The sequence below is a fragment of the Pantoea sp. Seng genome, from assembly GCF_009829935.1.
Taxonomy (GTDB): domain Bacteria; phylum Pseudomonadota; class Gammaproteobacteria; order Enterobacterales; family Enterobacteriaceae; genus Pantoea; species Pantoea communis.
Map to the genome: position 1 here is coordinate 114,592 of NZ_SZZV01000011.1, position 54,757 is coordinate 169,348.

Annotated in this window: 63 protein-coding genes, 1 other RNA gene and 3 pseudogenes (1 of these 67 cut by a window edge); 37 read left to right on the plus strand and 30 right to left on the minus strand. The window is 55.1% G+C overall.

Annotation, left to right across the window (positions count from 1 at the left end; all coding sequences use genetic code 11):
- Nucleotides 1–262: 262 nt before the first annotated feature.
- Entirely contained in the window at nucleotides 263–571 is a 309-nt protein-coding gene (locus tag FD737_RS13345; RefSeq protein ID WP_097118161.1) for a hypothetical protein, read from the plus strand.
- Between the two features lie 231 nt (nucleotides 572–802).
- The gene (locus FD737_RS13350; protein ID WP_097118162.1) at nucleotides 803–1,066 is read left to right on the plus strand and encodes a biofilm development regulator YmgB/AriR family protein; all 264 of its coding nucleotides are present in this window, start codon (nucleotides 803–805) and stop codon (nucleotides 1,064–1,066) included.
- Between the two features lie 21 nt (nucleotides 1,067–1,087).
- Here the strand turns inward: FD737_RS13350 and FD737_RS13355 are convergent, their stop codons facing one another.
- The 5 genes from FD737_RS13355 to FD737_RS13365 all read right to left on the minus strand — a co-directional run bounded on the left by FD737_RS13355 (nucleotide 1,088) and on the right by FD737_RS13365 (nucleotide 2,432).
- Nucleotides 1,088–1,258, minus strand: coding sequence for a hypothetical protein (locus FD737_RS13355; RefSeq protein ID WP_237448796.1), 171 nt, complete (start codon nucleotides 1,256–1,258; stop codon nucleotides 1,088–1,090).
- A gap of 117 nt (nucleotides 1,259–1,375) precedes the next feature.
- The gene (locus tag FD737_RS24040) at nucleotides 1,376–1,507 is read right to left on the minus strand and encodes a hypothetical protein (RefSeq protein WP_255253270.1); all 132 of its coding nucleotides are present in this window, start codon (nucleotides 1,505–1,507) and stop codon (nucleotides 1,376–1,378) included.
- Between the two features lies 1 nt (nucleotide 1,508).
- Nucleotides 1,509–1,631, minus strand: a complete 123-nt coding sequence (locus FD737_RS24045; RefSeq protein WP_255492021.1) for a hypothetical protein — start codon at nucleotides 1,629–1,631, stop codon at nucleotides 1,509–1,511.
- Nucleotides 1,632–1,733: 102 nt separating this feature from the next.
- A complete protein-coding gene (locus tag FD737_RS13360; protein ID WP_097118163.1) occupies nucleotides 1,734–1,970 on the minus strand; it encodes a hypothetical protein in 237 nt (78 codons plus the stop codon).
- Between the two features lie 201 nt (nucleotides 1,971–2,171).
- Nucleotides 2,172–2,432 carry a hypothetical protein gene (locus tag FD737_RS13365; protein ID WP_045816976.1) on the minus strand — a complete coding sequence of 87 codons (261 nt, stop codon included), beginning with the start codon at nucleotides 2,430–2,432 and terminating at the stop codon, nucleotides 2,172–2,174.
- Between the two features lie 219 nt (nucleotides 2,433–2,651).
- On the opposite strand from FD737_RS13365, the gene FD737_RS23920 reads away from it, so the two are divergent.
- The 4 genes from FD737_RS23920 to FD737_RS13375 all read left to right on the plus strand — a co-directional run bounded on the left by FD737_RS23920 (nucleotide 2,652) and on the right by FD737_RS13375 (nucleotide 4,768).
- Complete coding sequence (locus tag FD737_RS23920) at nucleotides 2,652–2,906, plus strand: MerR family transcriptional regulator (protein ID WP_237448797.1); 255 nt, start codon at nucleotides 2,652–2,654, stop codon at nucleotides 2,904–2,906.
- A 48-nt stretch (nucleotides 2,907–2,954) separates the two neighbouring features.
- Entirely contained in the window at nucleotides 2,955–3,176 is a 222-nt protein-coding gene (locus FD737_RS23925) for a hypothetical protein (RefSeq protein ID WP_237448798.1), read from the plus strand.
- Entirely contained in the window at nucleotides 3,177–3,416 is a 240-nt protein-coding gene (locus FD737_RS23930; RefSeq protein ID WP_237448799.1) for a hypothetical protein, read from the plus strand. It abuts the gene before it with no gap.
- Nucleotides 3,417–3,607: 191 nt separating this feature from the next.
- The gene (locus FD737_RS13375) at nucleotides 3,608–4,768 is read left to right on the plus strand and encodes a diguanylate phosphodiesterase (protein WP_160833701.1); all 1,161 of its coding nucleotides are present in this window, start codon (nucleotides 3,608–3,610) and stop codon (nucleotides 4,766–4,768) included.
- A gap of 39 nt (nucleotides 4,769–4,807) precedes the next feature.
- On the opposite strand, the gene FD737_RS13380 is transcribed toward FD737_RS13375, so the two are convergent.
- A complete protein-coding gene (locus FD737_RS13380; protein ID WP_052127596.1) occupies nucleotides 4,808–5,110 on the minus strand; it encodes a hypothetical protein in 303 nt (100 codons plus the stop codon).
- 227 nt (nucleotides 5,111–5,337) lie between these two features.
- Between FD737_RS13380 and FD737_RS13385 the strand changes: the two genes are divergently transcribed.
- From FD737_RS13385 to FD737_RS13395, 3 genes are all read left to right on the plus strand, one after another.
- The gene (locus FD737_RS13385) at nucleotides 5,338–5,643 is read left to right on the plus strand and encodes a hypothetical protein (RefSeq protein WP_176505757.1); all 306 of its coding nucleotides are present in this window, start codon (nucleotides 5,338–5,340) and stop codon (nucleotides 5,641–5,643) included.
- A 144-nt stretch (nucleotides 5,644–5,787) separates the two neighbouring features.
- A complete protein-coding gene (locus FD737_RS13390) occupies nucleotides 5,788–6,048 on the plus strand; it encodes a hypothetical protein (RefSeq protein WP_160833702.1) in 261 nt (86 codons plus the stop codon).
- Nucleotides 6,049–6,129: 81 nt separating this feature from the next.
- Nucleotides 6,130–6,327 (plus strand): hypothetical protein, encoded by a 198-nt coding sequence (locus FD737_RS13395; RefSeq protein WP_097118166.1) that lies wholly within the window; start codon nucleotides 6,130–6,132, stop codon nucleotides 6,325–6,327.
- Nucleotides 6,328–6,545: 218 nt separating this feature from the next.
- On the opposite strand, the gene FD737_RS13400 is transcribed toward FD737_RS13395, so the two are convergent.
- From FD737_RS13400 to FD737_RS13420, 6 genes are all read right to left on the minus strand, one after another.
- Complete coding sequence (locus FD737_RS13400) at nucleotides 6,546–6,812, minus strand: biofilm/acid-resistance regulator YmgB/AriR (RefSeq protein ID WP_097118167.1); 267 nt, start codon at nucleotides 6,810–6,812, stop codon at nucleotides 6,546–6,548.
- A gap of 133 nt (nucleotides 6,813–6,945) precedes the next feature.
- Entirely contained in the window at nucleotides 6,946–7,218 is a 273-nt protein-coding gene (locus FD737_RS13405; protein ID WP_097118168.1) for a hypothetical protein, read from the minus strand.
- A 103-nt stretch (nucleotides 7,219–7,321) separates the two neighbouring features.
- Nucleotides 7,322–7,564, minus strand: coding sequence for a regulatory protein YcgZ (gene ycgZ / locus FD737_RS13410; RefSeq protein ID WP_160833703.1), 243 nt, complete (start codon nucleotides 7,562–7,564; stop codon nucleotides 7,322–7,324).
- 279 nt (nucleotides 7,565–7,843) lie between these two features.
- Nucleotides 7,844–8,098: a hypothetical protein gene (locus FD737_RS23740; protein WP_202403685.1), complete on the minus strand. Its 255-nt coding sequence runs from the start codon at nucleotides 8,096–8,098 to the stop codon at nucleotides 7,844–7,846.
- A gap of 476 nt (nucleotides 8,099–8,574) precedes the next feature.
- Complete coding sequence (locus FD737_RS13415) at nucleotides 8,575–8,757, minus strand: general stress protein (RefSeq protein WP_097118170.1); 183 nt, start codon at nucleotides 8,755–8,757, stop codon at nucleotides 8,575–8,577.
- 264 nt (nucleotides 8,758–9,021) lie between these two features.
- Entirely contained in the window at nucleotides 9,022–9,669 is a 648-nt protein-coding gene (locus tag FD737_RS13420) for a hypothetical protein (RefSeq protein ID WP_141399013.1), read from the minus strand.
- 161 nt (nucleotides 9,670–9,830) lie between these two features.
- On the opposite strand from FD737_RS13420, the gene FD737_RS13425 reads away from it, so the two are divergent.
- Nucleotides 9,831–10,070 carry a hypothetical protein gene (locus tag FD737_RS13425; protein WP_160833704.1) on the plus strand — a complete coding sequence of 80 codons (240 nt, stop codon included), beginning with the start codon at nucleotides 9,831–9,833 and terminating at the stop codon, nucleotides 10,068–10,070.
- Here FD737_RS13425 and FD737_RS13430 read toward each other — a convergent pair.
- A complete protein-coding gene (locus FD737_RS13430) occupies nucleotides 10,060–10,374 on the minus strand; it encodes a hypothetical protein (protein WP_160833705.1) in 315 nt (104 codons plus the stop codon). The two genes, FD737_RS13425 and FD737_RS13430, sit on opposite strands and share 11 nt — an antisense overlap.
- Nucleotides 10,375–11,639: 1,265 nt before the next feature.
- Between FD737_RS13430 and FD737_RS13435 the strand changes: the two genes are divergently transcribed.
- From FD737_RS13435 to FD737_RS13465, 8 genes are all read left to right on the plus strand, one after another.
- Nucleotides 11,640–12,146, plus strand: a complete 507-nt coding sequence (locus FD737_RS13435; protein ID WP_160833706.1) for a DinB family protein — start codon at nucleotides 11,640–11,642, stop codon at nucleotides 12,144–12,146.
- A 453-nt stretch (nucleotides 12,147–12,599) separates the two neighbouring features.
- Nucleotides 12,600–12,776, plus strand: a complete 177-nt coding sequence (locus tag FD737_RS13440; protein ID WP_160833707.1) for a DUF3606 domain-containing protein — start codon at nucleotides 12,600–12,602, stop codon at nucleotides 12,774–12,776.
- Between the two features lie 911 nt (nucleotides 12,777–13,687).
- Nucleotides 13,688–13,945 carry a hypothetical protein gene (locus tag FD737_RS13445; protein ID WP_097118175.1) on the plus strand — a complete coding sequence of 86 codons (258 nt, stop codon included), beginning with the start codon at nucleotides 13,688–13,690 and terminating at the stop codon, nucleotides 13,943–13,945.
- A gap of 1,377 nt (nucleotides 13,946–15,322) precedes the next feature.
- Complete coding sequence (locus FD737_RS13450; protein WP_160833708.1) at nucleotides 15,323–15,559, plus strand: DUF2171 domain-containing protein; 237 nt, start codon at nucleotides 15,323–15,325, stop codon at nucleotides 15,557–15,559.
- A gap of 248 nt (nucleotides 15,560–15,807) precedes the next feature.
- Nucleotides 15,808–16,065 carry a hypothetical protein gene (locus tag FD737_RS13455; RefSeq protein ID WP_160833709.1) on the plus strand — a complete coding sequence of 86 codons (258 nt, stop codon included), beginning with the start codon at nucleotides 15,808–15,810 and terminating at the stop codon, nucleotides 16,063–16,065.
- Nucleotides 16,066–16,359: 294 nt separating this feature from the next.
- Nucleotides 16,360–16,611, plus strand: a complete 252-nt coding sequence (ycgZ, locus tag FD737_RS13460) for a regulatory protein YcgZ (RefSeq protein WP_160833710.1) — start codon at nucleotides 16,360–16,362, stop codon at nucleotides 16,609–16,611.
- 143 nt (nucleotides 16,612–16,754) lie between these two features.
- Nucleotides 16,755–17,027 carry a hypothetical protein gene (locus FD737_RS23745; RefSeq protein ID WP_097118180.1) on the plus strand — a complete coding sequence of 91 codons (273 nt, stop codon included), beginning with the start codon at nucleotides 16,755–16,757 and terminating at the stop codon, nucleotides 17,025–17,027.
- A gap of 98 nt (nucleotides 17,028–17,125) precedes the next feature.
- Nucleotides 17,126–17,380, plus strand: coding sequence for a biofilm development regulator YmgB/AriR family protein (locus tag FD737_RS13465; protein ID WP_160833711.1), 255 nt, complete (start codon nucleotides 17,126–17,128; stop codon nucleotides 17,378–17,380).
- 89 nt (nucleotides 17,381–17,469) lie between these two features.
- Here the strand turns inward: FD737_RS13465 and FD737_RS13470 are convergent, their stop codons facing one another.
- Complete coding sequence (locus FD737_RS13470; protein ID WP_160833712.1) at nucleotides 17,470–17,835, minus strand: hypothetical protein; 366 nt, start codon at nucleotides 17,833–17,835, stop codon at nucleotides 17,470–17,472.
- 99 nt (nucleotides 17,836–17,934) lie between these two features.
- On the opposite strand from FD737_RS13470, the pseudogene umuD reads away from it, so the two are divergent.
- Both umuD and FD737_RS13480 read left to right on the plus strand, forming a co-directional pair.
- Nucleotides 17,935–18,373: pseudogene (umuD, locus tag FD737_RS13475) on the plus strand (translesion error-prone DNA polymerase V autoproteolytic subunit).
- Nucleotides 18,374–18,490: 117 nt separating this feature from the next.
- Nucleotides 18,491–19,636 (plus strand): annotated as a pseudogene (locus tag FD737_RS13480) (IS3 family transposase).
- 295 nt (nucleotides 19,637–19,931) lie between these two features.
- Here FD737_RS13480 and FD737_RS13485 read toward each other — a convergent pair.
- Entirely contained in the window at nucleotides 19,932–20,636 is a 705-nt protein-coding gene (locus FD737_RS13485) for an MgtC/SapB family protein (protein ID WP_034828565.1), read from the minus strand.
- A 400-nt stretch (nucleotides 20,637–21,036) separates the two neighbouring features.
- On the opposite strand from FD737_RS13485, the gene ddlA reads away from it, so the two are divergent.
- Nucleotides 21,037–22,131 carry a D-alanine--D-alanine ligase gene (ddlA, locus tag FD737_RS13490; RefSeq protein ID WP_160833713.1) on the plus strand — a complete coding sequence of 365 codons (1,095 nt, stop codon included), beginning with the start codon at nucleotides 21,037–21,039 and terminating at the stop codon, nucleotides 22,129–22,131.
- Between the two features lie 223 nt (nucleotides 22,132–22,354).
- Here the strand turns inward: ddlA and FD737_RS13495 are convergent, their stop codons facing one another.
- The 4 genes from FD737_RS13495 to FD737_RS13510 form a co-directional block, all read right to left on the minus strand.
- Nucleotides 22,355–23,779, minus strand: coding sequence for a GGDEF domain-containing protein (locus FD737_RS13495; protein WP_160833714.1), 1,425 nt, complete (start codon nucleotides 23,777–23,779; stop codon nucleotides 22,355–22,357).
- Between the two features lie 294 nt (nucleotides 23,780–24,073).
- A complete protein-coding gene (locus FD737_RS13500) occupies nucleotides 24,074–25,549 on the minus strand; it encodes a SulP family inorganic anion transporter (RefSeq protein ID WP_160833715.1) in 1,476 nt (491 codons plus the stop codon).
- Nucleotides 25,546–26,184, minus strand: a complete 639-nt coding sequence (locus FD737_RS13505; protein ID WP_160833734.1) for a carbonic anhydrase — start codon at nucleotides 26,182–26,184, stop codon at nucleotides 25,546–25,548. The genes FD737_RS13500 and FD737_RS13505 overlap by 4 nt, the downstream gene beginning before the upstream one ends.
- 580 nt (nucleotides 26,185–26,764) lie before the next feature.
- Nucleotides 26,765–27,574, minus strand: coding sequence for a 5'-nucleotidase, lipoprotein e(P4) family (locus FD737_RS13510; protein ID WP_160833716.1), 810 nt, complete (start codon nucleotides 27,572–27,574; stop codon nucleotides 26,765–26,767).
- 109 nt (nucleotides 27,575–27,683) lie between these two features.
- Here FD737_RS13510 and FD737_RS13515 point away from each other — a divergent pair.
- Nucleotides 27,684–28,394, plus strand: a pseudogene (locus FD737_RS13515) (polyphenol oxidase family protein).
- 31 nt (nucleotides 28,395–28,425) lie between these two features.
- On the opposite strand, the gene FD737_RS13520 reads toward FD737_RS13515, so the two are convergent.
- From FD737_RS13520 to idnD, 3 genes are all read right to left on the minus strand, one after another.
- The gene (locus FD737_RS13520) at nucleotides 28,426–29,739 is read right to left on the minus strand and encodes a gluconate:H+ symporter (RefSeq protein ID WP_160833735.1); all 1,314 of its coding nucleotides are present in this window, start codon (nucleotides 29,737–29,739) and stop codon (nucleotides 28,426–28,428) included.
- Nucleotides 29,740–29,824: 85 nt separating this feature from the next.
- Entirely contained in the window at nucleotides 29,825–30,589 is a 765-nt protein-coding gene (idnO, locus tag FD737_RS13525; RefSeq protein ID WP_034830987.1) for a gluconate 5-dehydrogenase, read from the minus strand.
- Between the two features lie 9 nt (nucleotides 30,590–30,598).
- Nucleotides 30,599–31,630, minus strand: a complete 1,032-nt coding sequence (gene idnD, locus FD737_RS13530) for an L-idonate 5-dehydrogenase (protein WP_097119546.1) — start codon at nucleotides 31,628–31,630, stop codon at nucleotides 30,599–30,601.
- Between the two features lie 472 nt (nucleotides 31,631–32,102).
- On the opposite strand from idnD, the gene FD737_RS13535 reads away from it, so the two are divergent.
- A complete protein-coding gene (locus FD737_RS13535; protein ID WP_160833717.1) occupies nucleotides 32,103–34,106 on the plus strand; it encodes an NADPH-dependent 2,4-dienoyl-CoA reductase in 2,004 nt (667 codons plus the stop codon).
- On the opposite strand, the gene rlmG is transcribed toward FD737_RS13535, so the two are convergent.
- On the minus strand, nucleotides 34,107–35,225 hold the full coding sequence (gene rlmG / locus FD737_RS13540) for a 23S rRNA (guanine(1835)-N(2))-methyltransferase RlmG (RefSeq protein WP_038644545.1): 1,119 nt from the start codon (nucleotides 35,223–35,225) through the stop codon (nucleotides 34,107–34,109).
- 81 nt (nucleotides 35,226–35,306) lie between these two features.
- Here rlmG and FD737_RS13545 point away from each other — a divergent pair, with 81 nt between their 5' ends.
- A complete protein-coding gene (locus FD737_RS13545) occupies nucleotides 35,307–35,807 on the plus strand; it encodes a M48 family metallopeptidase (protein WP_034830993.1) in 501 nt (166 codons plus the stop codon).
- On the opposite strand, the gene FD737_RS13550 is transcribed toward FD737_RS13545, so the two are convergent.
- The gene (locus tag FD737_RS13550) at nucleotides 35,804–37,483 is read right to left on the minus strand and encodes a chloride channel protein (RefSeq protein ID WP_160833718.1); all 1,680 of its coding nucleotides are present in this window, start codon (nucleotides 37,481–37,483) and stop codon (nucleotides 35,804–35,806) included. The genes FD737_RS13545 and FD737_RS13550 overlap by 4 nt on opposite strands.
- 139 nt (nucleotides 37,484–37,622) lie before the next feature.
- On the opposite strand from FD737_RS13550, the gene FD737_RS13555 reads away from it, so the two are divergent.
- The 3 genes from FD737_RS13555 (at nucleotide 37,623) to sstT (ending at nucleotide 41,311) form a co-directional block, all read left to right on the plus strand.
- Nucleotides 37,623–38,609, plus strand: a complete 987-nt coding sequence (locus tag FD737_RS13555) for a Gfo/Idh/MocA family protein (protein WP_160833719.1) — start codon at nucleotides 37,623–37,625, stop codon at nucleotides 38,607–38,609.
- 257 nt (nucleotides 38,610–38,866) lie between these two features.
- Nucleotides 38,867–39,838, plus strand: coding sequence for a TerC family protein (locus FD737_RS13560; protein WP_160833720.1), 972 nt, complete (start codon nucleotides 38,867–38,869; stop codon nucleotides 39,836–39,838).
- Nucleotides 39,839–40,066: 228 nt separating this feature from the next.
- A complete protein-coding gene (gene sstT, locus FD737_RS13565) occupies nucleotides 40,067–41,311 on the plus strand; it encodes a serine/threonine transporter SstT (protein WP_058959524.1) in 1,245 nt (414 codons plus the stop codon).
- 87 nt (nucleotides 41,312–41,398) lie between these two features.
- Here sstT and FD737_RS13570 read toward each other — a convergent pair whose 3' ends face one another.
- From FD737_RS13570 to uxaC, 3 genes are read right to left on the minus strand one after another with little or no spacing between them, the layout of a single operon-like run.
- A complete protein-coding gene (locus FD737_RS13570) occupies nucleotides 41,399–42,889 on the minus strand; it encodes a UxaA family hydrolase (RefSeq protein ID WP_097119535.1) in 1,491 nt (496 codons plus the stop codon).
- A gap of 4 nt (nucleotides 42,890–42,893) precedes the next feature.
- Nucleotides 42,894–44,342, minus strand: coding sequence for a tagaturonate reductase (locus FD737_RS13575; protein ID WP_097119561.1), 1,449 nt, complete (start codon nucleotides 44,340–44,342; stop codon nucleotides 42,894–42,896).
- 2 nt (nucleotides 44,343–44,344) lie between these two features.
- Nucleotides 44,345–45,760, minus strand: a complete 1,416-nt coding sequence (gene uxaC / locus FD737_RS13580; RefSeq protein ID WP_160833721.1) for a glucuronate isomerase — start codon at nucleotides 45,758–45,760, stop codon at nucleotides 44,345–44,347.
- Between the two features lie 388 nt (nucleotides 45,761–46,148).
- Here uxaC and FD737_RS13585 point away from each other — a divergent pair, with 388 nt between their 5' ends.
- The 10 genes from FD737_RS13585 (at nucleotide 46,149) to FD737_RS13630 (ending at nucleotide 52,917) form a co-directional block, all read left to right on the plus strand.
- Entirely contained in the window at nucleotides 46,149–47,450 is a 1,302-nt protein-coding gene (locus FD737_RS13585) for an MFS transporter (protein WP_097119559.1), read from the plus strand.
- 95 nt (nucleotides 47,451–47,545) lie between these two features.
- Entirely contained in the window at nucleotides 47,546–48,319 is a 774-nt protein-coding gene (gene exuR, locus FD737_RS13590) for a transcriptional regulator ExuR (protein ID WP_034829188.1), read from the plus strand.
- A gap of 321 nt (nucleotides 48,320–48,640) precedes the next feature.
- Complete coding sequence (locus FD737_RS13595; RefSeq protein ID WP_034829190.1) at nucleotides 48,641–49,318, plus strand: DedA family protein; 678 nt, start codon at nucleotides 48,641–48,643, stop codon at nucleotides 49,316–49,318.
- Complete coding sequence (gene mzrA, locus FD737_RS13600) at nucleotides 49,315–49,683, plus strand: EnvZ/OmpR regulon moderator MzrA (protein WP_097119531.1); 369 nt, start codon at nucleotides 49,315–49,317, stop codon at nucleotides 49,681–49,683. The genes FD737_RS13595 and mzrA overlap by 4 nt, the downstream gene beginning before the upstream one ends.
- A gap of 172 nt (nucleotides 49,684–49,855) precedes the next feature.
- Nucleotides 49,856–50,227 carry a DUF1090 domain-containing protein gene (locus tag FD737_RS13605; protein ID WP_097119530.1) on the plus strand — a complete coding sequence of 124 codons (372 nt, stop codon included), beginning with the start codon at nucleotides 49,856–49,858 and terminating at the stop codon, nucleotides 50,225–50,227.
- Between the two features lie 34 nt (nucleotides 50,228–50,261).
- Nucleotides 50,262–50,567, plus strand: a complete 306-nt coding sequence (locus tag FD737_RS13610) for a YqjD family protein (RefSeq protein WP_034829194.1) — start codon at nucleotides 50,262–50,264, stop codon at nucleotides 50,565–50,567.
- Nucleotide 50,568: 1 nt separating this feature from the next.
- The gene (locus tag FD737_RS13615) at nucleotides 50,569–50,964 is read left to right on the plus strand and encodes a phage holin family protein (RefSeq protein ID WP_045814842.1); all 396 of its coding nucleotides are present in this window, start codon (nucleotides 50,569–50,571) and stop codon (nucleotides 50,962–50,964) included.
- Nucleotides 50,961–51,245, plus strand: coding sequence for a YqjK-like family protein (locus tag FD737_RS13620; protein WP_160833722.1), 285 nt, complete (start codon nucleotides 50,961–50,963; stop codon nucleotides 51,243–51,245). The genes FD737_RS13615 and FD737_RS13620 overlap by 4 nt, the downstream gene beginning before the upstream one ends.
- 206 nt (nucleotides 51,246–51,451) lie before the next feature.
- Nucleotides 51,452–51,862: a DoxX family protein gene (locus tag FD737_RS13625; protein WP_034829198.1), complete on the plus strand. Its 411-nt coding sequence runs from the start codon at nucleotides 51,452–51,454 to the stop codon at nucleotides 51,860–51,862.
- A gap of 80 nt (nucleotides 51,863–51,942) precedes the next feature.
- Nucleotides 51,943–52,917, plus strand: coding sequence for a glutathione S-transferase family protein (locus FD737_RS13630; RefSeq protein ID WP_097119528.1), 975 nt, complete (start codon nucleotides 51,943–51,945; stop codon nucleotides 52,915–52,917).
- A gap of 147 nt (nucleotides 52,918–53,064) precedes the next feature.
- On the opposite strand, the gene mdtI is transcribed toward FD737_RS13630, so the two are convergent.
- The 3 genes from mdtI to rnpB form a co-directional block, all read right to left on the minus strand.
- Nucleotides 53,065–53,394 (minus strand): multidrug/spermidine efflux SMR transporter subunit MdtI, encoded by a 330-nt coding sequence (mdtI, locus tag FD737_RS13635; RefSeq protein ID WP_160833723.1) that lies wholly within the window; start codon nucleotides 53,392–53,394, stop codon nucleotides 53,065–53,067.
- The gene (gene mdtJ, locus FD737_RS13640; RefSeq protein WP_160833724.1) at nucleotides 53,381–53,731 is read right to left on the minus strand and encodes a multidrug/spermidine efflux SMR transporter subunit MdtJ; all 351 of its coding nucleotides are present in this window, start codon (nucleotides 53,729–53,731) and stop codon (nucleotides 53,381–53,383) included. The genes mdtI and mdtJ overlap by 14 nt, the downstream gene beginning before the upstream one ends.
- Before the next feature lie 704 nt (nucleotides 53,732–54,435).
- Nucleotides 54,436–54,757: RNase P RNA component class A (rnpB, locus tag FD737_RS13645), an RNA gene on the minus strand; it runs 55 nt beyond the window's last position.

A 54,757-nucleotide genomic window follows, 5' to 3' on the forward strand; every position in this document is an offset into this window, starting at 1 on the left:
ACCGTGCTTCTGACAGTACGAGTTACCTGCTCTGACCCGGGAGCAGGCCAGAGTGAGAGATATTTTCTCAGGATGGAATTTACAACATCAATATATCAGAAAAATATCAGCCACTTATAATAAAATGAAAAGATTCAATTTATTTATCCTTATTAATCGATAGCCGATAACTATGCACCTCATTTAAATCCTTCCCCGCCATTTGCTATAATAACAACATGGTTAAAATTATTCTCATTCATTTCTTAAGCGAGGTGTAAACGTGTTGTACAGCGAGGACATGACCGGTCACGCAATTATTGGTGAAGCAGCAGTCAATCTTGCCGTGCGTGAAGAGGAAATATCCGTTGATGCTCTCCTGACGGAGCTGAACATTATGCTCAAAGCAGAGAAAACCAGCAGCCGCAGCCGGCGCATCAGCGATGCCATCAGCTGGCTGCGCGACTTCCGGACCGTCGGTTCACGCGGGGGCGCCGGTAAGAAATGGATGCTGTCTGATGCAGACAGCCACAGTGCCGGCGGCGAGTCCACCATTCGCCTGCAGGCTGATGATGAAGATGAAATGAGATAACCACAACCTTCAGGAGCGGGCGCTCAGCGTCCGCCTTCACCTGACTTCGTAAGATGACTGCCTGCGCGCGCCATCATTAACGAAGCGCAACCCAGCGCCTTTTAACCTATAATTTCTCTGTTATCGGGTACGTTCCGCAGATGCAGAGCTCCCGGCCACACATTAACAATCCGCAACACCACTTTTACCGCCGTCATCCGCTCAGGATGCTCCGGCAGGGACCTTCACAGCATGAAAAATACCAACTCAGTGACCACAATCCGCACCCGCCTGCAGAGCAGCGGCGACGCGCTGGCGGCTGAAAGTCAGGAGCTTGAAGAGGCAATACAGGCGATCCTGGCCTCAGGCGGACAGCTGTCTAATAAAACGCTCATCATCCACGTCATTCGCGACCTTGAGCAGGAGCGTGACGCGCAGAGACAGGCGGTGCTGCGCAGCGTGCTGGAGCTTATCGTCAGTCACACGCCGGATGACGCCGGCGGGCAGGCCTTTTAACGCCTGCGCGACAGGGCTAATTCAGTTAAGTTTGGCGGCAAAAATCCGGATGGCCCGGCTGCAGGCCTCGCGCATGGCCATATCGGTACCGGACTCCTTCAGACGCCACAGCGTGCCGATAAGTTCGTGCGGGCTGACTGTCCCGCCCCTGTGCAGTACCTGCCTGATGGCCAGCCCGACGGCTTCGTGCATCAGTTCCTGTATTTCATTTTCGGTTTTCAGATGCGCTCCGCTTATTGGGGATATACACAGTGTATCGCGATAAGCGGCGCGCAGATATAAGCACCAAAAAAAACCGCCCGGAGGCGGTTAAATCAGCGGGGTGGCGCCCCGGTCGGGCGGAATGTCTCTGTCGCCGCCCGGCACCTCGTCTTCATGACCGGGCGCCGGCTCGTGGTCCGGCAGCGGGGTCGCATCGTCAGGCATCGGCTGGTCAGACATGCTATTTTCCGCCCTTCTGCTTCATGGTATCGCTGTCCCTGGTGTCTTTATTGTTGCCCGCAGGCAGCTTGCTGTGGTCGGCGTCTTTGCCATCCTTCACATTTTTATCGTTACGGTCAGCCATGGTTACCTCCGTCACCCGGTATCGGGTAACGTTAAGTTTAGCCGCGTGACGGTACCGGAAGGTGAACAAATAACCGGTCTGTGACTTAAGCGTAAAAACCGCTCATTGCGCGGGCGGTGAAAGCGAGGCGTCCCGCGCTTCAGTCATGCTGTCGTCCACGCACAGGCGGCAGATGCAGGCCCGCATCTTCAGCTGCTGTGACGCGATCTGATACGCGTGCCGGTAGTTCACGGCCGAGCCCAGGAACTGACGCTCCGGGTGGTCCTCAAGGCACACGCAGCCCTTCACGTGCAGCTGGTCCTGCTGCTCCATTCTGAGCAGATAATAAAACTGCCACATAAGCGGCCTCCTTCCATGATAAAAGGAGCAATGTATGCCTGAATATATAACGGTGGAATTAATTTCTGATGCGATTTAAGCACGGGATATGCGGAGAGTGTCGTCCCTGACAGGTTCTCCGGCCGGTACACGCCTGAGCGCGACCGCTGAGGTCATCTTCATCGTCGTCTTCCGGCCAGAGCCGGACTACGTCCTTTGGCGTCAGTTCTTCTCGTCGTTCAGGCCCGCAAGGGTCTGCAGGTACGGCACGTGCCGGACGGCCTGCTCCGGCTCGTGGAAGCTCTTCAGCCAGCTTCTGGCTTCGGATATTTCAGTGAGCCGGTTATCGCTGCCGCCGGCCTCCGCCATGTGTCCGAGCTCGGCAATAAGCGATTGCACGCTTATTTCCTTTTCGCCCAGCGCCAGGCTCAGTGCCGCCTCGCCAATAATGACGTGCCCTTTCCCGTCGTGTTGAATAGACAAATTTACTACCTCCGTTTCACGTTGATGACAGCCTCACGTCACACTGTAGTCGCGGATGGTGAAAGCGCCCGGAGTTTATTCTGAAATTAGCCGTATCCGTAATAATTTATATCAGGTAGTGTGGTAATGAGACTCTCCGCGCGACGAGTTCCTCTCAAGCCCGCGCAGTTAAACCTCCGGCCCTGCCAGACAGGCTTTCTCCCCTGACGGACGCAATTTATGCCGTTCCATACAACTGATACCGTCTGCGGTATCGTGGGCGTGCTGCCTGAAACCCTGCGACGCTGGCGGCGGGCAGGCCTTATATCCCCGCCCTCAAAAGAAGGGTACTCGGACGCCCAGCTGGCGTGTGCGCTGCGCGTGCTGGATCTGACCGCCGGAGGCAATACGCTGTTTGACATTCACGCGACGCTGCGCTGGCCGGGGCTGGCGCTCAGGGGCGGCTGGACATTCCGCGAGGAGGATATGCTGTAGCTGCTCCACCGCCACACCGATGACGATGTGCGCCGGGAAATGCGCATGATGGCCACGGACTACTGTACCGACGACTTCGTTAACCGCTGCCTGCGGCCGCTCAATCTGTGGCTGCGCAGCGATGCCAGTGAAGGCGCCACGGAACGACAGGGGCGCTTCCATGCGGCCGTACTGGCGCAGTGGAGCCTGATGGCTTCGGCGTCAGCGCGGCGTGCGGCCATCCCCCTGTTTCTGGAGGCGGTCAGCGTCACGGACAGCACTGAAATCTGAATGGAAGCCATCCGGCTGACGGGCCAGGGGTCCAGGGTGGGGGTTAATAATGCATGCAGCGGCATCCCTGCGAGCGCCCTGAGGCGCCACGACTATCACCTGATGTGGTGCGGTAACGGCATCAGTGCAGCGATGCGGGACCACTTCCGCCTGAGCCTGGAGCGCGGTGAGGCCATTATGCTGACCGGCGCCCACCGGCGGCTGGTCAGCAACGCTGATGCGCTGACAGCCGTCGCATAAGGTCGTCACCGTTCTTTCTGAGGTTTCACTGGTAGCATTCTGATACCTGCCCGCTGATACCTCTGCGCGGTGCAGCCTGCGCTGACCCGTAAAGCTCCGGTACGAGCCAGACCCGGCTACCGGTCCGGTTTGAGAAAGCGCGGCCGGCTGCTATGGTGCCCGTGACAATCTGCGGCAATACGGAGCCTGAAATGCTTACAACCATAATTTACCGGAGCCACCTGGCCGATGACGTGCCCGTCAGCATTCTGCCGGACATGGTGAAGAAGGCCAGCCTGCTCAACGCCCGCCATCAGGTGACGGGCATCCTACTGTTTAACGGCACGCACTTCTTCCAGATCCTGGAGGGCCCGGAACAGGGCGTGCTGGACATCTACGGCCGCATCTGCGCCGACCGGCGCCATCACAACGTGGTTGAGCTGATGCGCGACTACTCGCCGTCGCGGCGCTTCGGCAACCACGGCATGGAGCTGTTCGATCTGCGCCAACACCCCCGCGGCAGCGTGCTGCAGGCGGTGCTTGACCGCGGCACCTCTAAGTACCGCCTGACCTATGACGATCGCGGCCTGCAGTTTCTGCGAACTTTCGTGGAGGCCCGGGAGAAAGAAAACTACTTTGAGGTTCTGCCCGCCGACTACTGGGACTTTGTGCCGGATGAGAACGGGTCACCGGCCCCCGCCGCGGGCGTGACCTTCCGCCCGGTGGTCGACCCGCTCGGCCGTGAGGTCACGGCCCTTGAGGCCATACCCGATGATGCGCCGGAGGGGCTCTCCGGCGATGCGATGTACGTACATAATCTCGCTGCGGTCACCGGGGCGCTGCACAGAGCCGGCAGGTCATGCCCTGACGACATGATGCTCTACCTCAGCATTCTGCCCGGGACGCTGGTATCCGTTCCGGATGCCGTTGGTCGGATTGTCCGCGCCATCGACAGCGCTGAACTGGTGCCGCAGCAAATCATACTGGGCGTCAGCGAGACGGAGGTGATTTCTCAGCTGGAAGCATTTTCCGCAGCGGTGCGGCAGCTGAAGCAGGCCGGCATCAGCCTCTCTGTCGATAACTTCGGTGACGGCTCCGCCGGGCTGTCTCTGCTGGCGCACGTCCAGCCGGACCGCGTACGCATCGGGGCCGCGATCGTGCGCAATATTCACCGCAGCGGACCCCGCCAGGCGGTGGTGCACGCGGTGCTGCGCTGCTGTTCTGCGCTGGAGATTAACGTCATCGCGGCGGGCATCGAGCAGCCGGAAGAGTGGATGTGGCTGGAGGCGGCAGGGGTCACTGATTTCCAGGGCGCGCTGTTCACCGCAGAGGGGGCGGCCGTGGCCTGGCCGGAAACCCGCGAGGCCGTCTGAGGCGCAGGAACAGAACAGGGGCCCCCGGGCCCCGTATGATTAACAGGACGCGGCACGGTGAGGCGGAAGCTGCGTGGCCATAACGGCCGCGGGCACATCAGCCTTTTCCTGCCGCAGGGTTCTGCCGCGGTTGGCCTTTTCAAGCCAGGTGCGGAAATGCGTCATCATGGCCGCCGCATGCTGCGCGTCCGGCGTGCGGTAAATCAGCAGCCGGCTTTTGGTCTGGTTTGAGAAGTCGAGGGCATAAATCTCGATGACGGCCTCGCGCTGCTCGCTTTCAATTGCTGTGAAATGCATGTCAGGCCAGCGGTTCACCTTCAGCATAAACTCACTTAAAATCATTTTTTTTCCTCTTATTGTTTTAAAATCGGTACTCTTTTCACTGGTCCGCCCAGTGTAGAATGGGTTGCGGACTCTGCAAGCCGTCAGCGAGTTATTAAGCGTAAAGGTTTCGTAATCTCCCTGTTTTCAGCACCGGAGATAACTGCAGCATGCGCCAGCAGGAGATATCCGGCAATCTGCCGGTGGGCTATCAGTGCAACAGGCAATAACACACAGGAGAGGCAACCATGCTCAGCGAAAACAGGCTCCGTCACATCGCCGGCGATCCGGACAGCCATGACGCGGAGGCCGTCGCGATGGCGCAGGAGATCCTGCAGCTGCGCCGCACGCTGGGCGCGCCCTGGGCCGTGGTACAGCCGCTGGGCGAGCTGTATGTGGAGGACGGGAACGCGGCCATGATCTGGCCGGCGAGTCTGGCGGAGCGCGGCGACGTCTGCCTGTACCGCCTGGAGAAGCCTTCTCCGGTGGCGGAAACCGCCCCGCCCGCAGCAAAGCAGCGCGGCCGCAGAAAGAAATTACCGGCGCCGGAGTAAGGTATTTTCAGGACAGCATACCTCTGCCGGACAGCGCTGACGCTGCAGCGCAAAAGTTTTCTACAGGTTCTTCTCCCCCGTTAATGTCCGGACCCGCTGCGCTGTGGTAAGCTCTGCGCCCGAAACCTGCCGCCGGAAAACCCCATGAAAAATGACTTTGAAGAAAAAATGGCCGACATCATGATTGGCGAGGCCGTCACCGCGCTGCTGGAAGAGGACATCGCCATCAGCTGGGCCGTCCTGACGGACCGCCTGCGGGCGGCGATTGAGCATGAAACGGATGAAGACCGCGTTCGCGCAGGGCTGCGTGCCATTGAAGAGGTGCGGCGGGAAATGCAGATTCGCGCCGCTGAAAAGACCGGGGTGCACGGCACTGACGGTATGTCAGCGCAGAAGCTTCACTGAAGTCGCCCGGGGCGCTGCCGTATCCCCGGGGTCGCCTTTCTGATATACTGTATACTTATCCACCTTACGGACGGAGGTCATATGAACGATGACACCACCGCCGAAGATATCTACGCCGTTATCGGAACGGTCGTGGCGCGCCTTCTTAAGCCGGACCAGTACCTCACCCTTCACGAAATCACCAGCGCCCTGCACAGCATGGGCGAAGCGGCAGGCACTGCCGGGATGCGCGAAAGCTGCGAACGCGCCGTCAGGCTGCTGGCTCAGCAGATGCACTGACCTTCAGACTACTCCCGTTCTGACGATCACTCCTCGCGCAATGACGGTGAGGTGCCACACTGATAAATGTGAAATTGTTTAAACCGGGAGATGCCTGTGAAAGTCTGGATTGCCGTTACCCTCGCCGCCGCCGTGAGCTGCTCCGTATGGGCCTCAAAAGGGGGATTTGACTCTCCGGCTGCTGTGGCATCTGCGCATACTGCGCAGTAGAATTAATATCAGAAGCCTTCGTCGTCAGGCGTTTTGCCCACCACGATTTCCAGGGCGCTGCGCAGCACGTCAAGCTCGACCACGTCTGAAGTGCTCTCCAGCTCGGCGATAAGATAAAGAATGATCGCTTTGCTGGTGACCTTTTTGCCGTGAATAACGATGTCGCGGATGACGGCGTCCAGCACGGCGGTCTCGGCGGCCAGCGCGTCGCCGCCGCTGCGGAAGTGCTGGATGATATCGGCTTCGGTGGTGGTGTGATGTTCGTTAAGCTGCATAGTGTTATCCGTCAGGCCCTGCGGGCAAAAGTGGCCAGGCTCAGTGCCTGAAATAAAAACGGCCACCCTCCGGTAGCCGCATCCTGCGGGCGTCCTGCCACTTTCCGTCTGAAACGGAAATCTCTGCTGAGGTTCAGTGCTTGCGACCATTGTCAGGTGCGGGCTCAGCATTAAAAGCCAGAATTGCTGCATCACGGCTGCTGCTTACTTGAGGAAGAGTAGCTTCAACTTCATGAATAGCCATCATAATTGCTTCCAGTCGTTCGGCGTTCTGCTCGATCTTTGTCATGGACTTAAGCACGCCAATCAGCCTGACGGCGCCAATGTCATCGCCGCTGTCAAGCATAGTTATGACAGCATCACCCAAAACTATATCGACCAGTCTTTCTGATTTACTTCTTTGCATACCCGCGCCTTATGGTGCCTGTCATCCGGACAAAGTGCCGGTCGCCCAGTCCGGACGGCCCTTGTATGCATGCTGCGGGGCGTTTTTACATGGAAACTGAAACTTAACGCTCGAACAACATACCGATAAGCGTCTGGTAATGACGCTCTTCTTCCAGGCTGGATGCCACTTCAAGGCGACATAACAGCTTGGTGCAGATGGCCTTACGGTTAAGGTTCTTGCCTGCGCGCAGGATTTCAACGACAATCTGCCCCAGCGTTTCCTGCTGGGTCGGCGCCGATGCCTTGCTAAAGTAATGCGCAATGTCGCTGGCGGAATCCGGGAATCTCGTATTGCTCTGACGCATGGTGAACCTCTCAGTGGTTAAAATGTAGTCGGCTCTGTCTGACCGTAAAGTTATACAACTAAATCAAACTTGTACAGCAATTGTGTTGTTGTACAGCTTATATTTTTGTGCAAAAAGTGCTAGATGTTACTAAACAGTAACTTAGGTGAGTATCAGCGCGCGAATGATGAGCGGGTTAACGAAGGGGTTGTACAACAGTCAGAACAGCATGCTCAGCTCAGGGGCCGGGGTACAGGGAAGAAGCCTGCCCGGTATCATCCGAACAGGCGGGGGATGCCTTCAGTGCGCTGAGCCGCGGCCTGATGCGGTAATCCATCTCAGCTCGTCCCGGTTGCCCGGTAATGACTCAAACCTGCGGAGCCAGCGTTTCGCCCCTCTTATCTGCACGCAGCGCGCAGGATTTTCCTCTGCAGCGGCCATCTCAGCCAGCTCGCGGATAAGCGAGCCAACGGTAATGTCCGCATTATTCATCGCCAGATGAACTGCCGCTTCGCCAATAATCATTTGGTTCTGGTCATGGTCATTATCAGGCATGCTTTGCTCTCCCTCCGCTTTATTACGGTATTTCAGTGTAGTCACTTAACGGACTGAAAACCGGTTCCGTTTAAATACTTTCCGCGCATTATCCCGTCAGTCAGAATTACGCTCAGCCGCACAGCAATAAAAAACACCCTGAATTCAGATGCATGACAGATTATCAGAGGTAAATATCGGAAAATACTGAATAAAACTTATGTGTAGTCTGAAATCGTTTTCATCCTGAGATGCAGCCTGAGCATGTGAATGTTTCGGGATTTAATCTCAGAAGAGGACTTAACACGGCCTGATAAATATGGATGATAAGCCAGCAGGTTACTGGCTATTAATATGCGCCATATATCAGAAAAATCAGGGGGGTAAGCTCGGTTGATTATTCTACTTCAACCTCAGATATAATTTGGAAATGCATATTTCCTAATTAAGCGCGCCGGGATTAAATTTACTTCCGGCGCGCGTCCGTGTGGTTTTATTTAAACTTCAGGTTTTGGGCTCCGCCGGCTGATAAGTCCGCCTTTACGACCGGCCTCGCGCGCGCGATCGGGACAGTTTTTGAAGTTACCGCCGCTGACGGCGCCGCCTTTGCTGCCCGCTTCAGAGGCGCGTGCCGGGTCGGCCGCGAAGTTTCCGGCTCCCCCGCGTCTTGCTGTTGTCATGATGTCTTCCTCAGTTAAAAGATGTCCTGTATTTCATGAAGTTATATTGTGGCACGTCTGTACAGGGCTGCCCGCCTTCAGGAAACTTTTTTTCAGGACCATGATGGCGGACACGCAATACTGGGTGGCTGAACCTGAAATGCGGGCCCGCTGGACCCTCACGCTTGCGACTTCAGCGATATGCGCCAGGCTGTGTGTGCGGAACGGCGCGTGACATCCCTCCGGTGGAGAGTTGTTCTGCAGGCGTGCCGTGCCGCATTCATATTACTTCTGCGCAGCGTTCAGGGGGTGCGTGCTGATGACAACCCGTCGCCGCAGATGGCTTTCAGGCTCCGCGCCCCAGCAGAAGGCGGCCCAGTGACCGCAGAACGCCAGCCAGCTGCGCACCGGGTGCAGACAGCCCGATTCACCTGTGCCGTCCCACACGTATACGTAGTGCTCCGGGTCGCGCAGCGCCCAGGCCACCATCCCCTCCCACATCACTTTTGCCGCGTTGGTCTGCGCACTGTCGGTAATGATGATCGACCAGCGATGCAGAAAATGGCAGAAAAAACGCCGCGCCAGGCCGTGCACCGCCCCCTCATGCTGAGGCTGGCGGGTGCGCCATACCATAACCTGTATGCAGGCGCGCTCCGGCGAGGTGAAGTCTTCGGTTTCCTCCAGCCGCACCGCATAAACGGTCTCCGGATCACGCTCCTGCGTGACCAGCCTGAACTGTCGCTCTGCTCTGTTCTGCCAGAGGGTGTAGCCAAACGGCGTCACAAACCCGGGCAGCGTAAAAGGCTCTGCGTCGCGGGCAAGAAAGGCGCGGGTATCGGCCCGGTTGGTGTCTTCCGGATTCAGCACCTGGCTGAAGCTGGTGTCGGGCAGGGTAATGGGCATGCTGTCGTCCGCCGTTACTTTTCTATTCACTTAGCCTCCCTGATAACCGGAGCGTTAATTTATACCGCTGAATTGTCTGCAATAATGGGTGGTGCTGTTTAAAAGATAGAGCACCGCAGGATTACTGCTGTACACGCGCCTGTGCATCGGTTACTTTGCGCCCGACCTCATTCACTACGCACGGGTATTTGATGCGACAGTACGGACTACCACCGGAAAAAGAAGCCGGATTGACCGGCTATTTCAGCCAGGTCACTCACCCCTGCCAGATTGAGCTGCTGGGCCGCATCACCGTTGAAATCCTGCGTCAGGAGCGGCGGCTGACGCGCACCGCCTTGTGCCTGAAACTAATAGGGTGCCTCGACGGTGCCGACGATGAGGCCGAGAGAGAACACCTGAAGGTTCTTCTCAGAATGCTGTTTAATCGCTGAGCCTGAGGGGTAACACCGGGAGTTCACCGGTCACGAAACGTTCGTCCAGGGAAGAGAGCGGCAAACGGAATGCCGTGCAGTCATGGCGCATAACAACGGTTCGCAGATGCCGGTTACAGATAAACCAGACCTCGTCGCGGTCGTTGGAAAGAATGAAATACGCGTCAGACGTTTCCGAAGGATTAAAGCATCCCAGCGCCCTGTAGGCCGTCGTGAGGCTGAACCCGCTCAGCAGCGGCAGCGGCCGCGGCCCGCCGGGCAGTTCTTCCACCCTGAGATACAGCCCCTGTTCCATCCAGAGCATGGCCACCTCCGTAGCGCCTCTTCATTCTTCAGTAAAAGTTACGGTGCCGGGTGCCTCCCGGTGATTCAGAAAGGCTACCACCTGAATCGCGCTTTTGTTCCTGCTGTACCTGTGTAGCCTGGCCCCGTCGCATAGAGGGATTCACCGTGTTCAGAGCATATCAGCCAGTCGGCTTTGTTTTCTGACATCACAAAAAATAGTGAAGCAGGACGTTATCTACTGCTGCACCCATTGAATCAAAAAACATGAATTTATTTTTCATAAAACTACCGGATACATTTGGGAGAATGTGATTCTGGTTAACAATGCTCGCCAATTGACTGACAAAGAGAAGGAATTAACTGAAATGATTATGCTGAGAAAAAGCCCGATGGCGGCCAGGTTGTTCTGATTAGTCAGGTCAATAGGGGGGAAGCGGAAAAACCAGCCCATTTCGGACCAGTAAGCACTTGTTCTGAAGCCAGATAATATCACCTCGGCACTACCAGTGTTCCGCACTGGCCCCTGCTTCCGGACAGCTGCGAAGCGAAAAATCTGGACAAATCGCCAGGTCTGGAAAAAAATCCCGGGACGGTACTCGGGAAAAAGATTCAGTTTCCATTAAACCCAAATCCGGAGGAGTTCCGGACCGGGAATAACTATAGACAGAATAGAAGGCGTGTCAAAATTTTTCGATAAATCATGTTCTTGGCAAATGCGCATGGAATATTTTCTTTCAACATGCAGCAGGCTTACCCGGCCTTATGAATGTATGCAATACATTCTTTTTTAAAACTTCGAACCCTGTACGCAATATCCTGAACGAATAGCACCGAGAGCCAACCACAATAAGTAGCCCCGCCCGGCAGACTTTGTGCGCAGATTTCATGACTCACCGTCACAAGGAGCTGTTTTATTCACACCCGTACAATCAGGCAGTACGTTACTCGTGGTCGGACCTTAGCTGTGAATACCTGACCCCGGCAGATTTTTTTTCACCGGGCTGTCGAGATCCCCTCAGGCGACTACACTCTGATGCGCCTCAACGCCCTAACTCACCTGCAGGCACTTACCGGAGGCATCACCCTTCCCCGCCGCCGGTATGGAAGGTATATCCGGTGCATTGCATTAAGGTGTGAATGTGAATTCTCAGCCTGTAACCCTTCTGCCGCAGAAAAGACTGGCAGCGATAAGCTCCGGATTGTCAGTCTCAGTCCACACCGGATTAATTAAATGCGTACTTAACGATACCGCTATGCCGGACGTGCTGACGCTCTGGAAAAATTATGCAAAGAGTTACCGCCCTGACGTTACTGAGATATAAGCACTGGATGGATGCCGGGATGCTCAGCGCCATTGCCGAAACGGACGCGCGCCGTTTCCGCGCTGAACACCGGGAAATGCTCAGGCTCATGTACCACATGCACGCCACTGGCATGCTCATTCGTGCCAACCTGAAGGGGGAAGCGCCATCCCGGCCGAATATCAGACCGCGCAGGCCGCCTGAGCAGGCAGTCCTGGTGCCGTGCATGCTGGCCTGCTCCGGCTGGTTCATTGAATATGCGGCCGGCATGACGGCGGAAGCCTGGGATCGCCCCATCATTTATCAGCGCAGAGACGAAAAGATGGCGCAGACAAGCCCCCTCAGCCTTATCGAGCAGGTGATACTGCATGGTACGCGACACCGCGGCGCGGTGAGCTGGCTTATCAAAGCGTGTGGCATTCAGCCCCCTCAGGACGTGGTGTCACATTTTCTGCGTAAACAGCTGACGTCTTTCGACACAAGGGGCTGAAGGAATGGCGATAATCCCAAAGTTTTGCCGCAAATCCGGCCGTATCGACAAAATCGGGCGAAATAAGGCATGAGGCCTGCTAATCAATTGCTGATGAAATTTCAGCAGAAAAGTTATCGGACTTACATCTGGGGGTTTCCGGATGAGAACATTCCGAAGGAAAGCGGCCTAATCTTAAATAACAATCTTTGTAAATTATAGGGTTACGGATTAGGCAATGCGATGTTAGATTGGTGTGCGACATTAGCAGTGCTTAACCCCACCTCTGCGAGAGAGCGTTGTTCCGCGGTGAACAAAACAGGCCCACTGATACTCATTAAGTGGGCTTTTTTTTGATAAAAATTTTTGCTCATTACGGTCAGTCATTTCAATTTTAATCCCCTCAGTTTCAGTGCCATTCTTCGTCTGCGTCACACAGCAAATAAACCGTTTTGTCCTTAATCCGGGGTTTTGATGAGTTATATTTTTCACCGCCGCGAGCCGGAAGATAAAAAGATCATTGTGGTAAATGAACAATGGCAGATTACATACTGGATGCTCACTTTACAGACTACGCAGGATAAGCTGGTGAAAGCACTTAAAACGGTGGGCACAGACCCGGAAACCGTTAAGCGCTATCTCCTACACTGAGCTTTCTGACTTACCCACCTCCCGGTGGGTTTTTTATTTATATCGGGCTGCCTGTGAGTGCAGCGTGACTGTACCCGGACAGTTCCGGTGACACGCTCTTCGTATTAAGTCAGGCTGGCTGTAAGGGCATTAGTCGGAAGTTGGATCAGAAACAGAGAACTCTGAAATAACAGTTTAACCACAACGCTACTTCCTCTTTGTGCTCAACCCTGCAGGCCAGAATGGTGGGCACCCTCAACTCAGGTTTCAGTCGACTCTGTAATTTCTTACGGCCATCCTGCATCTATGGTTCAATGGGGGCCATTATATTCACAATGGACGTCTTTAAATTCCCCCCTCGACATATCATACGTCGAAATCAGCATTCTTCCGGAAGCAAATGCATTTCTAAGGATTCAAAGTGCACCGCCAGGACAACCATACCTGCAGACATGGCAGCTAACTGAAATTGATTACGTTTCGATAAAAGCAATCTCAATCGTCAGCCTGATTCAGGTCTTTTCGGGCAGGCTGACAGCCGTCGTATCAATGGCTGGAACCGGGACACAATATCAGCTGTTTTTTGCGGAAAAAATAACCCTACCGACTATGTTGATGAGAGAAGCCACAGGTGCAGCGCTGAGGGGATACGACCGCGTCGCATATCATGCGTGAACATACCCCCTGTCTCTGAGTTCGGGTAACGCGGTTATTTTATTCGGGCTAAGAAGAATCCCCCCTGCTGCTGAAAGCGCTCTGCCTGAGTGCCGTCATAGCGGGAATTTCCGGCACGCTGCTCCCACGCATACTTCGCACATGACAGTTCATACAGGGTTTTCCGGACGGTCATCGGGACAGTGAAACACCATAGTTGGGGCACAATAGAAAGTGCAGTAATTGCACTTTTTCAGGTTCTTTCAAAAGGAGAGCACATGACAGGATGGCATCTTAGGCTGTGGCGCAGGAGTATGCTCTGGAGCCGGGAGCGCGCGGCGGCAGAGCTAGGCGTGAGCCTGCGTACGTATAAAAGCTATGAAAATGCAGAAGTGATTAAACGCGCGGTGGCCCTGGCAACGGTGACGCTTTCGCTTACCGGTATGATGCCCGCACTCAGAACTCAGCAGCTGAGCGCAGAACGTCTGCTACAGCTCCTTGGCGAGATGACGGAAAGCGTCAGTACGGAAATCTGACCGGGCCAGCGTGAACTGACCGTGAACGAAGAACAGGAAACAGCGAATAAAAAAATCCCGGGCGGCTGGCCCGGGAGCAACAGGAGTGAGCACTTCCGGTCTGAGGCCGGTGATGTTGGATCCTGAGAGTATGTCAGCTATTGCAATACGTCACACTGGTGTTGGCACGAGGAATAACACACGCGATAAGAATAGCGCCCGACGCGTTTTTATTTGCCAGGAAGCGTCTGATTTAACAGGGCGAGGTGCCGGTACGGTTACAGTTTATTAATCGCCCTGGTGAAATCGGGGTGAGAAATTCCGTACCGGCACTGGAAAATTTAGCATACTCACCGCGTTCAGGTATCGCGGTCTACGGGTAGCGAAACGCCTTCCCGCCACAGCTGCCACATGGCCTGCCTGATGCTCCAGAATCCGGGCGAGTAAAACACGCGCCCAAGTTTCTCTGCGATGGCCGGCGTCCCGGCTTACTATCGCACAGCAGTGACCAGACATCCCGCTGTGCCAGACCGGATTTCAGACAAAGTGATTTTATCGTCATGTCATGTTCAGCGAGCAGGTAGGCCAGAAAGCGGCCGGGCGAGGTGCGGCCATCCATAGAGCCCAGGGGTCCGTGAGGGTGATAGCCCGAGCATAAGAGGACATCGGCAGCTGCACAAGATCTGTACCACAGATTGTGAGAAATCCGCTGCAAAACTCACACTGGGGGACAGAGGTGAGATTAAGGTGTGGCGAAAGTGGGATAGCAGGCTGCAGAAACAGAAAGGCCCGGAATAAATCCGGGCCATCTGGAACCAGTGTGGCGTCATCCTGACACCGAGCTTGCCGTGTCATTATAGCGGGCTTTAACAGAGTAATATGTCAGGACATAGAAAAGTTTGTCTTCCGGTAAGATTTTAGAATGTCTTATACGCTTACCCGGGCAGATTTGTACCGCTTTATTCAGGCAAGGCCTGCCGTCTCAATGGTTCTTCCTGACCGGGAAGATGCCGGTTGAAACTCTGTTACTGGCATGGAGGTAAAGGGGATGAGTACGGGATATGTTTTTGAAAAAGCCCGGGGCGGACCCGGGAATAATTCAACGATTCACCTAACCATTACTGGATCTAAAGACACAGTGCAATAATCATGGTCTGTACGTACCGGCTGTCAAATAAATCCGCAAAATAAATCCGACATTTCATCCCTTAATGACCGTTACTCTGCGCTTTTACACCCCGCGTTTTCCATGCAAAAAAGTCCCTTCAGATGCCCGGCCGGATGTTTCAATTTGTTAGTTTTAAAAATAATGCAGATAAATAACCTACAGTTTGTAGTGTGTATCCGTCAGGTTGGCGGGTAAAACTCACTAAGAGCAGACCAAACTAAGGATTAACTATGGTTGATAAATCAGAAGTTCTGGACCATGCCCAGGTAGTGGACGTTAACGGTGAGCATGTGGGTATCGTTGACCATTTTGAAGGCGATGACAAAATCAAACTGGCAAAAAGTGACCCGGAAGCCGGTGGCCAGCACCACATCATTCCTTTCAGCTGGGTGAAGGAAGTGGATGACAATAAAGTGATTCTTTCCAAATCCAAGGATGAAGTCGAGAGCGAGTGGCAGGCCTTCTAAGCAAACCGCCGCGGCAGAACGCCGCGGCAAACTTTTAACGCTTTATAGTTATTACTGCAAAATCCCCTGGTACTGAACACATCATTTTTTCTCACGCATTTATATTCTGATGTACTCCCGTAAAATCCGCCATCTGAAACCAATATTTTATTTTTTGTCCATATGACAGATTTTTCTTCTGGTGAATGCAGCAGTTGCGTCTACAGTGAATCCTGAGGTTGTTATTTTCCCGAAAAGGAGGATTTGCTGTGTTTTATCACGACGATGAGAAAGGCCATATCATTATCGGAGAGGCAGCGGTCAGCCTGGCGGTCGCCGGCCAGGACATTTCGGTGGAGTCCCTTATAAAGGAGCTCTCCGTAATGGCTGAAGGTGACGTCAGCGACGCGAAGCTTGCGGAAATCTTTGACGCCAGACGCTGGCTCCAGGGTTTTCGAAAGTACAGCAGTCGTGAGCAGGCCGAGCTGCACTGGATGACGATGACGGGCCAGGAAAACGACGGATAACACAACCAGGAACGTAGACCGGCTCCGGCCGTGACACGACGATGAAAGACCAGCCTCGTATCGGGCGCGCTCTGCGCGTGCCGGCCGGAGAAACTGTCAGGGACGACACCTCCGCACCACTTCAGCTACGCATCCCGTCCTATACCCTTCTGTATTATAAGCATAAGCATTTTTTGCAAAAAAAAAGCATCACATCCTGCAACATATATCTGTACAGCTTTTATTTTTTTGTATAACTTTCCGCGCATCAGCACCCGAACACATTTTAACCGTCCCTTTTACGAGAGAATAATCATGCGCCAGAACAGCCTTAAACCTGAAACTGCGGGAGACATTGCCCGTTACTTTACCGAAGCAAAGCTTCCCTCGCAGCAGGAAACGCTGGGGCAGATTGTGGTTGAAATTCTTCGCAGCGGCGCCGCCCTGAACCGGCCGGCCATCTGCGCGAAACTGGTTCGCCGGCTGGAGCTGGCGGGCGGAGCGGAAGAAGAGCAGCACTACCGTACGCTAATCGGCCTGCTTTTTGGCCGCGAGCAGGCGGTCTGAAGCCCATCTGCTGCAGTGACCGCAGGTTTCATTTCATTGTGGATATCAAATCCGGTGCGGCCTGACCGGATTGAACATCAGCCAGCCGCGTAAGCGGCGGCCGGTACAGGAAGGTGCCCCTCTACTGACACCCGGAAAGCGGTATGTACAGAAATAAAAGCGAAAAAATAATGGATATTGCTATTGGTGAGGCTGTGGCCGGATTGCTCAGCGAGAACGCGCCGGTGTCCGGTACAACGCTGGCGGTCAGGCTGATGGAGATGGCGGCCGGCGAGACCCGCCCGGAAAGGGCTGAAGCACTCCGGATGGCGCTGGATGAAGTTATTGCCGCATTGCCGGCGACGCGCCTGCTGCTGAATCCCGAACTGCTGTTCCTGACCGAAGACAGGCCGCCTCCGGGCACCCGTCAGCACTGAATACCAGCATTCTCCGTCAGGCCGCGGAGGCAGGATGGAGCCTGCAGAAACGGGTCGTCACTGGCGACCTCAACCTTGTTTATCCCGGACGATGGGTTATGCAACAGAACACAACAGAACAAGACATCCTGCGGGCGCTCAGTGAACGTGGCGACCAGCTGGCCCCTGAAACAGAAGTTATCTGCGCCGTACTCGAAGGCCTCAGAGCCCGGGGTGGACGCGTGCTGCGAAAAGACATCATCCTAGCCCTTATAGCGGAGCTGGAGATTACTTCAGACGTAGTCAGGCTTGACGTCCTGCGCGGTGCGCTTGAGATCGTGGTGGGCTATCCGCACGACATTGATGATGAATAGTTAACCCTGCCGCATTTAACGCCCGAAACGCTTCAACCGTCTGACAACAGCCTGCTCTGCAGGCTTTTTTTCGTCTGGTGCCAGAGTGCTCAGGCGAACGTGAGCAGAATGAACGGGGTGAATGCGAAGCGCACTGCTTCGTACCAGGCCGGGCCCGAACGATCCCCCTTCAACACCGAGGCTTCAATCAGTGGATTCAGCCGCTGTGGGAGGCTGGCGATGAACTTAAACCGGCAGTGCGGCAGAATGAAGCCCGGCGGCGGAACGCCGGGCTGTCTGTGTACAGTCAGGAGGCGCCTCCCCGCGGCACCTGACCCGATATCATCATAAGCCCTGTGAAGGGATCCTGCCTGAAATAATATTTTTGCTGCCGCCTCAGCCAGATAAACGCTATTCCCTGACAGCGCGTCAGGCTTTCTCTTGCCAGAAAAATGCCGCTCAATAATATTGTACATAAACACAGTATTATTAAGAGGAGGATTTATGCGTTATTTACGTACAGCACACACCCTTAACCCCGCAAAGTCTGCTAGGAGTTTCCAGTAAAACCGGCAGTGTACAGCTCTGGCCTGACGCTGCTCTGGCTCCCCGTTTTCACACCGCGCGTGCGCGTGCCACTCTATGCCGAGCCGTGTGCGGCAGGGTTCCCCTCCCCCGCCGCCAGATTATGTCGAAAAAGAGCTGGACCTGAACGAGCTCTGCATCCGCCGGCGCGCCTCCACGTTCTTCGTGCGCGCCAGCGGCAGCAGCATGGAGGGCCCTGGGCTTTATGACGGCGACGTCATGGTGGTTGACCGGGCCGAGGAGGCGTCGCACCGTGACATTGTTATCGCTGAGGTGGAAGGTGAATTTACGGTTAAACGCCTGCAGCTGCAGCCCCGGCTCGCGCTGCTACCGATGAATCCGGCCTACCAGGTGATTTATCCGGAAGAGTTGCAGCTGCTCGGCGTGGTCACCTGGTGGTTCAACAGCACGCGTGCGCGTCGGAGGTAACGATGCCAATGTTTGGCCTGGCAGACGTGAACTCGTTTTACGCCAGCTGTGAGGTGAATCGCCACGGATTTAACAGACACCTCAGAGTCATTTAAGATGACTTAAAGAGAGGTGCCCATGAGCGGTAAGCGTTATCCTGAAGAGTTTAAAATTGAAGCAGTCAAACAGGTTGTTGATCGTGGTCATTCTGTTTCCAGTGTTGCAACACGTCTCGATATCACCACCCACAGCCTTTACGCCTGGATAAAGAAGTATGCTCCTGATTCTTCCACTCATAATGCACAGTCAGATGCTCAGGACGAGATCCGCCGTCTTCAGAAAGAGCTGAAGCGGGTGACCGACGAACGGGATATATTAAAAAAAGCCGCGGCGTACTTCGCAAAGCTGTCCGACTGAGGTACGCCTTTATCCGCGACAACAGCCGTTGCTGGCCTGTTCGTTTGCTGTGTCGGGTTCTGGATGTCCATCCAAGTGGATTTTATTTCTGGCTTCAGCAGCCACATTCACAACGTTACCAGGCAGACCAGATGCTGGCCGGGCAGATCAAACAGTTCTGGCTTGAATCTGGCTGCGTCTATGGTTATCGCAAGATCCATCTCGATCTGCGTGATAACGGGCAGCAGTGCGGAGTGAACCGAGTCTGGCGGCTGATGAAGCGTGCCGGAATAAAAGCTCAGGTTGGGTACCGTAGCCCACGGGCACGTAAAGGCGAAGCCAGCATCGTGGTACCCAACAGGCTTCAGCGACAGTTCAATCCGGACTCACCGGATGAGCGTTGGGTGACGGACATAACCTACATCCGAACCCACGAAGGCTGGCTGTATCTGGCCGTGGTGGTTGACCTGTTTTCCCGAAAAGTTATCGGCTGGTCAATGCAACCCCGCATGACAAGAGATTGTCCTGAACGCGTTACTTATGGCGGTGTGGAGGCGTAATCCTCAAAAACAGGTATTGGTTCATTCTGATCAGGGCAGTCAGTACACGAGCCATGAGTGGCAGTCGTTCCTGAAATCACACGGTCTGGAAGGCAGCATGAGTCGTCGCGGTAACTGCCACGACAACGCGGTTGCGGAAAGCTTTTTCCAGCTACTGAAACGCGAACGGATTAAGAAAAAGATCTACGGAACGAGAGACGAAGCCAGAAGCGATATTTTTGATTACATCGAAATGTTTTATAACAGTAAACGTCGGCATGGTTCGAGCGAGCAGATGCCACCGGCTGAATATGAAAACCTATATTATCAACGGCTCAGAAGTGTCTAGATTATCTGTGGCGATTCAGAGAGCACTTCTATGGTTACTTCAGTCACTTATCTACCTCATTCCCCTCGCAGCTGTTGTAGCAGGGATCTACATTTTTGTCCGCTTTATGCCAAATTACGCAGCCTTCCTTAGCATATCCTTGGTGATCGTTGTTTCCTTCATCTACATCAAATACAACAGATGGTATTGAATGTTTCCAACACCATCTGTCAGCACTCGCTTTTAACATCCAACCCAAATCATCAATGATAGCGCCACTCAACTTGATAAGGCCTGAAAGTCTTAACCTAATCCATCACTCCCCTTCCAACCCACAAACCTGCCACCGCACCGAACTCACGCCCTTCTCCAGGCTAATCCGTCCCACCAGACTCTCCAGCTGATCAGTCATGCTCGGTTTTCCCAGCACTTCCGCATTCACCTCCATGCGATGTGGCGGATTCATATCCTCGCTGTGCAGTGATTGCAGGCGCAATCCGCTGCCGCCAAGGCTGTGCAGCATCAGGCTGCGCACCTGCACTTCATCTTGTGCCAGACAGATAATCTGCACTTTGTAGTGCTGCACCACTTCTTCCGCAGGCACCAGGCTCTGGCGATTAATCCCCTGCGCCAAATCGCGCAGCAGAATATTGGCGCAAAGAATCACCATGCAGCCAATCGCCGCTTCCAGCAGCAATCCCATGCTGCACAAAACGCCCACGGCGGCGGTGCACCACAGCGTTGCGGCGGTATTCAGGCCGCGCACGTTAAGGCCGTCGCGCATGATCACCCCACCGCCGAGAAAGCCGATGCCAGAGACCACATAGGCCGCTACGCGTGAGGCATCGGTGGCGATGCCGGGTACGCTTTGCGTCATCAAAACAAATAAACAGGCGCCAGTGCTGACCAGCGCATTAGTGCGCAAACCGGTCATACGTTGGCGAAGCTGGCGCTCGCTGCCAATCAGCGCGCCCAGAACCAGCGCGACAGTGACGCGCAGTAAAAAGATTTTCCAATCCATCATAAACCTCACTCCGCTGCTTCAGGCAGGCGGAACTTCAGGGGGTAATAAATGGATTACAGCCGGTGCCGCTACCGCTAAAACTCAGCAGCATCACGCAAAAAAACAGGGGGAGATTCTGGAAGGAAATCCACCGTCTTAACGCACGGTTAAGACAGCGTTGAGGGCTATCTTACCGCAGGGACCTTTTGTAATCGTTCGGGACAGGTGTCCAATGCAGTTATCCTCTTGGGTAAAAATTCGCCGGGATTCTAAACCTCGTATCCTGTTATGGCTACTCCAAATAGCGCTTTCGTTTAGGTTGGGTTAAAGACTTCGCTATCGGAATCCCCAACCTGTTGATGCCTTTTATCACCGTGCTATCTTACCCACTCGCTATACCGCAATCGGATCAAGACCAATGGCAAAACAACGTGTAGGAATCGTGTTTGGTGGCAAATCGGCCGAGCATGAAGTGTCGTTACAATCAGCGAAAAACATCCTCGAAGCCATCGATAAGAGCAAATACGAGGTGGTGCTGCTGGGCATCGATAAACAGGGTGAATGGCATCTGAATGATGCTTCCGGTTTCCTGCTCAATGCCGATAATCCGGCGTTGATTGCCCTGAATCGCTCCGGCGAAAACGTCGCGCTGGTGCCAGGCAGTGCTTCACAGCAGTTGATCACTCGTCAGCAGGCACAGCCGTTGTCACAGCTGGATGTGATCTTCCCGATCGTGCACGGCACCCTGGGTGAAGATGGATCGCTGCAGGGCTTGTTGCGCATGGCGAACCTGCCGTTTGTCGGATCGGATGTGCTGGGCTCAGCGGTGAGCATGGACAAAGATTTCACCAAGCGTTTGCTGCGCGATGCAGGCTTAAAAGTCGCGCCGTGGATCAGCGTGACGCAGGCACAGCGTGCGCGTTTGGATGCGCAAGCCGTGATCGATCAGTTCGGATTACCGCTGTTTATCAAGCCCGCCAATCAGGGATCGTCTGTCGGTGTCAGCAAAGTGGATCATATTGACGATCTGGCGGCGGCGCTGGATCTGGCCTTTACCTTTGATCGCAAAGTGCTGATCGAGCAAGGCATCAAAGGCCGCGAGATTGAGTGTGCGGTGCTGGGCAACGATGAACCCGAAGCCAGCCCGTGTGGCGAAGTGGTGGTGCATGATGCCTTCTACTCGTACGACACCAAATACATCAGCGCCGACGGTGCACAAGTAGTGGTGCCCGCCGCCATCAGCGAGCAAGCCAGCGAAGCAATTCGGGCCGTGGCGATTCGCGCGTTCCAGGCGCTGGAGTGCTTTGGTATGGCACGCGTTGATGTGTTCCTGACCGAGAGCGGCGAGATCGTGGTGAACGAGGTGAATACTCTGCCGGGCTTTACCAATATCAGCATGTATCCGAAGTTGTGGCAGGCGGCAGGATTAAGCTACAGCGATTTGATTACGCGCTTGATTGAGCTGGCGCAGCAACGCCATCAGCAGAGCAGCAAGCTAAAAAGCAGCGTTTAATCTTCACGTTCCGGGTGCCCATGAATGCGCACCCTACAACGGTTAAACAGGTTTGTCATTGATGGCGATCGAAACAAATTAGCGTCAGGCAGTTGTGAGGTTGTCATCAATGGCGACCGAAAAAACCAGCACCAAGCCATCGTAAGGTCGCCATTCACGGCGACCAAAACAACCCAGCATCAAGCCATCCTATGGTCGCCACTCATGGCGACCATCACGCACTTCACGCCACGTCATTCACCATGCTGCGCGGCTCCATCGCCGGAGAGGTTTGGTTACGGCCATTGCGTTTCGAGAGGTAGAGATTTTTATCCGCTGCCGACACCAGACGGTTAATCACGCCCGGCCATTCCCGCTCACTCTGCGCACTGCCGCGCGCCAGGCCTAAACTGGCGGTGACCGTCACCGTGTTGCCCTGAATCCAGAACTTCTCTTTGACCATCGCCTGACGAATCGCTTCGGCCAGCTGGTAAAGTTGCAGATGGCTGTAGTCGAACACCACCACCACAAACTCTTCGCCACCAAAGCGACACACCATGCCGCGATTGCCCACCACGCGTTGCATGCGGCGCGCAATCTCTTCCAGCACGCCATCACCGGCATCGTGGCCAAAGTTGTCGTTAATCGCTTTGAAATAGTCGACATCCAGCATCACCACGCCCGCTTCACGCTGTAAGGAAAATGGCTCCTGTTTCAGGCTTTCATACAGGCCAGAACGCGACAGCAACTGGGTGAGGAAATCGAAGTTCGCCCGCAACGCCAGGCGATGATTGAGCTGGCGGATCGCATCCATACTCACTGCCACCAGCAGCGGGCTGAGTGCCACCGTTGCCACACCCAGTCGCGCCGAGGTGAGATGGCTGATAGGCAGCAGTGCGTCATCGCCCTGAATATTCATTACGCCGTGGGAAACGAGAACGATCTCAGTGATGCCGGTAATCAGGATCACCAGGCTTGTAACAGGAATCGGTAACACGATGGCGCACCAGATCAGCGCCGGCACCGGGAAGGTTATGCTACCTGCCCCGCCAATCATCGCCCCCATGGTCAGTGACAGCACCACTGCCGCCAGCGGCAACAGCTTGCCCGGATGCAATAAGGTGCGCGGTGAAACGTTACGCAAGGAGCGCGCCAGCATCACCGGCAACAGCATCAGGGAAGTCGAGAATTGCTCGCTAAACCAGTCGCCCCACGCCACCGCAAAGCGCGCGTTGAAATCGACATCCTGCGCCCACGCGCCCCAGGTGGCACAGGCGGCGGCACCGAGGAAACAGGCCGGGAAGATGCGCATGGCGTTGAACACCTGGCTGTTGGCCGAAGGCGGCTGCAGGTGCTTGATCAACATGCTGACCGAAACGAGGATAAACAGGATATTGGCGAAATTCACGGTCACCGCAGGCAGCGCCCAGCCGGAGAACACTGTGTCGTTAAATATCATCGCGGCAAAGCACACCAGATAGCTGGACGTGGTATGCAGGAAAGGATTTCGCACCATTAAACCGGCAATCAGCGCGTTCACCGGCCAAAACAGGGAGAACTCCTCCGGAATGCGCAGATGACTGCCAATAAAGCAGAAGAAAAGCGTAATCAGGAACAGCGAGAGTGCATTCTTTTTTAAATTATTCTCAGCAAACAGCTTAACGCGCATACGTCTGAACCCTGTAACCTGGAAATCGCTGCCTCTTGCCCACGGGCATCAGCAAGCATTTAACCTGAAATAACTGTGCGATGATTCGGCAATTAAGTGAGTGTTCGTCATCCTACTCTGCGACTGGGCGGCACTCAATGCGCCGGATCGGCGAGATGCGAGCGCGCGAGCAGGGTTGAAACCCGAGAAACAAGGATGAGAGCTGCTGCAATTATGCCCTGCAAATAAAAAAATCGGATATCCGAGATATCCGATTTTTACGCTAAAAACCAGTTTTTCAGCAAAGCGTTATTGCTATTTAACCGCAACGGGCCACTGACTCAGACGAATACCACGATCGCGCGCGTTTTCGCCGAAATCCTCTAGTACCGCTTTGACGTCCGGATCCAGGTACTCGGCGTTATCGTGATCAACAATCACCGTGCTGTTTTCCGGGATCTCCGCCAGCAATCCCTGCAGTTTTGGGTTGTGCATAAAGGTGAGGTTTTGTTGGAAGCGCAGCACGTAGTGATCGTCATAGCGGGTAAGCTGCAGCGCGTTGCGGTGGCTTTTGTAGATGCTATAGAGAATCTGCGTGGCGATACCGATACCAATCCCGGCCAGCATGCCGAACACAATAATGCCGCCGATGGTGGCGAGGAACGGCACGTACTGCTGAGCGCCCATGCGGAACTGTTCAACGAACAGGCGCGGCGTTGCCAGCTTATAGCCGGTATACAGCAAGACAGCGGCAAGGCTGGCTAAAGGGATGGCGTTGAGCAGATCGCTGAACCACAAGCCGCAGATCAGCAATAGCGCGCCGTGGATCAAAATCGACAGTTTAGTTTGCGCCCCGACACTGACGTTCACCGAACTGCGCACAATCACCGCCGTAATCGGCATCGCACCAAGGAAACCAGCAGTCAGGTTGCCGATGCCCTGTGCGAACATCTCTTTATTTGGCGAAGGTGCCGGATGCTGCGGACGCAGTTTTTTCAGCGCCTCCTGACTCAGCAGCGTTTCCAGGCTTGCCACCAGCGCCAGCGTCACGGCAACCACCCAGACTGAAGGATTTTGCCACGCCAGCCAGTCCGGGGTTTCCAGTTCCGCCGCCAGCGCTGACAGGCTATCAAAGGCTGGCAACGCAATACGCGGTAGCCCTTCCTCCAGGCTCGGGAACAGGCGATCGCCAAATACCGTCGCCATGCAGCCGAACAACACGGCCACCAGTGGGCCCGGAATCCAACCAAGCAGCTTGACCGATTTCACTATCGGCGTGGTCCACAGCCAGAGAATTAGCAGACCGATGCCCGCCACCAGCATCGCGCCTAGCGAAAACTGAAATTCGCCATTGACCAGCGATACCAGCTCAGCATCACCTGCGGCACCGAAGGCCACCGGGATCTGCTGCATAATCAGCAAAATACCGATCGCCGCCAGCATCCCTTTGATCACACTGCCCGGCACCAGCGAAATGAAGCGACCGGCTCGCAGCAAACCAAGCAGGCACTGCAACACGCCCGCCAGAATCAGCGCGGTGAGGAAAGCGGAGAAGCTGCCAAGCGTCTGGATCGAGGCCACCACAATAGTCACCAAACCTGCCGCCGGGCCGCTGACGGCAAAACGCCAGGGACTCAGTGAAGTGACCAGCAGGCCGCCGATCACCCCGGTGAGCAATCCGGCAAACGGCGGTAAACCGCTGGCCTGCGCGATGCCAAGGCACAGCGGCAGCGCCACCAAAAACACCACCAGACCGGCGGGAATATCCTGACGCAGCGTGTTCAGATTCATGGCACCGATTCCTCTGCAGATTGCTGAGTAAGCTCTTTCAGATGACCCGACTGCAGGTCATACACACAGCCAAACACTTCCAGCGATTGCCCGGCTTGCCAGGCCTGTCGCACTGGCTCACACGCCACTAACTGAGCAAACTGGGCGATGACGTTGGCTTCGACTAAGCGGTTGAGCTTACTGCTCTCCTCTTCCTCAGCACTGGCGTGATATTCCACCAATCCTTGCTGCAGACTACTGCGCAACGCGGCGATGCGTCTTGCCAGCGCCGAATCCTCTTTTGCCAGCGGGCTGGCGGGCAACCCCAGCGCGGCCTGCACGCCGCCGCAGCCGTAGTGGCCGCACAGGACAATGCGCTCCACGCCGAGGTAGAAAATCGCGTATTGCAGCACGCTCATCAGGTTATCGTCATCGGGCACCACCATATTGGCGATGTTGCGATGCACAAACAGTTCGCCGGGATGCGAGCCAGTCAGCACTTCGGCAGGTACACGGCTATCGGAACAGCCGATCCACAGCGAATGCGGTTTTTGTTGATGCAGATATTGTTCGAAATAATCTGGATTACGCTCGCGGCGCTGTAATGCCCAACTGCGATTTTTCGCTAATAAGGGTTTAAGTGTCGTCACAATTATCTTCTCTCTACGTGCAGAAATATCGTTTTCAGGCTAAGTCACAGGGTTTTAAACGCCGCTAAGACGATCGATGGAGGATGAAAGCCGAGCTTCCTCACATAAATTGTTTATAGCTGCTAATGCTTGTGGTTGCACAATCAATATTTCCGCACACGACAAAATCGTACTCCCTGTAAAATAAACGTCAGGAAGTGTCGATTAAAAGTAATTTAATGCAAGCCGAGAGAATTGATTAAAAAACAATATTTGTTATGTTAATCATGCATTTAATTTGATAATTAAATTATGCATCTGGAATGAATCGACAAAAATATACACGCAGTCTTTTCATGCCTTTGCACTAGTATGGTGAATTGAATGATTTGAGTTGAGAAAAATCTTAATTATAAAATTTATGATTGGAGTCATTCACTGGGTAAAAAGCAAAATGGCGATATTTTCCGCCAATCACTTACCTGTAATTAAGCAAGAGATCAGGAAAATAATAAGGAGAATAATAATGACGATGAAAAGTAAATATCACTGGCCCTGAATTAAAATCACCGCGCCTGCCGCAACAGGCGCTAATTCGCTTGACGAATTATTTACCGTTCCACGCTTTCATACGCGCTTCACGTACCTGCAGCTGCTGTTCCGGCGTCAGTTTGTTGTAGTTCTCCGCCATGCCGCTTTCCCAGTCGCCGTACAGCGGGTTAGGCAGCACGATAAATTGCGTACCAAAGTGCTGATGATTGAGGCTGACGAACTGCTGACGCTGCGCATTACCCTGATGCCAGGTCGCGCCGCCAAAGTCATTCAGGTTATCGCCCACGTACAGCACCACGTTGTAGCCCGCGTTTTTAATCGCATCGAAGCGCGCCTGCTTATTGGAGTTTCCGGTGCTGAGACGCACGGTTTTGTCACTCACGCCGCTGAAGCCCAGCTTGTTGAGGTTGTCCACCGTCGCAGCGTAATCCTTCTGGTCGCGGTTCGAGACGTAGAACAGGGTGCCGCCATGGCTGTTGACGTAGTTGGCGAACTCCACCGCGCCCGGCACGGCGGTGGCCTGACGCGCCTGAGTCCAGGCTGACCAGGTTTTGCCGGAGAACGGCTGGCCGTTTTTCGCCTGCCATGCGCTATAGGCACTGTTATCGATCATAGTTTCATCGAGATCGACGATCACCGCTTTCGGTTTGCCCGCCAGCGATGGCGCAGCATCAAACGCCATGCGCGCAGTGTTAAATGCCTGCCAGCTTAATGCCTGATACTCACCGGACTGCTGGAACCAATTCACTGCCAATACCGATTGCTGGCCGAGCTGCTGCTGCGCCTGCTGTTTGGCCGGTTGCGCGCACCCGGTCAGCAGCAGCGCAAGAATGCCGGACGCTGCCAGCAAAGAGGTGTTTTTCATCAGATCATCCTTAAGTGATTATGGTCAGTTTGTGTAAAGCTTTAAAAATGTAGCAGTTAACGTAAGCTGTGGGCAGAAGAAAGCTGCCGCCCTGTCAAAGGAGACACTTATGTCACATGCCGGACCGCGTTCAACGCTGCTTGATGCCCTGCCGTGGCTCGACTATGCCTTTCAGCCTGCGGGCCAACCGGTGCCTACGGACGCCGCCTATGGCCAGCAGCGCCACAGCGCCCAGGTGGTGCTGGCAACCCAAAACCTGCCGCCGAAAAGCTGCGAGTCCGATGGCGTGATTGGGGAAAACCAGCTGCCGGTGGCGGTGTATACCGCTGACTGTTTGCCGGTACTGTTCGCTGATAGCGCGCAGCATCAGGTGGCGGCAGTGCACGCCGGATTAAAAGGCACGCTGAGTGGAGTGCTGAACAGTGCCATTGACGGCTTGCTTAATCTTGGCGCCCGCACTGAAACGCTGCATGTCGCCATCGGACCGGCGATTGGTCCGTGCTGTTATGAGCTGGGCAAAGATTTGGTGACGCAGATGCAGCAACGTGCAGATTTACCTGCGCTGCAGTGGGCAAGCGAGCAACCACGCAATAGCGCGGCGATCCGTCCGCAGGCGCGGGCGCATCATTAGGGCGTGTGGTTTGATTTGCCGCATCTGGCGCGAGGGTTGCTGTTACAGCGTGGCATTCCTGCCGAGCAGATCGAGGTGTTAAACGTCTGCACTTATTGCATGGCGGAGTCGGGATCGAGCTATCGCTACAACACCCATTTTGACAGCGGCTATCAATCGCGATTTTCGTGGATTCGTCGTCGCGACTGAGTGGCTGCACATCCTTGTGCAGCCCATTGCATCAGTGAATGATGGCGTTGAGTGCCAGCACACCGGCCAGGCCGAGGATCGAGATCAGCGTCTCCATCACCGTCCAGGTTTTCAGGGTCTCCACCACGCTCAGGTTGAAGTAGCCCTTAAACAGCCAGAAGCCCGGATCGTTGACGTGTGAGGCGATCACGCTGCCCGAACCTACCGCCAGCACCATCAATGCCGGATCGGCATGGGTCACCGCGATGATCGGCGTGACGATCCCAGCGGTGGTGATCGCCGCAACCGTGGCCGATCCCAGCGCGATACGCAGCATCGCTGCCACCGTCCAGCACATCAGCAACGGAGAGAGCGACGATCCTTTCATCATGTCCGCGATATAGTTGCCCACGCCGCTGTCCACCAGCACCTGCTTGAACGCACCACCACCGGCAATAATGAAGACGATCATGGCGATGGCGGCAATCGACTCACCGCACATATCCATCACTTCTTCCATCTTGCGGCCATTACGCAGACCCAGCGTCAGCACCGCTATCACCACGGCAATAAACAGCGCCACGGCCGGGTTACCGATGAACTCGAAGAACTGACGCAGCGGGTTTTCTTTTGGCGTGGTCAGCTCAAATACCGCTGCAATCGCCATCAGCACCACCGGGATGATGGCGGCGAAGATACTGATACCGAAGCCCGGCATCTCTTCTTCGGTGAAGATTTTCGGGTTATACAAGCCTTCCGGCGGCGACTTCTCAAAGCTTTTAAGGAATTTCGAGAAGATCGGACCGGCCACAATCACCGTCGGGATGGTGATGATCATGCCGTACAGCAGCGTGGTACCGAGGTTAGCGCCAAAGATGGTGGCGATAGCGGTTGGGCCAGGATGCGGCGGCAGGAAGCAGTGCGTCACGGAGAGCGCAGCCACCATCGGCACGCCGACGTACAGCAGCGGCAAACCGGCAGCAGCAACGATGGTGAACACCAGCGGCAGCAGCAGCACGAAGCCCACTTCATAGAACATCGCCAGACCGACGATCAATCCGGTGACCACCAGCGCCCATTGCAGGCGTTCTTTACCAAAAGCGGCAATCAGCGTAGTAGCGACGCGTTGTGCCGCACCGGTGTCCGAGACTAATCGCCCGAGCATGGCACCGAAGCCGAGGATCATCGCTAATCCACCGAGCGTCGAACCGATACCTTTCTGGATCGAGGCCATCACGTTGAGCGGCGTCATCCCTTCGGCAATACCCACCACCGCCGAGACAAACACCAACGCAATAAAGCCGTTGACCTTAAATACAATCATCAATACCAGCAGCAGTATCACACCCAGCACAATAATGGTTATTGGTTTTTTTTATTATCCTTAGGAATACAGAGGGGTGATTAAGGTTTAGGCGCGGCCCGGCGAAAATGCCAGCCGCGCCATGACATTACACGGCGACGCGCATACCGCCATCAACGAACAGCAAGTGACCATTGACGAAATCAGACGCGCCCGAGGCGAGGAACACCGCAGCACCGATCAGCTCTTCCGGTTTACCCCAGCGGGCGGCTGGCGTGCGTTTGGTGAGCCAACCGGTAAAGGCCGGATCGTCGGCCAGCGCCTGGGTCATCTCCGTGACGAAGTAGCCCGGTGCAATGGCGTTCACCTGGATGTTATGGCGCGCCAGCTCGACGCACATACCGCGCGTCAGCATGGTGACGGCACCTTTGGATGCCGCGTAAGGCGTGATGGTGTCGCGGCCCAGTTCGCTTTGCATCGAACCGATATTGATGATTTTACCGCGCTGGCGATCGACCATTTTTTTCGCCACGGTTTGAGAGACCAGGAACACGGCGGTCTGGTTAACGGCAATCACGTCATTCCAGTCCTGCTCCGGGAATTCGAGGAACGGACGGCGGCGCTGGATCCCGGCGTTGTTCACCAGAATATCAATCGGTCCCCATTCGGCTTCAATCTCATCCACCGCCTGCTGCACCTGCGCAGACTGCGTCACATCAAAGGCTTTGGCATGGGCGCGCAGGCCCAGCTCGCGCAGTTTCGCCGCGCCCTGCTCTGCCCCCTCTTTGGTGGTGGCGTTGACGATCACTTCTGCGCCGGCTTCACCCAGGCCACGCGCCAGCAGAAAACCAATACCGCGCGCCGAACCGGTGAGTAATACACGCTTGCCTTCGAGGGAAAATAACTGACTCATCACTGCTCCTTAAAAGGTTAACTGGACTTTCGCCGCACGGGTTTTATCGCCGGCAAACTGCAAAGCCGCGTCGATGTCCTGCAAATCGTATTCACCGCTGAACAGCGGCAGCGGATTGACCACACCGTTCGCCAGCCACTCAACGGCGGTGTTGAATTCATGGGTAAAGCGGAAAGAACCGACCAGCTGAATCTCTTTGGCAATCAGCGCCATGATCGGGAAGTTCGGGATAGTGCCACCCATGCCGACCTGCACCAGCGTACCTTTGGCGCACACCACATCGAGGCAGCGCTGTAACGAGGAAGGATGGCCAGAAGCCTCAAACGCCACATCGAAATAGCCTTTGTCGGCCAGATAAGGCGTGAAATCGCCCTCGGCGGCATGGATCACATCGGTCGCGCCCATCTGCTGCGCCATCTCCAGCGAACGCTCGCTAATGTCGCTGCACACCACAGAGGCGGCACCGCGCGCTTTCGCTGCCGCCGCAATTAAGCAGCCAATCGGACCGACGCCGGAAATGAACACGTGCTTGCCGGTAAGATCGCCCGCCTGATGCGTGGCGTGAATACACACCGCCAGCGGCTCGGCAAACACCATCACGGTTTCATCAGCATCCTGTGGGAAAGGCACGCACTGTTTGCTGTCCACCACTTTGTACTGGGTGAAACCGCCGTCGACATGCGGCACATACATCGCACTGCCGAAGAAGCGCATCGAGGTGCACTGGTTTTCCTGATCGCGCTGGCAGTATTTGCACTCGCCGCACGGTTTGGAGGGATTGACCGCCACTTTCTGATTCGGCTTCAGGTCCGGGTTGTCGCTTTCCACCACATGACCAATCACTTCATGACCGAGGATCATCGGCATTTTGACTTCGAAGCTGCCGACTTTGCCTTCCTGATAGTAATGCAGGTCAGATCCACAAATGCCGCCGCGCGTAATACGCACCAGCGTGCCTGTGCCGTCCCAATTCACCTGTTGCGGTGCGACGCTGACCTGTTTTTTCCCGGTAATCACGCAGGATTGCGTTTCGATATTCATGGTTTCCCCATTTGTTGCTGTTGCAATGGGGGCTATCAAAGCGGGATCAGAGGCTGAAAACTGTGAACCAGATCACTCTAAATCATGTTACGAAATAGCTGTTACCTGGAACGTGAACTGCTCGTACAGAAGATGGAAGCGGGATCACTTTTTGCTGGGGAAAACCAAGACTCGTCTTGGGGATTAACCACAGTGAGCTATGTCATTATCGCCGCACCCTCACCCGGGAAAGTCGTCTGGATTGAGTCTGACAGGAGTCATAACTATAGAGCTAAATCATTAGCCCTCATCTTCAAGCTGTTTCAGGGTGCACAGGTCTCTTCCCGTGCCGGGCGAAGGAGTCCGAACCTTTCGCCTGCGACCTGTCGCCCTGCTTTTTTTGAGGTTTCTCACAGCCTGAACACCGCGAATTTCCATCCCAACCAATTCCCGCTAAAGTTGACTCATCCGACCACTTTCCGAGACTGTGTTCATGACTGAGCATTACGCCCACCTGTTTGCCCCGCTGGATCTGGGATTTACCCAACTAAAGAATCGTTTTCTGATGGGTTCCATGCACACCGGGCTGGAAGAACACACTGATGGCGCCACACGATTAGCCGCGTTTTATGCGGAACGCGCGCGGGGAGGCGTGGCACTGATTGTGACCGGAGGCATCGCACCCAACCCACAGGGCGTGGTGGCACACGGCGGCGCCATCCTCAATCAGGAGAGCCAGTGCGACTGGCATCGCACCCTCACCGATGCGGTGCATGCCGAGGGCGGCAAAATCGCGCTGCAAATTCTGCATGCCGGGCGTTACAGCTATCAACGCGATTTGGTTGCGCCTTCAGCGTTGCAGGCACCGATTAACCCTTTCACGCCGCGCGAACTGAGCGATGGCGAGATTCGTCAGACCATTGCGGACTTTGCCCGGTGCGCCAGGTTGGCCCAGCAGGCCGGTTATGACGGCGTCGAGATCATGGGCTCCGAAGGTTATCTGATTAATCAGTTCCTGGTGGCGCACACCAACCATCGTGACGATGAGTGGGGCGGCGATGTGCAGCGCCGTCGGCGCTTTGCACTGGAGGTTACGCAGGCGGTGCGCGAGGCGGTCGGCCCGGCGTTTATCATCATCTTCCGCCTGTCGATGCTCGATCTGGTAAATAACGGCAGTTCGCTGGAAGAGACGCTGACGCTGGCAAAGGCGCTGGAGCAGCGCGGTGTAACGCTGTTCAACAGCGGTATTGGCTGGCACGAAGCGCGCATCCCGACCATCGCCACCTGCGTACCGCGTGCCGGTTTTGCGTGGGTGACGCAGCATCTGCGTGAAGCGGTATCCGTACCCGTTATTGCCACTAACCGTATCAACCATCCGCAGGTGGCGGAATCGCTGCTGCGCGATGGCATTGCCGATATGGTGTCGATGGCACGTCCGTTTCTTGCCGATGCGGCCTTTGTGCGCAAAGCGCAGGCCGGGCAGCCGGAGGCCATCAACACCTGCATCGCCTGCAATCAGGCCTGTTTCGATCAGATCTTTGTCGGCAAAGTCACTTCATGTCTGGTTAATCCCCGCGCCTGCCACGAAACCCTGATGCCGGTGATCCCTGCTGAACAGCCTAAACAGATTGCGGTGGTCGGTGCCGGCCCGGCGGGTATGGCGTTCGCGCTACAGGCAGCCGAGCGCGGCCATCAGGTCACGCTGTATGAAGCCGATGCGCAGATTGGCGGCCAGTTTAATATTGCGCGTCAAATCCCCGGTAAAGAGGAGTTTAGCGAGACACTGCGCTACTTCCGCCATCAGCTGGAGACACAGGGCGTGGCGATTCGCACCGAGCATCGCGTGAGCGCTGATGAGCTGGAAAGTGTGGATGAAGTGGTGATCGCCACCGGTATTGCGCCGCGTCAGTTGTCGATTCCCGGCATCGACCATGCCAGCGTACTCAGCTACCTCGATGTGATTCGCGATAAAAAGCCGGTCGGCCAGCGCGTCGCCATTATTGGTGCGGGCGGTATTGGCTTTGATACCGCCGAGTTTTTGCTGCATCAAAACGCGCACGAAGATTTCTATCAGAGCTGGGGCATCGATCACAGCTTACAGGCGCGCGGCGGGTTAGCCCGTCCGCAGCCGCTGGCAGCGGATCGGCAAATCTGGCTGTTACAGCGTAAATCCGGCAAGCCCGGCGCCGGGCTGGCGAAAACCACCGGTTGGATCCATCGCGCCAGTTTGCAGGCGCACGGCGTGCAGATGTGGGGCGACGTGGAGTATCTGAAGATTGATGATGCCGGATTGCACTTGCGCCATCAGGGCGAGCCGATCACGCTGGCGGTGGATAACGTGGTGATTTGTGCCGGGCAGGAACCGTTGCGTCAGCTGGCGGATGAGCTGGCCGCACGCGGTAAAGCGGTAAAGCTGATTGGCGGAGCCGATGTGGCGCAGGAGCTGGATGCTCGCCGCGCCATCGCACAGGCCACTGAGCTGGCGCTCAGCGTGTGATTAACGCAGTTTGACCGAACGCAGCACCACGAACTTGGCGTTAGACGCCACCAGCTCACAGTTGCCAAACAGCTTTTTCATTTTGACGTGATAACCGAGGTGGCGGTTGCCGACAATACGCAACTCGCCGCCGTACTGCAGGCAACGTTTGGCATCACGCAGCATTTGCCAGGCCAGATGATCGGTCACCGCGTGCTGCTGATGGAACGGCGGGTTGCACAGTACCGCGTGCAGACGATCCGACGGGAAGCCACTCAGCACGTTGTTGACGCGGAACTGACAGCGCGCCAGATCCTGCGGGCGGTTCACTTCCACGTTGAGCTTACTGGACGCCACGGCCATGTAAGATTCGTCATAGAACAGCACGTCCGCCTGCGGGTTCTGTTCCAGCGCCAATAAACCAATCACGCCGTTGCCGCAGCCAAGATCGAGGATTTCCCCTTCAATATCTGACGGCAGATGCTGCATAAAGAAACGCGCACCCACGTCCAGCGATCCGCGAGAGAACACGTTAGCGTGGTTGTGAATCTGGTAAGAGGAATCGTCCAGCGGCCACACCGTGGTCTCTGACACCTCCGGCAGCTGAGGTGCACTGTATGTGCAGTAGATCAGACGAGATTTTTTCCACGCCAGCGAAGTTTTGCTCTCACCGAGAATGCGATCGAACAGCTGCTGCGTGGAGTTGTGGATGTCTTTGGCTTTGGCCGCGCCGAGGATCAGCGTGTCTGGCGTCACCACTTTACGCAGCGCGCGCAGTTGGTGCTCCAGCAGAGCCAGCGCTTTCGGGATTTTAATCAGTACGACAGCAGGCGCAGCTGGTAGCGGCGCCAGGCTATCGATAAAGTGCACCTGATCTTCGTCCATCTCATTAAGACGCAGGTTCTGTTTCGCCGCCTGCTCGCTCAGCAGCGAGTCGCTGACGTGCCACACTTCACGGCCGTTCAGTCCGCAGGTCAGCGCACCAAAGCTGTCGTTGAACACCAGCACCGGTCCTTCTGGCAGTTCTTGCTGCAACAGATATTCATCGGCGGAATCCCACGCCTGTAACGGGCTTTCTTCACGCATCGGCGGGAAGCGCTGCAAGGTCAGCGTGCGATTGGTCAGTTCAAGTTGGCTCATGGAATCTCCGGCGTGGTACACTTTGCGCGATTTTCGCCCTAAAAAGGGGGCGCAGTATACTGTCTTTCGTCGGGAATCCCAATGTCATTAATCTATTTGCAGGGTTATCCTGAAAACATCCTCGAACAGGTGCAGTTGCTGATTGATAATCAGCGATTGGGCAGCTTTTTGCAGGAACGCTATCCTGACACGCACAATATTGTCAGTGACCGTGCGCTGTATGATTACACCCAGGCAATGAAAAATCGTTATATGCGCAGCGCGCCGCCAGTGAGCAAAGTGATCTGGGATAACAAAATCAAGGTGATGAAACATGCGCTTGGCCTGCACACCGCCATCTCGCGTGTGCAGGGCGGCAACCTGAAAGCCAAAGCCGAGATTCGTATCTCCACCTTCTTCCGTCTGGCACCGGAACCGTTCCTGCGCATGATCGTGGTGCACGAACTGGCGCACCTGAAAGAGAAGGATCACGACAAAGCGTTCTACCAGCTTTGCTGCCATATGGAGCCGGATTACCACCAGCTGGAGTTCGATGCGCGCCTGTGGATGACGGATCAGGCGATGCGCGGTAACGCGGCTTAAAGAAACTCCTGCGCCTTCTGAATCAAACTGGTTTTGGTCAAGGCACCCATAAAGCGGCGCTCTTGTGGATTGTTGAGCACCGGTAAACGCTCCAGCGTCACGCGAGCAAAGGCCTCCCAGCCTTCACGCATACTCTGGTTCTGATAAATGCACGGGAAGTTATCGTCCATCACGCTGCTGACCGGTGAATCGAGGGTGATCTCCTGTGACAGCACCTTGCGCGAGATATCATGGATTGATACTACCCCCAGGAATTGCCCCGCACTGTTGATCACATACACATAGCGTTCGCGCTTCAGCGAACTGACTGCCAGCGCCTGCCCCACAGACTCTTCCGGCTGGAGCGCCGCACCAGGAATGATCAGCTGATCTACGCGCATATTATCGAAATCGAATTTGGCTTCTGAGCGGCTAAAGTGGTTGCTCACCACCGGGTAGGTGCTGGCCGATTGCAGCCGATACACCACCATGGAAGCCAGCACCGAGGCGATCATGATCGGGAATAACAGGCTGCTGTTGAGCGTCATCTCCAGCACCATCAGCATCGCCATTAACGGCGCCTGACTCACGGCCGCTAATACCGCCGCCATACCAATCGCCGCGTAAAGCAGGCTATCGCCAACCGGCAGATGAAGTGCCACGCCCATCTGCGCCAGCGCCACGCCGAGCAGCGCACCAATCAGTAGCGAAGGGGTAAACAGACCGCCCACCGCGTTCGATCCCACCGACAGCGTGGTGGCCAGGGTTTTGAGCACCAGCAGGCCAATCAATCCAGCCAGCACATAGTGACCATCGATAATCTTCACGATCACTTCGTAGCCGTTGCCCAGAATATCGGTGGATATAAGCGCCAGAAAGCCCACCGCTAAGCCACCAAGCCCCAGACGTGCTGGCAATGATTTAATACTACCAAATAGCGTTTTGCTGCGGGCAATCAACTTTATCAGCAACCAACCGGCAAAACCGGCCACCACGCCAATCAGAATGGTCATCAACAAACTGCTGATATCCATCTGGAACAAGGCTTCGGAGAGCGGATAGAGCGCACTGCGAAAGCCAAGTGACCACATGGTCATCACCGCCACCGCCGAGGCGACAATCAGCGGGATCAGCCGCTGCAGCGCCGAGATACCAAAGGCAATTTCAGCGACAAATATCGCTGAGGCCAGCGGCGCGTGGTACACCGAAGAGAGCCCTGCCGCTGACGCCATCGCCACAATATCGCTGTTACGCATCTGCGGGAACCAGCGGCCCATCAGGCTGCCACTCAGCGCGGAGAGCTGCACCATCGGCCCCTCTTTACCAATCGAAGCACCGCTGCCGATACTGGCAATCGAGGAGAGTGCACGAAACAGCGAGGTTTTGGTCGGCACCGCATCCAGGCGCGCGTTGATCACTTCGAGATAGTCGGTTTTAACCGTTTCCTGTTTCTCAATCGCCACGGCATAGCGCAGGAAGAACCCCGCCAGCACACCGCCCGCGCCCACCAGCAGCGGCCAGAAGATCCATGGCCAGACATGCATCGCCACGGTGATTTCGCTATCGCTGTTAAACAGCAGGCGGTTAATCAAATCAATGACGCCGCGAAATGCTAAGGTCACCAGCGACGCGACGAATCCCACGGGGATAGCAATCAGCAGTGTGGTCCAGTTCAATGCATGTTTACTTCCACTCACCCGCGCGTCCCCGCTAGCTGGTTAAAAAAATGTGCCGCATCATCATATTGGAATGCGGATCGCATGATCAAATTTCGTCTGACGAACGATCCGCTGAACATGCTACTCTGCCGCTTTACTGTTGCAGGAGTACAAAGCCGTGATTCGTTTTGCCATTGTGGGAACCAACTGGATAACCCGCCAGTTTATCGACGCCGCGCATGAGACCGGCAAAATGAAGTTAAGCGGTGTCTATTCGCGCCAGCAGTCACAGGCGGATGCCTTTATCGCTGACTATCCCTGCAAACTTACCTTCACTTCCCTCGACGATTTGGCGGACAGCCCGGAAATCGATGCGGTATATATCGCCAGCCCGAATGCGTTACACGCTGAGCAAGCGATGTTGTTTATGTCGCACGGCAAACATGTGATTTGCGAAAAGCCGATGGCATCGAATCTGCGTGAGGCCGAGGCGATGATCGCCTGCGCGCGCCAGCATCAGGTAGTGCTGTTTGAAGCATTTAAAACCGCCAGCCTGCCGACCTTCCTGCAACTGCAGAACACCCTGCCGCAACTTGGCAAGCTGCGTAAAGCGTTGATTAACTACTGCCAGTACTCCTCACGCTATCAGCGTTATATCGACGGCGAAAATCCCAATACTTTTAATCCGCGCTGGTCGAACGGTTCGATTATGGACATTGGCTTTTACTGCCTGGCCGCTGCCGTCACATTGTGGGGCGAACCGCAGCAGGTGAAAGCGCAGGCCTCGCTGCTGGAGAGTGGCGTCGATGCGCACGGTGCAGTGGTGCTGAGCTACGGCGATTTTGATGTCACGCTGCTGCACTCCAAGGTGAGCGATTCACTGATTCCGAGCGAAATTCAGGGCGAAGCCGGCTCACTGGTGATTGAGAAAATCTCGGAATGCCAGCAGTTACGCTTTATCCCACGCGGTGGCGAGAGCCAGAATCTGACGCAACCGCAGCATATCAACACCATGCTGTATGAAGCCGAGGCCTTTGCCCAACGGGTTGAGCAGCGCCAGGTCGAGCATCCGGCGCTGGAGGCCTCGCGCATCACAGCAAAACTGCTGACGGAAATCCGCCGCCAGACTGGCGTGGTGTTCCCGGCAGACCAGGCTCAAGTGTAAATATTGCAGAATATTTCAAACTCCCCATTGAATCCTTGCGCGGTTGGACGTATCTTGACCGCTGCAAAGGGGAGTAACTTGTAAGCTGATTGATCGTCATTACGATGCTAAACGCATCCGGTCGTCAGGCAACCCGGAATCTATTCTGAGTTGTAAGTGAGACCTTGCCGGAAGGCGAGGTTTGCTTGCAGCTTGATCAAAGCGGCTAACGTCTTCTGACTTAGCCGCTTTTTTATTTTCCGGACAGGAATACAACTATGCACACTGTAGGCACACCGTTACTCTGGGGCAGCTTCGCTGTTGTTGTGCTCATCATGCTGGCGATCGATCTCTTCTTACAGGGACGTCGCGGCGCACAAACCATGTCATTCAAGCAGGCCACCGTTTGGTCGCTGGTATGGATCTCCGTTTCTCTGCTGTTCAGCGCTGCGTTCTGGTGGTACCTCGAAGGCACCGCGGGCCGTGAAGTGGCGACCGCACAAACCCTTGCCTTCCTTACCGGCTACGTGCTGGAAAAAGCACTGGCGGTGGATAACGTCTTCGTCTGGCTGATGCTGTTCAGCTACTTCGCTATTCCGGCAAACCTGCAACGCCGCGTGCTGGTGTATGGCGTGCTGGGCGCGATCGTATTGCGTACCATCATGATCTTCGCCGGCAGCTATCTGGTGACGCAGTTCAGCTGGATCCTCTACGTGTTCGGCGCTTTCCTGCTGTTCACCGGCCTGAAAATGGCGTTTGCCAAAGAAGGCGATGACGCGGCAGTGGGCGACAAACCGGTGGTGCGCTGGCTGCGTAAACATCTGCGCATGACGGATAATCTCGAAGGCGAGAAGTTCTTCACCCGCAAAAATGGCGTGCTGTTTGCCACCCCGCTACTGCTGGTGCTGATCATGGTGGAGCTAAGCGATGTGATTTTCGCGGTTGATAGTATTCCGGCGATCTTCGCAGTGACGACCGATCCCTTTATCGTCCTGACCTCGAACCTGTTCGCGATTCTCGGTCTGCGCGCCATGTACTTCCTGCTGGCGAACGTGGCTGAGCGCTTCTCGATGCTGAAATATGGCCTGGCGATTGTGCTGGTGTTTATTGGTATCAAGATGCTGATCGTCGAGTTCTACCATATCCCGGTGGGCATCTCACTGTCGGTGGTGGGCGTGATTCTGGGCGGTACCCTGCTGATTAACGCCTGGGTTAACCACAGAAACGACCAGAAACGCATCTCATCATAATCTTCTGCAGGGGCGGTAATCGCCCCTGCTTTGTTTCGCCAGCTGCAAATTTCACCTTTCATAGCTCTGTCACATTTCACATCGTCAGCAGATCAAAAAACCGATCTGCGCCGCACGTCCAGAATTATCTCTTCCCTCACCAGGACTTTTCCTTATACTCCGCCGGGCAAACCGTTTGGCGCGGAGCAACCGCGCACAACACTCATACCGCTATAAAAAGACCGAACTATGCTAAATAACTTTATTGGACGTCTGGGCGCGCTGTTCGCAGGAAGCCTGGTAAAACAAATCATGATTGGCCTGATTGCCGGCGTAGCGCTGGCGTGGTTCTCACGTGATGCCGCTCTGGCCGTAGGTCTGCTGGGTGAACTGTTCGTTCGCGCCCTGAAGGCGGTGGCCCCGCTGCTGGTGTTGGTTTTGGTGATTTCTTCGATTGCTAATCATCAACAAGGGCAGAAAACCAACATCCGTCCCATCATCATGCTCTATCTGTTGAGCACCTTCTTTGCCGCTGTGGTCGCAGTCACCTTGAGCCATCTGTTCCCGCAAACTCTGTCAATGAACGTGGGCGCAACCGAAATTTCACCGCCGTCTGGCATTACCGAAGTGCTGCACGGTCTGTTGATGAGCATGGTGGCTAACCCGATTGACGCGTTACTCAACGCCAACTATATCGGCATTCTGGTGTGGGCCATCGGCCTCGGTCTGGCCTTCCGCCATGCCAGCCCAAGCAGCAAGGCGTTTCTTACCGATGCTTCGCATGCGGCGACGTGGGTGGTGCGTTGCGTGATTCGCTGTGCGCCGCTGGGGATTTTTGGTCTGGTGGCCTCGATTCTGGCCTCAACCGGCTTTGGTGCACTTGAGGAGTACGCAACGCTGCTGGCGCTGCTGCTGGGATGCATGGCCATCATGGCATTGGTGGTGAATCCGATTCTGGTGTTCCAAAAGATTCGTCGTAACCCTTATCCGCTGGTGTTTACCTGCATCCGTGAAAGTGGCGTGACCGCCTTCTTTACCCGCAGCTCTGCCGCAAATATTCCAGTAAATATGGCGATCGCCAAACGCCTGAATCTTGATGAAGATACTTATTCTGTGTCTATTCCGCTTGGCGCGACGATCAGTATGGCGGGCGCGTCGACCACCATCACGGTGCTGACACTGGCGGCGGTACACACGCTGGGCATTTCCGTGGATGTGCCGACGGCAATCCTGCTGAGTTTTGTGGCCTCGATTTGTGCCTGTGGCGCCTCGGGTGTGGCCGGCGGTTCGCTGCTGTTGATTCCGGTTGCCTGTAATATGTTTGGCATTCCGAATGACCTGGCGATGCAGGTAGTGGCCATCGGCTTTATCATCAGCGTATTGCAGGATTCCGCCGAGACAGCGCTGAACTCTTCAACCGACATTCTGTTTACGGCAGCGGTGTGCCAAGCGGAAGCCGAGCGCGAACCGCGCACGGTGTCTGAAGCAGAATAGATTGGCATTGCACAGGGCGGCACAGATGCCGCCCTTAAGATAAGCAGGTGTGATTGATGTCAGATGCACATCGATCGCACCTGATGTTTACAGCGTGACACCGCTCTTAAATATCGCTAACTCGCGGAAATCATTGGCTTCGTTACGCGCCGGTTGACCGTTGGCAATCGCCACAATCATATCGACGAAATCCTCCAGCATCTCCGGCATGCTCATGCCCTCAATCAAACGCCCGGCATTAAAATCGATCCAGTGCGGCTTCTTCTCTGCCAGCTGCGAGTTGGTGGCAATCTTCACGGTAGGCACGAATCCGCCATAGGGCGTGCCGCGTCCGGTGGTGAACAACACCATATGACAACCTGCGCCCGCCAGCGCGCTGGTGGCCACCGCATCGTTTCCTGGCGCGCTCAGCAGATTGAGGCCAGGCGTGACCAGACGCTCGCCATATTTCAGTACATCCACCACCTGGCTCTGCCCGGCTTTCTGCGTGCAGCCAAGGGATTTCTCCTCCAGCGTGGTGATACCGCCCGCCTTGTTACCCGGCGATGGGTTCTCATAGATCGGCTGCTGATGGTCGATAAAGTAACGCTTGAAGTCGTTGATCATCGCCACGGTTTTATCGAAGGTAGCTTCGTCACGGCAGCGGCTCATCAAAATGCGCTCTGCACCAAACATTTCCGGCACTTCGGTCAGCACTGTAGTGCCGCCGTTAGCGATCATTTGATCGGAGAAGCAGCCCAGCATCGGGTTGGCGGTGATGCCAGAGAAACCGTCAGAACCGCCGCACTCCAGTCCGAACTTCAGTTCGCTGAGCTTACCCGGCTGGCGCTGATCGCCACGCATCACATTGTACAGCGCATGTAGCTGCTCCAACCCCGCTTCGACTTCGTCGTCCTGCTTCTGACACTCCATAAAGTGCACGCGGTCACTGTCGAAGCCGCCCAGCGTTTCGCGGAACACATCCACCTGATTGTTCTCACAGCCCAGACCAATCACCAGCACCGCACCAGCATTGGGATGGCGTACCATGTTTTGCAGCATGGTGCGGGTGTTTTCATGATCCTGACCGAGCTGAGAACAGCCAAACGGGTGGCTGAACAGGTGCACCCCATCGATCCCTTCTGCCTCGTTGGTCTCCTTGAGGAAGCGCGACAGAATCTGCCGGGCGATGCCGTTCACACAGCCCACCGTTGGCAGAATCCACAGCTCATTACGAATACCGACTTCACCACTGGCGCGGCGGTAAATCTGCACCTCGCGATCGCCGGCCTGAGCGGGGATATCGAGAAACTCCGGCTGGTAGTCGTACTCATCCACATCGCTCAGATTGGTGCGGGCGTTGCTGGAGTGAATGATTTCGCCAATGGCGATCGGGCGCGTGGCATGGGCAATCGGCAAGCCGTATTTGATTACCAGCGCATCCGTTGCCAGCGGCGTCAGCGCGAATTTGTGACCGCGCCCAACCTCTTGCTGCAAGGTAATGAACTGGCGATCAATCTCGACTTTGGTATCGGCAGGTAAATCGCGCAGCGCTACCGCCACGTTGTCGCGCGAATGGATTCTTATCGCATCTTGCATAGCGTTATCTCAGTTGTACCAGCGCCGTCCGCATCCCGTGGACAACGATGTTTTGCAGGTGTTGGCTGACTGCGGCCACTAATCCGGGCCGCTGAGTGAGATCTTCGCCCCAGTGTGAGCGGTTGCTGAGTACCGCCTGCACCAGCTGTTCCGGGGTCAATGTGTCCTGGTTTACCGCTGGCCACAGCTCCGCGAACTGCTGCAACCAGTGGTCGTCGTCTTGTAAAGTCCACTGCTGGTCGCCCTGCTTGCCGCGATAAAACGCCAGTAGCGCGGCAAAGGCGAAGGTCAGGCGCGGTGGCCATTGGCCGGTTTGCTGCTGAGACAACAACAGCTGTGGCAGCAAACGGGTACGGAATTTGGTCATGCCGTTGAGTGCAATCGAAAGCAGCGCATGGCGGATAAACGGATTGCGGAAGCGACGCTGTACTGCATCGGCAAAGGCGTGCAGTTCATCGCGCGGCAGATCCAGCGTCGGAATCACTTCCTCACGCAGCAGCGCATTAACATAGTTCGCAATGGCGGCGTCATCCATCGCCTCGCCGACGCTCTCCAGTCCGGCCTGAAACGCCACCGGCACCATCGCGGTGTGCGCACCGTTGAGGATCGCCACCTTCTGCGCTTTGTAGGGCGTGATGTCATCGACGAACTTCACTTCCGGCGCCAGCGCGGCGAGTTTCAGTTCTTGCGCCAGCGCATCGGGCCCCTGAATCACAAACTGGTAATAAACTTCGCCAGCCACCAGATAGCGATCTTCGTAACCCAGTTGTGCAGCGATATTGGTGCCATCGGCTGGATAGCCAGTAACGATGCGATCCACCAGCGTGTTATAGAACGCACAATGATCCAGCACCCAGCGGGCAAATTCCGGCGGCAGCTGCCAGTGCTTGATATAGCGCAGCACCAGATCACGCAGTGCATCGCCGTTGTGATCGATTAACTCGCACGGCACGATCAACCAGCCTTTCTCTGCCGCACCGCCAAAGTGGCGGAAGCGCGCCCATAGCAGTTGTGTCAACTTGCCTGGGAAGGAAGAGGCTGGCGCATCCTCCAGCCGATCCTGCTCAACAAAGGCAATGCCTGCTTCGGTGGTATTAGAGAACACAAAGCGCATCTGCGGCGCACGGGCCAGTGCGAGAAAACCCTCAAACTGCTGATAGGGCTGGATCTCGCGATTGAGGCTGCGGATTAGGCGGGTTTCACTTACCTGCTCGCCCTGCGTGTTCAATCCACGGATCAGCGTGGTGTACAAACCGTCCTGCTGATTCAGTGAGTCTTCCACCACGCGATTGCGCGGCCGCACCACCACCACGCCCGCATCGGTGCCCTGATGCTCATTGAGCCAGTCGAGCTGCCAGTCAATAAACGCCCGCAGGAAGTTGCCTTCCCCAAACTGGATCACGCGCTCGCTATAGCTTGCGCCGGGGAAATCGTGACGGTTTAGCCGCTGCATCATCAGGCTCCCAACTCAATGCCGAAGTAATCGCGCGCATTGTTAAAGCAGATGTTTTGCACCATCTGCCCCAACAGCGCTTCGTAGGCTGGCGCTTCCCCGCGTTCAACCCAATTGCCGATCATCTGGCACAGCAGGCGACGGAAGTATTCGTGGCGGGTGTAGGAGAGGAAACTGCGGCTGTCGGTGAGCATGCCGACGAAGCGACTCAACAGGCCGATTTGCGCCAGCTGCGTCATCTGACGATGCATGCCATCAAGCTGATCGTTAAACCACCATGCGGAACCAAACTGCATCTTGCCGGGTTCACCTTCGCCCTGGAAATTGCCCGCCATGGTCGCCAGCACTTCGTTGTCGCGTGGGTTAACGCAGTAAAGAATGGTTTTCGGCAGTGCATTGTTGCGGTTCTGCGCATCCAGTAAACGGCCCAGCGGGATCGCCATCGGCGCGTCATTGATGGAGTCAAAGCCTACATCCGGGCCGAGAATATCGAACTGCCGACGATTAGCATTACGCAGCGCGCCAATGTGATATTGCTGCGCCCAGCCGCGACGCGCATATTCGCTGCCAAGCCACACCAGCACCGCTGTTTTGAACTGCGCCACTTCTTCTTGCGTCGGTGCAGCACCTTGCAGGCGACGCGCCAGGATACTATCCAGCGTGCTTTCATCGGCCTCGGCAAACAGCACTACGTCCAGCGCATGGTCGGAGATTTTACAGCCGTGTGCGGCAAAATGATCGAGACGCAGGCTCAACGCGCGGCGCAGATCATCAAAACGTTGCACGCTGACATCGGCGACCTGTTCCAGGCGCTGAATCCACGGCAGGAAGGTATCCAGCTCAATGTTGAAAGCTTTATCCGGACGCCAGCTTGGCAGCACTTTAACGCTAAAGCTGGCATCGTCCGACAGCGTGCGATGGTGTTGCAGATCGTCAAGTGGATCGTCAGTGGTACCGACCATTTTCACCTTCATCTGCTGCATGATGCCGCGTGCGCTAAAGGCATCCTGCGCCAGCAGCTCATTGCACTGCTGCCAGATGCGATCCGCGCTCTGCTCATTCAGCAATACATCGGTAATGCCAAACGGACGGCGCAGCTCAAGGTGCGTCCAGTGATACAGCGGATTGCCAATAGTGTGCGGCACCGTGCGTGCCCAGGCGTTGAATTTCTCGCGATCGCTGGCGTCGCCGGTGCACAGCGCTTCGGGTACGCCATTAGCACGCATCGCTCGCCATTTGTAATGATCGCCTTTCAGCCAAATGTCATAGAGATTGGTGAAGCGGTAATTTTCGGCAATCTGCTGCGGCGGTAAATGGCAGTGATAGTCGAAAATCGGCTGGTCTTTGGCGTAGTCATGGTACAGACGACGGGCGAACTCGCTATCGAGTAGAAAATCCTCACTCATAAAACGCGACATACCTGCTTCCTCATGTTTGGGGCCAATTGGCTTCTGATTCAAAGTTATCATACCAATTTTGACGATCGGCAAAATTGTTTGCGATAGACCTCACAATAATGACAGTTTCCCTGTGGGTATATGGACAAAATAGTCAGCCACATTGCACTAACTTGCTGTTATAACGCCTGTTTAGCGGATCACACAGCACATGCAGGGTTTTTGTGATGGCATTCAACTTTTAAAGTTGTATAACAAGTTAATCTCTCGCCTCGTTGATGCCGAACCTCATGGCACATCTCATAACAACAAGGCGGCAGGTCTGATTCGTCAACGCCGCCAGCGGGAGTGCTCAAGTACTCCCCTACCTTTAATGGCAAGTGTTACGACAGACTGGAAGAGGTTAATGATGCGTAAGATCAAAGGGCTACGCTGGTACATGATTGGGCTGGTGACAGTGGGCACCATACTCGGTTACCTGACACGTAATACCATTGCCGTGGCCGCGCCGACGCTGGAAACGCAGCTGGGTATTACCACCCAACAATATTCCTATATCGTCGCCGCCTATTCGGCGTGCTACACCGTGATGCAACCTGTGGCAGGTTATGTGCTGGATTTGCTGGGCACCAAAATTGGCTACGCGGTGTTTGCCATCCTCTGGGCGATCTTCTGTGCTGCCACCGCCATGGCAGGCAGCTGGGGCGGTTTTGCGCTGGCACGTGGCGCGGTGGGCGCGGCCGAAGCGGCGATGATTCCTGCAGGCCTGAAAGCCAGTAGCGAATGGTTCCCGGCCAAAGAGCGTTCCGTCGCGGTAGGCTACTTCAACGTTGGTTCATCGATTGGTGCGATGCTGGCGCCACCGCTGGTGGTATGGGCGATTCTGGCGCACAGCTGGCAGCTGGCCTTTATCATTACTGGCGTGCTGAGCATGGCGTGGGCGTTGTGCTGGTTAATATTTTATAAACATCCTAAACAGCAAACCAAGCTCAGCGATGAAGAGCGTCACTACATTATTTCCGGTCAGGAAGTACAGCATCAGACCGGCAATAACAGCAAAATGTCAGCCCGTCAGATTCTGCGTAATCGTCAGTTCTGGGGTATTGCCCTGCCACGTTTCCTCGCGGAACCGGCATGGGGCACCTTTAACGCGTGGATCCCGCTGTTTATGTTTAAGGTCTACGGCTTCAACCTGAAAGAGATCGCCATGTTCGCCTGGATGCCGATGCTGTTTGCCGACCTCGGCTGTATCGTCGGTGGTTACCTGCCACCGCTGTTCCAGCGCTGGTTTGGCGTGAACCTGATTGTGTCGCGCAAACTGGTGGTCACCATGGGCGCGGTGCTGATGATTGCACCGGGCACCATTGGTTTGTTTACCAGCCCTTACGTAGCGATTGGTTTGCTGTGCGTCGGTGGCTTCGCCCATCAGGCACTGTCCGGTGCATTGATCACCCTCTCCTCGGATGTATTTGGCCGTAATGAAGTGGCCACGGCAAATGGCCTGACCGGCATGGCCGCGTGGACAGCCAGCACCCTGTTTGCGCTGGTGGTGGGTGCATTGGCTGATACGCTGGGCTTCAGTCCGCTGTTTGCCGCGCTGGCAGTATTTGACCTGCTCGGTGCCTGTGTGATCTGGACCGTGCTGAAAAACCAGCCGGTATCGGAGCTGGACGTTCAGCACGTGGCACAACCGGCAACAGCTCGCACTTAATCTCCACGCTTTGGGCTGGCGCACGTCAGCCCATTTCCTCCACCCGGTCAAAGTGGTATAACAACTCATCCTTCCCTGCCACAGCGAACCGCGCAATGGATCTGAACGAATCCCGTCGTCTTTACCAACAACTCGCCAGTGAACTCAAACGTCGTATCGAGGCGGATGATTATCGCGTGGGCGATAAGCTGCCTGCTGAACGCCTGATTGCTGAAGAGATGGAAGTCAGCCGCACTGTGGTTCGCGAAGCCATCATTATGCTGGAAGTGGAAGGGTATGTTGAAGTACGTAAAGGCTCAGGCATCCACGTCATCAGCAATCAACAGCAAAACCGCGAGACCACCCCCAGCCAGCTGGAATTTGCCAGCTTCGGCCCCTTTGAGCTGTTACAGGCGCGCCAGCTAATTGAAAGTAACGTGGCCGAGTTTGCCGCCACCCAGGTCACGCGTCAGGACATCATGGCGTTGATGGCGATTCAGGAAAAAGCCCGCCAGGAAGACCATTCACGTGATTCAGAATGGGATATGCATTTCCACGTCCGCATCGCGCAATCCACGCAAAACAGCGCGCTCGCCGCGATTGTCGAGAAGATGTGGTTGCATCGCCTGCACAACCCTTATTGGCTCAAGCTGCACGAACATATTGATGCGCGCAACATCACCAGCTGGTGCGACGATCATGACCAGATTCTGAAAGCACTCATGCGCAAAGATCCCGCCGCCAGTAAGCTGGCAATGTGGCAGCACCTGGAAAATACTAAACAGATGCTGTTTAACGCCACCGCCGACGATTTTGAATTTAATGTCGACCGTTACATGTTTGCGGAAAATCCTGTCATCCTGCCGGAAGGTAATGACAATTCTTATTGATTCTGCTGCATTTCCAGGCGAATAAGTCAGTTAATCTGCAATAGTGTCAGCTCATGTAAAGCTCCTTTTGAGCATCTGCGTCAAAAGGTAAAACTCCTGTGCGAGCGCCACTTTACACTGTCTGACCTGCGTGATTTTTGTTACAGTTATCGCCCTTTTCTTACCCTTTGCGACAGGGCTTTAAAAAGTCGCTGATTTAACAATCAATTCTGGATGGATCCGGAAATCCCGCAACGGCTGCATACCAAAAATGTATAACCAAGCCAGCCTGCGCCTCAGCCCCTTACGGGCACGTTTAACAATGATGTTCAGGAATGATTGATGGATATTTTGAAAGCATTGCTGCATGCCTTGTGGCAGCAGGATTACGAAATGCTCTCCGACCCGACACTGGTTTGGGCCATTTATGGCGTGCTGTTCTTGATCCTGTTTCTCGAGAATGGCCTGCTACCCGCCGCGTTTCTGCCCGGCGATAGTCTATTGATTTTAGTCGGTGTTTTGATTGCCAAAGGCACCATGGGTTTCCCGCTGACCATCCTGATTTTGACCACCGGCGCCAGTCTGGGCTGTTGGGTAAGTTACATTCAGGGCCGATGGCTAGGGAATACGCCAACGGTACAGAAGTGGCTCTCGCACCTTCCGGCGCAATATCATCAACGCGCGCACAGCTTATTCCATCGCCATGGTCTTTCGGCCTTGCTGATCGGTCGGTTCATTGCCTTTGTGCGCACCCTGCTGCCGACCATAGCGGGGCTTTCTGGCCTGAGTAATGCACGCTTTCAGTTCTTCAACTGGATGAGCGGCTTCCTGTGGGTGCTGATTCTGACGGTACTGGGCTTCGCGCTGGGTAAAACGCCGATTTTCCGCCGCTATGAAGATGAACTGATGTTCTGCCTGATGCTGTTACCGCTGGTATTGCTGGTGATTGGTCTGGTGGGCTCTCTGGTGGTGCTGTGGCGTAAACGTCAGTCTTCACGCAACGGGAATTCACAGCCATGATCAGATTCCGTGGATTCGCAAGGCGCTTCGTGCCCTGGGCACTTGGCGCTGCGCTGGCGCTGCTGGCGGTGATCTTTGTACCTTCGATGTTGCAGCACGATACCGTGGTACAGATTCGCGTCGCACACAATGGCACCAATTTGCCGGATGGCTTTTATCTGTATCAGCAGCTGAGTGCGCAAGGTGTGCGTATCAAAAGCATTACACCTGCGGGCGATGCGCTGCTGATTCATTTCGAAAATGAAGAACAAAGCCTTGCCGCCCAAAAAGTGCTGAAACGCTTGCTACCACAGGGCTTTGTCGTTGCAAGCGGACCGCAGGCTTCGCAGCAAGTACCTGACAGTAACCGCCCAACTTATAGCTGATTTCCACCGTCTGATGACAAGCCAGACGGTGAATCAATCCTCGCTATCCCCGCGTCTTCGTTGAATTTTTTCGTCTGCTGTCTATGCTTAAAGGTAGCGCGAGTTAAGACAAGCTGGGACGCTTCTCCTGCCCGGTTTGCGGCAGGTCATCAACAATGGAAGGTAAAACCTGATGAAACATCAATTACTGCTGGGTGCTATTCTGTTCTCTCTCTCGGGATCTCTGATGGCAGCTGAAACGCTGTGTCAGCAGAAAGAACACGATATTCAGCGTGAAATCGACATGGCTAAACAGCACGATAACCAGCGCCGTGTGACCGGGCTGGAGCGCGCGCTCACTGAAGTACGTGCGAATTGTACTGATGAAAGACTGAAGTCAGCCCACAGCGAACGCATTGCAGAGCAAAAACACAAAATTGCGGAACGTGAGCGTGAGTTGAAGGAAGAGCGTCAGGATGGCGACAAAGATAAGATTGAGAAGCGCGAACGTAAGCTGGAAGAGGCACAGCACGAGCTGAAAAAGCTTGAAGCTGAGCCTTACTAATCGGACTTAAATAAATGATGTAATGGAGAACTTCATGTCTAAAGACACCACATCTGAACATCTGCGTGCGGAACTGAAAAACCTTGCTGACACCCTGGAAGAAGTACTGAGCAGCTCGGCGGATAAATCGAAAACCGAGCTGGACAAACTGCGCAGCAAAGCGCGCGGCGCGATTGAAAGTTCGCGTGAGCGCCTGGGCGATTCCGGTGAGCGCATCGCGCAATCCACGCGTGAAGCGGCAGAGAAGGCCGACGAGTATGTGCGCGATAATCCGTGGCACGGCGTAGGCATCGGTGCAGCTGTCGGTGTCCTGATCGGCATCCTGATCTCACGTCGTTGATATGAGCGATAGTCAGAGCCACGGCCCAGGCAAAGGGGTCTTCAACATCGGTCAGCGCGTCGTCACTACCTTAGTGAGTATGGTGGAAACGCGCGTCCGTCTGGCGATTGTTGAGCTAGAGGAGGAGAAAGCCAATCTGATTCAAATGCTGATGATGGTTGGGTTGACGATGCTGTTTACCGCTTTTGGTTTAATGAGCCTGATGGTGCTGATCATCTGGGCGGTGGATGCGCAGTATCGGCTGATGGCGATTGCCATTACCACCGCCGTGCTGTTTGCGCTGGCGCTGATATTTGGTGTGTGGACACTGTATAAGTCACGCCAGTCAACGTTGCTGCGGCATACCCGCAAGGAGCTGGAAACCGATCGCAGCTTGCTGGAGGAGCATCGCTCATGAGCCGTCGTGAACGTGAAGCACGCATTCATGAACTGTTGAATCAGGTTCAGCAGCAGCGATTGGATCTCAGTGCTGCACGCCGTGACTGGCTGGATGGCACCGCTTACTACGATCGCGGCTGGCTAACGTTTCTCAGCTTACGCCGCTATCTGGCAATTGGCAGCAGCGCGCTGGCCATCTGGTCAATCCGCAGTCCTAACCGTATTTTGCGCTGGGCAAAACGCGGTTTTGGTCTTTGGAGTACCTGGCGCATGATTAAATCCACGCTCGAACCTCGCTAACGCCTTCATTTGAAACCGGATCTAAAAAATCCGGTTTTTCTTTATCAAAATCCCTGAACAACATTGACAGTTTAACTCGCTTACAACTGTTGCAACCTGCGACTATCATCTTCCTCCATCAGCCCAACGAATTGCGACCTGCGATTCAGCGGGATCAAAACCTTGCAGGCCAACAACCTGCTTCTTAATTCTTGTTGGAGTAAATGATGAAAAAATTCGAAGACTCAGGCCTGCTGCTGGCACGTGTATTAATGACCATTCTGTTCATCACTGCGGGCTGGGGCAAAATCACCGGTTATGCCGGTACCGCGCAATACATGCAGGCGATGGGCGTCCCGGGCTTCTTATTGCCGCTGGTTATTCTGCTGGAGTTCGGCGGCGGTCTGGCAATTCTGTTCGGTTTCCTGACGCGTTTCACCGCACTGTTCACTGCGGGCTTCACTCTGCTGACTGCGTTCCTGTTCCACAGCAACTTTGCTGAAGGCGTTAACCAGCTGATGTTCATGAAAAACCTGTCCATCGCCGGTGGTTTCCTGGTGCTGGGTCTGGTAGGTCCAGGTGCTTACAGCATCGACCGTCTGATTCGTGCTCGTTTCGCACCAGCAGCCGCACGCTAAGCACACAAGCGCTGCCAGAACACATATACTGATTTGCAGGGGCGGGGATTTTCCCCGCCCTTTTTCTTTATGGAGGGCTTATGGGACAACTGATTGACGGTGTATGGCATGACACCTGGTACGATACGAAGTCAACCGGTGGCCGCTTCAAACGCACAGAAGCAGTCTGGCGCAACTGGATCACCGCAGATGGCAGTGCTGGCCCCACCGGCAAGGCGGGTTTCGCTGCCGAGCGCGATCGCTATCATCTTTATGTTTCTCTTGCCTGTCCGTGGGCACACCGCACGCTGCTGATGCGCCAGCTTAAAGGGCTGGAAGAGATGATTTCCGTCTCAGTGGTGCATCCATTGATGCTGGAAAACGGCTGGACCTTCGACGACGATTTCCCGGACGCAACCGGCGACTCTCTGTATCAAAACGAATTCCTCTATCAGCTCTACCTGCACGCCGACCCGCAATATACAGGCCGCGTGACCGTTCCGGTGCTGTGGGATAAAACTCAGCACACCATCGTCAGCAATGAATCGGCTGATATCATCCGTATGCTCAACACGGCCTTCGATGCACAAGGTGCCCGCGCCGGAGATTATTATCCGCCGACGTTGCGCGATAAGATCGATGAGCTGAACGGTTGGATTTACGACACGGTGAACAATGGCGTGTATAAGAGCGGATTCGCGACCTCGCAGGCGGCCTATGATGAATCAGTCACCGCGCTGTTCCATTCGCTGGCGCGACTTGAGCAGATCCTCGGCCAGCATCGCTATCTGGCTGGCGATCGCCTGACGGAAGCGGATTTGCGTTTATGGACCACCTTAGTCCGCTTCGACCCGGTGTATGTCACGCATTTCAAGTGCGATCGTCACCGCATCAGTGATTACCGCAATTTGAGCGGCTTTCTGCGTGATATCTACCAGATGCCGGGCATCGCCGATACGGTGAATCTGCCGCATATTCGCCATCACTATTACTGTAGCCACAAGACCATCAACCCGAGCGGCGTAATTTCGCTGGGCCCGGCGTTTGACTGGGATGAGCCACACGGCCGCGGTTGAGGTTAGTGGGGATCATTGCGTTCAACACACTCCTTTTTTAAGGAGTGTGTTGTGCAGGTTTTAAAAGGTGGAATACGAGGTGAACCGCCTGACACTCCATTTCTTCATGCGCGTTAGCCGCTAAGTGTCAGGCCGATGTGCCCACTTTTAAGCAAACTTAATCAGCACCATCCCAGCAATCAGCAATCCCACCCCTAACCAGCCGATGCGATTCAGACGTTGACCAAACAGTACCCAACCAGCCGCTACCGTTGCCACCAGACCAAAACCACCCCACAGTGCATAAGCCACTGAGAGATCGATCCCTTTCACCGCTTGTGACAACGCACTGAATGCCCCCAGCACCGCGACCAGTGAGAGCAGGCCGTAAATGACACGGCGGAAACCATCGGAATATTTGAGAAAGATATTCGCGACGATCTCAAGCCCAATCGCCAGTGCAAGCCAGGCAATATGCACCGTATTAAACGTGGCCATGTTGCGGCTCCTTGCGTGTCAGCGTGCCAGATTTGATTAGCGCAATTCCCGCCACCAGCGTGATTAAGCCCGCCACCTTCATCAGCGATAAGGGTTCATCGAACAGCGTGACGCTGAACAGGGTGATAAACAGAATGCCGATACCTTCCCACATCGCATAGGCCACGCCTAAAGCGATACGTTTTACGGCGAAAGACAGGAAAATATAAGAGAGCGCAATCATCACCAGCATAAAAATAAAACCCGCGTTGTCGTCATTGACGCTGGCCCATTTCATAGAGAGCGTGCCGGTTATTTCAGCCAGGATAGCTAAAACTAATAAAAGCCAATAGCGCATACTTTCTCTCCTTAAGAGAAATAGAGAACTATCACGCGAAATAAACGCATGTGAAATCTTAAGAATATTTTTAAATAAGGAGAGTGTGGCGCTAAAGCGCGAAGCGCCAGTGCTGGTCGCAAATCGAGTAGTGGAAGTGTTCAGAGAGATAAATAGAGGTTGCCATCATTGGGGCGAGCATTTTGTCCATAATGTTACAACTTATCCACGCTGTTGCTTTTCGTCGATGTGGATGAAAAATTGTCCTCGGTAGTGAAACACGCACCTATTCTGGCATAAGGTTTATTTTGTTATGCGAGATTTTCATTTCTTTACGCTTTGGAATTTTTTATTCTCTGCGAACGAGAATTTATTTTAATTATTGGTATGCCGCGTTCTTTTCATAGAGAGTGGAGTGGACAGTCATTCATCTTGCCGCCGTACGCCAGATAGCAAAAACCCCTCCGGAGCGTTTTTTTTCCATAAAGAAGTCGAAACTGAATGATAAGCCGCGTTCTTTTCATAGAGAGTGGAGTGGACAGTCATTCATCTTGCGCCGTACGCCAGATAGCAAAAAACCCGCCGGATCGGTTTTTTTCCATAAAGAAGTCGAAACTGAATGATAAGCCGCGTTCTTTTCATAGAGAGTGGAGTGGACAGTCATTCATCTTGCGCCGTACGCCAGATAGCAAAAACCCCGCCGGAGCGGGGTTTTCACATGAAAAAGTCGAAACTGACCGATAAGCCGGGTTCTGTCGTGGACAGTCATTCATCTAGGCCAGCAATCGCTCACTGGCTCAAGCAGCCTACCCGGGTTCAGTACGGGCCGTACCTTGTGAACCCCTATTTGGCCTTGCTCCGGGTGGAGTTTACCGTGCCACGAACTGTTGCCAGCCGCGCGGTGCGCTCTTACCGCACCCTTTCACCCTTACCTGATCCCATTACTGGGCCATCGGCGGTTTGCTCTCTGTTGCACTGGTCGTAGGCTTGCGCCCCCCAGGCGTTACCTGGCACCCTGCCCTATGGAGCCCGGACTTTCCTCCCCTC

Coding starts and splice junctions, on each gene's coding strand:
- FD737_RS13360 (WP_097118163.1), bottom strand. CDS start 1,970: ATGTGGCAGTTTTATTATCTGCTCAGAATGGAGCAGCAGGACCAGCTG.
- FD737_RS13615 (WP_045814842.1), top strand. CDS start 50,569: ATGAGCGATAGTCAGAGCCACGGCCCAGGCAAAGGGGTCTTCAACATC.
- FD737_RS24040 (WP_255253270.1), bottom strand. CDS start 1,507: ATGTCTGACCAGCCGATGCCTGACGATGCGACCCCGCTGCCGGACCAC.
- ycgZ (WP_160833710.1), top strand. CDS start 16,360: ATGCGCCAGAACAGCCTTAAACCTGAAACTGCGGGAGACATTGCCCGT.
- ddlA (WP_160833713.1), top strand. CDS start 21,037: ATGGCAAAACAACGTGTAGGAATCGTGTTTGGTGGCAAATCGGCCGAG.
- FD737_RS13350 (WP_097118162.1), top strand. CDS start 803: ATGAAAAATACCAACTCAGTGACCACAATCCGCACCCGCCTGCAGAGC.
- FD737_RS13545 (WP_034830993.1), top strand. CDS start 35,307: ATGTCATTAATCTATTTGCAGGGTTATCCTGAAAACATCCTCGAACAG.
- FD737_RS13450 (WP_160833708.1), top strand. CDS start 15,323: ATGGTTGATAAATCAGAAGTTCTGGACCATGCCCAGGTAGTGGACGTT.
- exuR (WP_034829188.1), top strand. CDS start 47,546: ATGGATCTGAACGAATCCCGTCGTCTTTACCAACAACTCGCCAGTGAA.
- FD737_RS23925 (WP_237448798.1), top strand. CDS start 2,955: ATGGCCACGGACTACTGTACCGACGACTTCGTTAACCGCTGCCTGCGG.
- FD737_RS13610 (WP_034829194.1), top strand. CDS start 50,262: ATGTCTAAAGACACCACATCTGAACATCTGCGTGCGGAACTGAAAAAC.
- FD737_RS13625 (WP_034829198.1), top strand. CDS start 51,452: ATGAAAAAATTCGAAGACTCAGGCCTGCTGCTGGCACGTGTATTAATG.
- FD737_RS13595 (WP_034829190.1), top strand. CDS start 48,641: ATGGATATTTTGAAAGCATTGCTGCATGCCTTGTGGCAGCAGGATTAC.
- FD737_RS13355 (WP_237448796.1), bottom strand. CDS start 1,258: ATGCACGAAGCCGTCGGGCTGGCCATCAGGCAGGTACTGCACAGGGGC.
- FD737_RS13400 (WP_097118167.1), bottom strand. CDS start 6,812: ATGCAGCTTAACGAACATCACACCACCACCGAAGCCGATATCATCCAG.
- FD737_RS13395 (WP_097118166.1), top strand. CDS start 6,130: ATGAACGATGACACCACCGCCGAAGATATCTACGCCGTTATCGGAACG.
- FD737_RS13620 (WP_160833722.1), top strand. CDS start 50,961: ATGAGCCGTCGTGAACGTGAAGCACGCATTCATGAACTGTTGAATCAG.
- FD737_RS13485 (WP_034828565.1), bottom strand. CDS start 20,636: ATGGATTGGAAAATCTTTTTACTGCGCGTCACTGTCGCGCTGGTTCTG.
- idnD (WP_097119546.1), bottom strand. CDS start 31,630: ATGAATATCGAAACGCAATCCTGCGTGATTACCGGGAAAAAACAGGTC.
- FD737_RS13385 (WP_176505757.1), top strand. CDS start 5,338: ATGCTCAGCGAAAACAGGCTCCGTCACATCGCCGGCGATCCGGACAGC.
- FD737_RS23740 (WP_202403685.1), bottom strand. CDS start 8,098: ATGCCTGATAATGACCATGACCAGAACCAAATGATTATTGGCGAAGCG.
- FD737_RS24045 (WP_255492021.1), bottom strand. CDS start 1,631: ATGGCTGACCGTAACGATAAAAATGTGAAGGATGGCAAAGACGCCGAC.
- FD737_RS13560 (WP_160833720.1), top strand. CDS start 38,867: ATGCACACTGTAGGCACACCGTTACTCTGGGGCAGCTTCGCTGTTGTT.
- sstT (WP_058959524.1), top strand. CDS start 40,067: ATGCTAAATAACTTTATTGGACGTCTGGGCGCGCTGTTCGCAGGAAGC.
- FD737_RS13430 (WP_160833705.1), bottom strand. CDS start 10,374: ATGCTCTGGATGGAACAGGGGCTGTATCTCAGGGTGGAAGAACTGCCC.
- FD737_RS13495 (WP_160833714.1), bottom strand. CDS start 23,779: ATGCGCGTTAAGCTGTTTGCTGAGAATAATTTAAAAAAGAATGCACTC.
- ycgZ (WP_160833703.1), bottom strand. CDS start 7,564: ATGCGTCAGAGCAATACGAGATTCCCGGATTCCGCCAGCGACATTGCG.
- FD737_RS13630 (WP_097119528.1), top strand. CDS start 51,943: ATGGGACAACTGATTGACGGTGTATGGCATGACACCTGGTACGATACG.
- FD737_RS13470 (WP_160833712.1), bottom strand. CDS start 17,835: ATGTACAATATTATTGAGCGGCATTTTTCTGGCAAGAGAAAGCCTGAC.
- FD737_RS13575 (WP_097119561.1), bottom strand. CDS start 44,342: ATGCAGCGGCTAAACCGTCACGATTTCCCCGGCGCAAGCTATAGCGAG.
- FD737_RS13605 (WP_097119530.1), top strand. CDS start 49,856: ATGAAACATCAATTACTGCTGGGTGCTATTCTGTTCTCTCTCTCGGGA.
- FD737_RS13570 (WP_097119535.1), bottom strand. CDS start 42,889: ATGCAAGATGCGATAAGAATCCATTCGCGCGACAACGTGGCGGTAGCG.
- mzrA (WP_097119531.1), top strand. CDS start 49,315: ATGATCAGATTCCGTGGATTCGCAAGGCGCTTCGTGCCCTGGGCACTT.
- FD737_RS13390 (WP_160833702.1), top strand. CDS start 5,788: ATGAAAAATGACTTTGAAGAAAAAATGGCCGACATCATGATTGGCGAG.
- FD737_RS13465 (WP_160833711.1), top strand. CDS start 17,126: ATGCAACAGAACACAACAGAACAAGACATCCTGCGGGCGCTCAGTGAA.
- uxaC (WP_160833721.1), bottom strand. CDS start 45,760: ATGTCGCGTTTTATGAGTGAGGATTTTCTACTCGATAGCGAGTTCGCC.
- FD737_RS23920 (WP_237448797.1), top strand. CDS start 2,652: ATGCCGTTCCATACAACTGATACCGTCTGCGGTATCGTGGGCGTGCTG.
- rlmG (WP_038644545.1), bottom strand. CDS start 35,225: ATGAGCCAACTTGAACTGACCAATCGCACGCTGACCTTGCAGCGCTTC.
- FD737_RS13585 (WP_097119559.1), top strand. CDS start 46,149: ATGCGTAAGATCAAAGGGCTACGCTGGTACATGATTGGGCTGGTGACA.
- FD737_RS13435 (WP_160833706.1), top strand. CDS start 11,640: ATGCAAAGAGTTACCGCCCTGACGTTACTGAGATATAAGCACTGGATG.
- FD737_RS13375 (WP_160833701.1), top strand. CDS start 3,608: ATGCTTACAACCATAATTTACCGGAGCCACCTGGCCGATGACGTGCCC.
- FD737_RS13415 (WP_097118170.1), bottom strand. CDS start 8,757: ATGACAACAGCAAGACGCGGGGGAGCCGGAAACTTCGCGGCCGACCCG.
- FD737_RS13425 (WP_160833704.1), top strand. CDS start 9,831: ATGCGACAGTACGGACTACCACCGGAAAAAGAAGCCGGATTGACCGGC.
- FD737_RS13405 (WP_097118168.1), bottom strand. CDS start 7,218: ATGCAAAGAAGTAAATCAGAAAGACTGGTCGATATAGTTTTGGGTGAT.
- idnO (WP_034830987.1), bottom strand. CDS start 30,589: ATGAGTCAGTTATTTTCCCTCGAAGGCAAGCGTGTATTACTCACCGGT.
- mdtJ (WP_160833724.1), bottom strand. CDS start 53,731: ATGCGCTATTGGCTTTTATTAGTTTTAGCTATCCTGGCTGAAATAACC.
- FD737_RS13500 (WP_160833715.1), bottom strand. CDS start 25,549: ATGAATCTGAACACGCTGCGTCAGGATATTCCCGCCGGTCTGGTGGTG.
- FD737_RS13510 (WP_160833716.1), bottom strand. CDS start 27,574: ATGAAAAACACCTCTTTGCTGGCAGCGTCCGGCATTCTTGCGCTGCTG.
- FD737_RS13380 (WP_052127596.1), bottom strand. CDS start 5,110: ATGATTTTAAGTGAGTTTATGCTGAAGGTGAACCGCTGGCCTGACATG.
- FD737_RS13440 (WP_160833707.1), top strand. CDS start 12,600: ATGAGTTATATTTTTCACCGCCGCGAGCCGGAAGATAAAAAGATCATT.
- FD737_RS23745 (WP_097118180.1), top strand. CDS start 16,755: ATGTACAGAAATAAAAGCGAAAAAATAATGGATATTGCTATTGGTGAG.
- FD737_RS13535 (WP_160833717.1), top strand. CDS start 32,103: ATGACTGAGCATTACGCCCACCTGTTTGCCCCGCTGGATCTGGGATTT.
- FD737_RS13445 (WP_097118175.1), top strand. CDS start 13,688: ATGACAGGATGGCATCTTAGGCTGTGGCGCAGGAGTATGCTCTGGAGC.
- FD737_RS23930 (WP_237448799.1), top strand. CDS start 3,177: ATGGAAGCCATCCGGCTGACGGGCCAGGGGTCCAGGGTGGGGGTTAAT.
- mdtI (WP_160833723.1), bottom strand. CDS start 53,394: ATGGCCACGTTTAATACGGTGCATATTGCCTGGCTTGCACTGGCGATT.